This is a genomic window from Actinomyces oris, from assembly GCF_006546825.1.
In the GTDB taxonomy this organism is placed as follows: Bacteria; Actinomycetota; Actinomycetes; order Actinomycetales; family Actinomycetaceae; genus Actinomyces; species Actinomyces oris.
In genome coordinates this window covers 1-57,167 of record NZ_VICC01000011.1, presented here as the reverse complement: position 1 = coordinate 57,167, position 57,167 = coordinate 1, and the positions used below count along the sequence as shown (strand labels likewise).

Annotated in this window: 46 protein-coding genes, 1 tRNA gene and 1 pseudogene (1 of these 48 running past the window's edge); 22 read left to right on the top strand and 26 right to left on the bottom strand. The window is 70.2% G+C overall.

Annotated features, from left to right (window positions below; genetic code table 11):
- From FK267_RS13110 to FK267_RS13070, 9 genes are all read right to left on the bottom strand, one after another.
- Window positions 1-531, bottom strand: partial view of a LutC/YkgG family protein gene (locus tag FK267_RS13110; RefSeq protein WP_060956706.1) — the 5' portion only. 120 nt of this gene lie to the left of the window's left edge; only the first 531 of its 651 coding nucleotides appear in the window; it begins with the start codon at window positions 529-531; its stop codon lies beyond the left edge, outside the window.
- Window positions 531-2,264: a LutB/LldF family L-lactate oxidation iron-sulfur protein gene (locus FK267_RS13105; protein ID WP_075378833.1), complete on the bottom strand. Its 1,734-nt coding sequence runs from the start codon at window positions 2,262-2,264 to the stop codon at window positions 531-533. The genes FK267_RS13110 and FK267_RS13105 overlap by 1 nt, the downstream gene beginning before the upstream one ends.
- The gene (locus tag FK267_RS13100; RefSeq protein WP_003789184.1) at window positions 2,261-3,091 is read right to left on the bottom strand and encodes a (Fe-S)-binding protein; all 831 of its coding nucleotides are present in this window, start codon (window positions 3,089-3,091) and stop codon (window positions 2,261-2,263) included. Before FK267_RS13100 ends, FK267_RS13105 begins: the two co-directional genes overlap by 4 nt.
- A gap of 529 nt (window positions 3,092-3,620) precedes the next feature.
- Complete coding sequence (locus FK267_RS13095) at window positions 3,621-4,454, bottom strand: RCC1 domain-containing protein (protein WP_075378834.1); 834 nt, start codon at window positions 4,452-4,454, stop codon at window positions 3,621-3,623.
- A 1,051-nt stretch (window positions 4,455-5,505) separates the two neighbouring features.
- The gene (locus tag FK267_RS13090) at window positions 5,506-7,215 is read right to left on the bottom strand and encodes an L-lactate permease (protein WP_081379371.1); all 1,710 of its coding nucleotides are present in this window, start codon (window positions 7,213-7,215) and stop codon (window positions 5,506-5,508) included.
- A gap of 421 nt (window positions 7,216-7,636) precedes the next feature.
- Window positions 7,637-9,700: a heavy metal translocating P-type ATPase gene (locus tag FK267_RS13085; protein ID WP_081379372.1), complete on the bottom strand. Its 2,064-nt coding sequence runs from the start codon at window positions 9,698-9,700 to the stop codon at window positions 7,637-7,639.
- A 228-nt stretch (window positions 9,701-9,928) separates the two neighbouring features.
- Window positions 9,929-11,482: a glycerol kinase GlpK gene (gene glpK / locus FK267_RS13080; RefSeq protein WP_075378835.1), complete on the bottom strand. Its 1,554-nt coding sequence runs from the start codon at window positions 11,480-11,482 to the stop codon at window positions 9,929-9,931.
- A 90-nt stretch (window positions 11,483-11,572) separates the two neighbouring features.
- Window positions 11,573-12,340 (bottom strand): MIP/aquaporin family protein, encoded by a 768-nt coding sequence (locus FK267_RS13075; protein ID WP_075378836.1) that lies wholly within the window; start codon window positions 12,338-12,340, stop codon window positions 11,573-11,575.
- Between the two features lie 166 nt (window positions 12,341-12,506).
- The gene (locus FK267_RS13070) at window positions 12,507-14,306 is read right to left on the bottom strand and encodes a glycerol-3-phosphate dehydrogenase/oxidase (RefSeq protein ID WP_141407464.1); all 1,800 of its coding nucleotides are present in this window, start codon (window positions 14,304-14,306) and stop codon (window positions 12,507-12,509) included.
- Window positions 14,307-14,693: 387 nt separating this feature from the next.
- On the opposite strand from FK267_RS13070, the gene FK267_RS13065 reads away from it, so the two are divergent.
- From FK267_RS13065 to FK267_RS13705, 8 genes are all read left to right on the top strand, one after another.
- Window positions 14,694-15,848: a sugar-binding transcriptional regulator gene (locus tag FK267_RS13065; protein WP_075378838.1), complete on the top strand. Its 1,155-nt coding sequence runs from the start codon at window positions 14,694-14,696 to the stop codon at window positions 15,846-15,848.
- A 126-nt stretch (window positions 15,849-15,974) separates the two neighbouring features.
- Window positions 15,975-16,607, top strand: coding sequence for an amino-acid N-acetyltransferase (locus tag FK267_RS13060; protein ID WP_075378915.1), 633 nt, complete (start codon window positions 15,975-15,977; stop codon window positions 16,605-16,607).
- A 139-nt stretch (window positions 16,608-16,746) separates the two neighbouring features.
- Window positions 16,747-17,232, top strand: coding sequence for an SRPBCC family protein (locus tag FK267_RS13055; protein WP_075378839.1), 486 nt, complete (start codon window positions 16,747-16,749; stop codon window positions 17,230-17,232).
- A gap of 122 nt (window positions 17,233-17,354) precedes the next feature.
- Window positions 17,355-17,987: a hypothetical protein gene (locus FK267_RS13050; protein ID WP_075378840.1), complete on the top strand. Its 633-nt coding sequence runs from the start codon at window positions 17,355-17,357 to the stop codon at window positions 17,985-17,987.
- A 157-nt stretch (window positions 17,988-18,144) separates the two neighbouring features.
- Entirely contained in the window at window positions 18,145-19,053 is a 909-nt protein-coding gene (locus FK267_RS13045) for a hypothetical protein (protein WP_081379373.1), read from the top strand.
- 454 nt (window positions 19,054-19,507) lie between these two features.
- Window positions 19,508-20,086 (top strand): hypothetical protein, encoded by a 579-nt coding sequence (locus FK267_RS13040; protein WP_232622432.1) that lies wholly within the window; start codon window positions 19,508-19,510, stop codon window positions 20,084-20,086.
- A gap of 136 nt (window positions 20,087-20,222) precedes the next feature.
- Window positions 20,223-21,170, top strand: coding sequence for an HhH-GPD family protein (locus FK267_RS13035; protein ID WP_141407463.1), 948 nt, complete (start codon window positions 20,223-20,225; stop codon window positions 21,168-21,170).
- 151 nt (window positions 21,171-21,321) lie between these two features.
- Entirely contained in the window at window positions 21,322-22,560 is a 1,239-nt protein-coding gene (locus FK267_RS13705) for a hypothetical protein (protein WP_232622431.1), read from the top strand.
- A gap of 58 nt (window positions 22,561-22,618) precedes the next feature.
- Here the strand turns inward: FK267_RS13705 and disA are convergent, their stop codons facing one another.
- The 4 genes from disA to tkt all read right to left on the bottom strand — a co-directional run bounded on the left by disA (window position 22,619) and on the right by tkt (window position 28,394).
- Window positions 22,619-23,689 (bottom strand): DNA integrity scanning diadenylate cyclase DisA, encoded by a 1,071-nt coding sequence (disA, locus tag FK267_RS13025; RefSeq protein ID WP_101559851.1) that lies wholly within the window; start codon window positions 23,687-23,689, stop codon window positions 22,619-22,621.
- Between the two features lie 330 nt (window positions 23,690-24,019).
- Window positions 24,020-25,441 carry a DNA repair protein RadA gene (radA, locus tag FK267_RS13020; RefSeq protein ID WP_141407462.1) on the bottom strand — a complete coding sequence of 474 codons (1,422 nt, stop codon included), beginning with the start codon at window positions 25,439-25,441 and terminating at the stop codon, window positions 24,020-24,022.
- A 63-nt stretch (window positions 25,442-25,504) separates the two neighbouring features.
- Complete coding sequence (locus FK267_RS13015; protein WP_141407461.1) at window positions 25,505-26,071, bottom strand: hypothetical protein; 567 nt, start codon at window positions 26,069-26,071, stop codon at window positions 25,505-25,507.
- A 232-nt stretch (window positions 26,072-26,303) separates the two neighbouring features.
- Entirely contained in the window at window positions 26,304-28,394 is a 2,091-nt protein-coding gene (gene tkt, locus FK267_RS13010) for a transketolase (RefSeq protein ID WP_170198647.1), read from the bottom strand.
- Window positions 28,395-28,606: 212 nt separating this feature from the next.
- Between tkt and FK267_RS13005 the strand changes: the two genes are divergently transcribed.
- Window positions 28,607-29,989 carry an MFS transporter gene (locus tag FK267_RS13005; RefSeq protein WP_141407459.1) on the top strand — a complete coding sequence of 461 codons (1,383 nt, stop codon included), beginning with the start codon at window positions 28,607-28,609 and terminating at the stop codon, window positions 29,987-29,989.
- A 37-nt stretch (window positions 29,990-30,026) separates the two neighbouring features.
- Here the strand turns inward: FK267_RS13005 and FK267_RS13000 are convergent, their stop codons facing one another.
- The 4 genes from FK267_RS13000 to FK267_RS13700 all read right to left on the bottom strand — a co-directional run bounded on the left by FK267_RS13000 (window position 30,027) and on the right by FK267_RS13700 (window position 35,907).
- On the bottom strand, window positions 30,027-31,451 hold the full coding sequence (locus FK267_RS13000; RefSeq protein ID WP_141407458.1) for a hypothetical protein: 1,425 nt from the start codon (window positions 31,449-31,451) through the stop codon (window positions 30,027-30,029).
- An 84-nt stretch (window positions 31,452-31,535) separates the two neighbouring features.
- On the bottom strand, window positions 31,536-32,996 hold the full coding sequence (locus FK267_RS12995; RefSeq protein ID WP_141407457.1) for a flotillin family protein: 1,461 nt from the start codon (window positions 32,994-32,996) through the stop codon (window positions 31,536-31,538).
- Window positions 32,997-33,095: 99 nt separating this feature from the next.
- Window positions 33,096-33,599, bottom strand: coding sequence for a nodulation protein NfeD (locus FK267_RS12990; protein ID WP_075378850.1), 504 nt, complete (start codon window positions 33,597-33,599; stop codon window positions 33,096-33,098).
- A 106-nt stretch (window positions 33,600-33,705) separates the two neighbouring features.
- Entirely contained in the window at window positions 33,706-35,907 is a 2,202-nt protein-coding gene (locus tag FK267_RS13700) for a hypothetical protein (RefSeq protein WP_232622430.1), read from the bottom strand.
- Between the two features lie 287 nt (window positions 35,908-36,194).
- Here FK267_RS13700 and dhaK point away from each other — a divergent pair, with 287 nt between their 5' ends.
- The 3 genes from dhaK to dhaM all read left to right on the top strand — a co-directional run bounded on the left by dhaK (window position 36,195) and on the right by dhaM (window position 38,360).
- Window positions 36,195-37,211, top strand: a complete 1,017-nt coding sequence (dhaK, locus tag FK267_RS12980) for a dihydroxyacetone kinase subunit DhaK (protein WP_141407456.1) — start codon at window positions 36,195-36,197, stop codon at window positions 37,209-37,211.
- Between the two features lie 67 nt (window positions 37,212-37,278).
- A complete protein-coding gene (gene dhaL / locus FK267_RS12975; RefSeq protein ID WP_141407455.1) occupies window positions 37,279-37,938 on the top strand; it encodes a dihydroxyacetone kinase subunit DhaL in 660 nt (219 codons plus the stop codon).
- On the top strand, window positions 37,935-38,360 hold the full coding sequence (dhaM, locus tag FK267_RS12970) for a dihydroxyacetone kinase phosphoryl donor subunit DhaM (protein ID WP_141407454.1): 426 nt from the start codon (window positions 37,935-37,937) through the stop codon (window positions 38,358-38,360). Before dhaL ends, dhaM begins: the two co-directional genes overlap by 4 nt.
- A 61-nt stretch (window positions 38,361-38,421) precedes the next feature.
- Here dhaM and FK267_RS12965 read toward each other — a convergent pair whose 3' ends face one another.
- Window positions 38,422-39,090, bottom strand: a complete 669-nt coding sequence (locus FK267_RS12965) for a potassium channel family protein (RefSeq protein WP_141407453.1) — start codon at window positions 39,088-39,090, stop codon at window positions 38,422-38,424.
- 40 nt (window positions 39,091-39,130) lie between these two features.
- The gene (locus tag FK267_RS12960; RefSeq protein ID WP_141407452.1) at window positions 39,131-40,732 is read right to left on the bottom strand and encodes an MFS transporter; all 1,602 of its coding nucleotides are present in this window, start codon (window positions 40,730-40,732) and stop codon (window positions 39,131-39,133) included.
- Between the two features lie 122 nt (window positions 40,733-40,854).
- Between FK267_RS12960 and FK267_RS12955 the strand changes: the two genes are divergently transcribed.
- A complete protein-coding gene (locus FK267_RS12955) occupies window positions 40,855-41,523 on the top strand; it encodes a TetR/AcrR family transcriptional regulator (protein WP_141407451.1) in 669 nt (222 codons plus the stop codon).
- A gap of 77 nt (window positions 41,524-41,600) precedes the next feature.
- On the opposite strand, the gene FK267_RS12950 is transcribed toward FK267_RS12955, so the two are convergent.
- Window positions 41,601-43,223 carry a TrkH family potassium uptake protein gene (locus tag FK267_RS12950; RefSeq protein WP_141407450.1) on the bottom strand — a complete coding sequence of 541 codons (1,623 nt, stop codon included), beginning with the start codon at window positions 43,221-43,223 and terminating at the stop codon, window positions 41,601-41,603.
- A 276-nt stretch (window positions 43,224-43,499) separates the two neighbouring features.
- Here FK267_RS12950 and FK267_RS12945 point away from each other — a divergent pair, with 276 nt between their 5' ends.
- The 3 genes from FK267_RS12945 (at window position 43,500) to FK267_RS12935 (ending at window position 45,395) form a co-directional block, all read left to right on the top strand.
- Window positions 43,500-43,742: a helix-turn-helix domain-containing protein gene (locus tag FK267_RS12945; RefSeq protein WP_003789249.1), complete on the top strand. Its 243-nt coding sequence runs from the start codon at window positions 43,500-43,502 to the stop codon at window positions 43,740-43,742.
- A gap of 146 nt (window positions 43,743-43,888) precedes the next feature.
- Window positions 43,889-43,987 (top strand): 30S ribosomal protein bS22, encoded by a 99-nt coding sequence (locus tag FK267_RS12940; protein ID WP_003792170.1) that lies wholly within the window; start codon window positions 43,889-43,891, stop codon window positions 43,985-43,987.
- 103 nt (window positions 43,988-44,090) lie between these two features.
- Window positions 44,091-45,395 (top strand): UDP-N-acetylmuramate dehydrogenase, encoded by a 1,305-nt coding sequence (locus tag FK267_RS12935; protein WP_141407449.1) that lies wholly within the window; start codon window positions 44,091-44,093, stop codon window positions 45,393-45,395.
- A gap of 308 nt (window positions 45,396-45,703) precedes the next feature.
- On the opposite strand, the gene FK267_RS12930 is transcribed toward FK267_RS12935, so the two are convergent.
- Window positions 45,704-46,789 carry an adenosine deaminase gene (locus tag FK267_RS12930; RefSeq protein WP_141407448.1) on the bottom strand — a complete coding sequence of 362 codons (1,086 nt, stop codon included), beginning with the start codon at window positions 46,787-46,789 and terminating at the stop codon, window positions 45,704-45,706.
- Between the two features lie 178 nt (window positions 46,790-46,967).
- On the bottom strand, window positions 46,968-47,921 hold the full coding sequence (locus tag FK267_RS12925) for a hypothetical protein (protein ID WP_141407447.1): 954 nt from the start codon (window positions 47,919-47,921) through the stop codon (window positions 46,968-46,970).
- Window positions 47,922-48,294: 373 nt separating this feature from the next.
- Between FK267_RS12925 and FK267_RS12920 the strand changes: the two genes are divergently transcribed.
- Window positions 48,295-49,542 (top strand): phosphotransferase, encoded by a 1,248-nt coding sequence (locus tag FK267_RS12920; protein ID WP_003789258.1) that lies wholly within the window; start codon window positions 48,295-48,297, stop codon window positions 49,540-49,542.
- 91 nt (window positions 49,543-49,633) lie between these two features.
- On the opposite strand, the gene FK267_RS13695 is transcribed toward FK267_RS12920, so the two are convergent.
- The 3 genes and pseudogenes from FK267_RS13695 to FK267_RS12910 form a co-directional block, all read right to left on the bottom strand.
- A complete protein-coding gene (locus tag FK267_RS13695) occupies window positions 49,634-50,197 on the bottom strand; it encodes a hypothetical protein (protein ID WP_232622429.1) in 564 nt (187 codons plus the stop codon).
- A gap of 330 nt (window positions 50,198-50,527) precedes the next feature.
- A pseudogene (locus tag FK267_RS13880) lies at window positions 50,528-50,677 on the bottom strand (variant leucine-rich repeat-containing protein); the annotation flags it as partial.
- Between the two features lie 156 nt (window positions 50,678-50,833).
- Window positions 50,834-52,048 (bottom strand): pyridoxal phosphate-dependent aminotransferase, encoded by a 1,215-nt coding sequence (locus FK267_RS12910; protein ID WP_141407446.1) that lies wholly within the window; start codon window positions 52,046-52,048, stop codon window positions 50,834-50,836.
- Window positions 52,049-52,256: 208 nt separating this feature from the next.
- Here FK267_RS12910 and FK267_RS12905 point away from each other — a divergent pair.
- The 5 genes from FK267_RS12905 (at window position 52,257) to rplA (ending at window position 55,123) form a co-directional block, all read left to right on the top strand.
- Window positions 52,257-52,329, top strand: a tRNA-Trp gene (locus FK267_RS12905).
- A gap of 97 nt (window positions 52,330-52,426) precedes the next feature.
- Window positions 52,427-52,663, top strand: a complete 237-nt coding sequence (secE, locus tag FK267_RS12900) for a preprotein translocase subunit SecE (RefSeq protein WP_003789264.1) — start codon at window positions 52,427-52,429, stop codon at window positions 52,661-52,663.
- 135 nt (window positions 52,664-52,798) lie between these two features.
- Window positions 52,799-53,644 carry a transcription termination/antitermination protein NusG gene (nusG, locus tag FK267_RS12895; protein ID WP_141407445.1) on the top strand — a complete coding sequence of 282 codons (846 nt, stop codon included), beginning with the start codon at window positions 52,799-52,801 and terminating at the stop codon, window positions 53,642-53,644.
- Window positions 53,645-53,903: 259 nt separating this feature from the next.
- On the top strand, window positions 53,904-54,335 hold the full coding sequence (gene rplK, locus FK267_RS12890; protein ID WP_003789267.1) for a 50S ribosomal protein L11: 432 nt from the start codon (window positions 53,904-53,906) through the stop codon (window positions 54,333-54,335).
- Between the two features lie 98 nt (window positions 54,336-54,433).
- A complete protein-coding gene (rplA, locus tag FK267_RS12885; RefSeq protein WP_075378858.1) occupies window positions 54,434-55,123 on the top strand; it encodes a 50S ribosomal protein L1 in 690 nt (229 codons plus the stop codon).
- Window positions 55,124-55,412: 289 nt separating this feature from the next.
- Here the strand turns inward: rplA and FK267_RS12880 are convergent, their stop codons facing one another.
- Window positions 55,413-56,930 carry an OmpA family protein gene (locus tag FK267_RS12880; protein WP_003789271.1) on the bottom strand — a complete coding sequence of 506 codons (1,518 nt, stop codon included), beginning with the start codon at window positions 56,928-56,930 and terminating at the stop codon, window positions 55,413-55,415.
- Window positions 56,931-57,167: the final 237 nt, after the last annotated feature.

Genomic DNA, 57,167 nt, shown 5'->3' with positions numbered 1-57,167 from the left:
TCCCAGGACGTCCACGGCCTGCGGCACCGTCGGCATGATCGTCTCGCGCTCCAGAACCACGACGTGCTTGTCCGGAACCAGCGAGATGGCCCGGCGGCCCTGGTCCGGCTCGCCGTCGAGGACGATCGTCCCCGAGATCGAGATGCCCACACGCGAGCAGGTCAGCACGGCGTCGATCTCATTGAGGTCGAGGGTGGCGATGGCCTCCTCGCGGGAGTCCTCCACCACGGTGCGGCCGTTGCGGGCCGCCGCCTTCTTGTAGTCCTCGGGCAGCCCGGCGGGGACGACGACGGAGCGCGCCTCACCGAGCAGCTCGTCGATGGCATCCAGGATCGCTGCGTCCTTGGGGGCGACGATGACCTCGGCCGAGTAGTCCTCGAGCTTCTCGATCATCTCATCAACCACGGGCTTGGAGCCGGGGGGATTCTCCCCGGAGCGGATGTAGTTGCGCGGGATCGGCCCCACCGGTCGGGTCTGGGACCGCGAGATCGCGTCGCGGGCGCGGGCCAGGATCGCGGACTTCGCATCCATCACAGCTCCTCCTCGCTGGTCGAGCCGGCCGGGGCCTGGGAGGCGGATGCCTCCGGGGCGATCGGCTCAGGGTTGTTGATGGCCGAGCGTGCGTCCAGCGCGGCCGGGGTGGGCTCGCCGTCGGCGCTCGCGCTGCCGGACACCGGCGTGCCAGGAGACGGGGGCGGGTCGGCCGGGAAGCCGTCCGCGTGACCGCGGCCGCTCTGGGCATCGGCGACCTGGCTCAGCGGGGTCTCACCCTCGGGGTGAGTGCGCTTCCACCACTGGCGGAAGGTCTCCGAGGGGGCCACCGGCAGGTCGCGCGCCCCGGTCCACAGGGAGGCCGGGAAGGGCAGGGCGCCGATCTTGCCCTCCTTGCCGCCCAGCAGCGCCGAGGCCTTGACCGTCTGCGAGGCGGCCGCCCACAGCGAGCTCTTCGACATCACCGGGGCCGAGACGTTCATGGCCACGTCCCACACGTCCGGCACCGCGCGGCGCTTGACGTCCACGGAGCGGGCCCGCAGGTGGATGAGGATCGTGGGGATGTCGATCTTGACCGGGCACACCTCGCCGCAGGCCCCGCACAGGGAGGAGGCGAAGGGCAGGGTGTGGACCGGGTCGTCGTCGGCCAGCCCCTGAGTGAGCTGGGGTGTGATGATCGAGCCGATCGGGCCGGGGTAGACCGAGCCGTAGGCGTGCCCGCCGGTGTGCTGGTAGACGGGGCAGATGTTCATGCACGACCCGCAGCGGATGCAGGCCAGGGCCTGGCGGCCCACCGGGTCGGCCAGGGTCTTGGTGCGCCCGTTGTCCATGAGCACCAGGTGGAACTCCTTGGGGCCGTCGCCCTCGGTGACACCGGTCCACATGGAGGTGTAGGGGTTCATGCGCTCACCGGTGGCCGAGCGTGGCAGGAGCTGGGAGAAGATCTCCACGTCCTGGAAGCGGGGCACGAGCTTCTCGATGCCCATGAGGGTGATGAGCGTGTCCGGCAGGGTCAGGCACATGCGCCCGTTGCCCTCGGACTCGTAGATCGAGACCGTGCCGGTCTCGGCCACACCCATGTTCGTGCCGGAGACGGCCACCGAGGCGTGCAGGAACTTGTTGCGCAGGTGCGAGCGGGCCGCGGCCGTGAGCTCCTTGGGGTCGTCGGAGAGGTCCGCGGGGGCGTCCTCCATGCGGTCCAGGAAGATGCCGCGCACCTCGGAGCGGTTGCGGTGGATCGCGGGCACCACGATGTGCGAGGGCATGTCGTCGGCCAGCTGGACGATCATCTCGGCCAGGTCCGTCTCGTGGGCGGTGATGCCCCGGTCGGCCAGGTACTCGTTGAGGTTCGTCTCCTGGGTGGCCATCGACTTGACCTTGACGATGTCGTCGACGCCCTTGGAGGCGATGATGTCGGTGATGATCCGGTTGGCCTCGGCGGCGTCACGTGCCCAGTGGACGATGCCGCCGCGGGCGGTCACGTTGGCCTCGAACTGCTCCAGCAGCTCGGGCAGGCGCGAGGCCACCTCGAACTTGACGGCCTCCGCGGCGTTGCGCAGGTCCTCCCAGTCGGGCATCTCGGACACGCGGTCGGCGCGCTTGGAGCGGATGGTGCGTGTGGCGTGGCCCAGGTTGCGGCGCATCTGGGTGTTGGCCAGCGTCTTGTGCGCGCCCTCGGGGAAGGTGGGTCCCCAGCGCAGCGTGTCCTCGGGCTGCTCGACATCGGTGCGCCACCCGCCCGTGTGGGGCATACCGAGAAATACCTGTGTCATCGTGCCACCGCCTGTGTGTGCTGAGAGTTACCGGTGTGCTGGACGTGCTTGGGGGCGAAGGAGATGTTGCCCTCGAAGGGAGCGTCCTTGGTGGAGGCCAGGATCTCGGCCAGGTGCATGATGCGCACCCCGGAGTTGACACGGGACAGGCCGCCGCCGATGTGCATGAGGCAGGAGTAGTCGCCGGCGCACAGGACCTCGGCGCGCGTGGACATCACGTTGCTCATCTTGTCGGCGAGCATCGCGGTGGAGGTCTCGGAGTTCTTCATGGAGAAGGTGCCTCCGAACCCGCAGCAGACCTCGGCGTCGGGCAGGTCGATGAGGGTGAGGGCCTCGACGGCCTTGAGGAGGCGGTAGGGGCGGTCGGCGACCTTGGCGACGCGTAGCGAGTGGCAGGTGGGGTGGTAGGTGACCGTGTGCGGGAAGTAGGCGCCCACGTCCTCGGTGCCCAGGACATCGATGAGCAGCTCGGTCAGGTCGTAGGTGTGTGCGGCGATCTGCTCGACCCGCTTGGCCAGGGCCGTGTCGCCCACGTGCTCGGCCACGAGGCCCTGCTCGTGACGGGCCGCGCCGGTGCACGAGCCCGAGGGGATGACGATGGCGTCCCACTCGCCGTCGAGCACGGGGGAGAAGGTCTCCACGTGGTTGCGGGTGATCTTGGCGGCCTGCTTGAAGTAGCCGGTGTTGGCGTGCATCTGGCCGCAGCAGACCTGTCCCTCGGGGAAGCAGACCTGGTGGCCGAGGCGCTCCAGGATGGTGACGGTTGCCTGCGCTGCCTGCGGGAACATGGTGTCCGCAAGACAGGTGGCGAAAAGGGCGATTCGCACGATATGCCTCCACGACGTCGTAACTGAGACTGTCACGAGGACCGCCCGGACTCACCTGCTTCGAAGCTGGATGTGATGCGGCCTCGGCTGTATCTCAGGCTACGGCCCGGTGGTGGTACTCATCTGACAACGACGGACTCCCGGTCGGTTGGTTCCACTCTCTGAGACAGGTTTTCCGTTGAGGTGGTGCGGTTCTGTGAGGGGTGAGGGTGGGTTGAACAGGGGGTGTCTGCGGCGTGTGGGAGGTAAGTCCTAGAGGTGGATTGCGTCATGCATTGCTGCCCTTATCTGCGATGGGCTTCGAGGAGGCATCGGCGGGAGCGCGGCCGACGCCGTCGAGAACGCACTTGTGCTGCGAGGACGTACTTTCGCGGCGAGGACTGCGCTTGCCTCCAGAATGCGAGTGCCGGGGCGCAGTCGCCGGTGGGAGAACGCAGTCCTCGGCTGGGAAGTACGTCCCCGATCCGACGTCGGGGCTCGGGCATAGCCCTTCAGCCTCACGTGTGTCAGTGCGGTGGCGGCGCCGGGCTCAGCCGGCGGGGCAGGCCCCGACCTCGAGTTGGCCGTGACTGTTGGAGCCAGTGGCCACGACGCCGCCGTCGGCGCGTAGGCCCACGGTGTGGGCCGCGCCCGCCGCAATGGCCACGATGTCGCGCCACTGGCTCACCTCGCACTGATCGGCCTGTGACCTACCCACTGCGACGACGGTCCCATCGGCTCTGAGGCCAACGCTGTGGTGGCTGCCCGTCGCCACGGCGGTGATATCGGTCCAGCTCTCGATCCCCGACCAGAACTCCGGGCGCCCGGCAGCGCGAACAGTGCCGTTGTCGTGCAGCCCCAGGGTGTGGAGGTAGCCCGCGGATACCGCGCGGATTCGACGCCAGTCATGCACCTCGCACTGGCCGGCGGTGTTGTTGCCAGTCGCGCAGACGCTCCCGTCAGAGCGAACGGCCACCGTGTGCCAGTCGCCGCAGCTGATACCGGTGATCTCGCGCCAGTGGTCAACCTGCCGTTGCCCCTCGACGTCGCGGCCGGTGGTCACCAGCGTCCCGTCGATGCACAGTCCTGCGCTGAATCTCCATCCTGCGGCGACGGCGACGACGTCCCGCCAGTCCCGGACGTCGCACTGCCCCTGCGCGTTCCAACCGCAGGCCAGCACCGTTCCGTCGTCGCACAGGCCCAGCGTGTGAGACCGGCCGGTGTTGGCGGCCAGATGGACACTGCCCGCCGCGACGGAGATGACGCCTCGCCACTGCGAGACCCGGCACTCTCCGGCACCGTCCGCTCCGACGGCGACCACCCGTCCGTCGGGGAGACATCGGACGGTGTGCCTGCGTCCAGCAGCCAAAGGAGCATGAGTCATCACGAAGTCCTCCTTCGTTCCCATCCCAGCAGAACCGCCCCGCTTTCGCCACCGACGCCGTCGAGAACGTACTTTTGCTGCGAGAACGTACCTTTGCGGCGAGGACTGCGCTTGCCTCCAGAATGCGAGTGCCGGGGCGCAGTCGCCGGTGGGAGAACGCAGTCCTCGGCTGGGAAGTACGTCCCCGATCCGACGTCGGAGGCGTCAGTACACGCACGGCGCCCCCGGAATCGCGAAGGACCCGGGGGCGCCGTCTGTAGGAGTCAGGCTCGAGCGGCCTCAGACGCCCGGCCCCCTGGGCGGCGGTGGCCTGCAGGTTGGCGAACAGAGCCCCGCGCTTGTTGCCGAGTCGGATCCTGCGAGGCCTGTGAGACCCAGGGAACCTGCGACGGTGCCGTCGGCGACTGCGTGAGATGCACAAGCCCCAGAGGGAATGTGCAGCTGCTCGGCCCGCAACTGCGTGAGGGCCGAGCTCAGGATGTCAGTGCTGGCTGGCATGATTGGGGCGCCTCTCTTCGGCTCCTTCCTCCGGAACACGTGCAGTGTCCTGGCCGGGGAGGAGAGGAGCTGGGAAGGAGGTGAGGGCCGTGTCCAAGCCGAAAGGCCGGAACGCGAAAGTCCGCCGGGGCAAGGTAACGGCCCGGAAGGTGAGCGACGTTTTGACCTCTATCGCTCGCCTGATCCGGGCCGTTGGTGTCCTGGTGGATGCCCTGAGCAAGTGGTTCAGCTGAGGCTGACTGCTTGCTAGGGGAGTCGCCCGGCTAGTACCCGGGTGGCTCCCTGCCATTATGGTCGGCGCCGCTCCTCCCTGTCCACATGACGACGAGACTCATCAGAAACGCCCGCGGAGGAGGCCCGGTGCCTCACGGAGAACTGCCCGCGACGCCCGTGGACCGTGCCAGGCTCAGGCGAGGGATCAGGTCCCGGCCTCGAGCTGTCTGTGGCTGTTACTGCCACCGACGCCGGAGGCTGAGCACACGCACTGCGCCCCCGGAATCGCGGAGGATCCGGGGGCGCAGTGCGCAGTAGTGAGAGTCAGGCTCCGGCGGCCTCAGACGCCCAGCCCCACCTGGGAGGCCAGGAACACGAGAGCGCCCAGCACCAGCAGCAGCCCGATGGAGTAGGGCGCCGCCTTCTTGAGGATCTCGGCGTCCGTACCGGGGGCGTCGACCGCGGTCGAGGCGATGGCCAGGTTCTGCGGGGAGACGATCTTGCCCAGACCGCCACCGATGGTGTTGGCGGCCAGCAGGATCTTCGGGTCGAGCCCGGCCCCCTGGGCGGCGGTGGCCTGCAGGTTGGCGAACAGGGCGCCCGCGCTCGTCGCCGAGCCGGCCACGGCGGTTCCCACCCAGCCCAGAGCCGGGGAGAGGAAGGCGTAGGCGGCGCCCGTGGCGGCCAGGGCCGCACCGATCGCGGAGGTCTGGCCGGAGAAGTTCATGACGTAGGCCAGGGCCATGACGGCGGCGATCGTCAGGATCGCCATGCGCAGCGTGTAGCAGGTCTTGGCCAGCGTCGCGAAGCCCTTGCCCACACTCATTTCGAACTTGCCCGGCACCGAGCGCGCCGCGTAGATGAAGGTGACGATGATGGCGGTCAGGAAGATCCAGGTGCCCGGGTTGGACAGGGTCTGAAGGTTGTAGATGGCGCTCTTGGAGGCCTCACCCTTGGCGTTGAGGAGCTGGCCGTACACGCCGGGCCACTTCATGGGCAGGTCGGTGGCCTTGAAGACCTTGTCGAGGTTGACGCCCAGCGTCCACAGCTTGGTCGTGGCGATGATGACCACCACCAGGATGTAGGGCAGCAGGGCCAGGATGACGCGCTCGCGGTCGGGGGCGTCGTCGGCGGCCACCTGAGAGCGGTACTCGTCGGGGGTCTTCGGGGTCCACACCAGCAGGAAGATGTAGGAGGCGGCCAGTCCCAGCAGGGAGGCCAGCACGGCGGTGAGCTCGTAGGAGATCGAGGGGGTGAAGAAGTGGCCCACCCCGGTGGCCAGGCCCGCCACGATCGCCAGCGGCCACAGCTGCTTGACGCCGCGCGCGCCGTCGAGGATGAACAGCAGCAGGAGCGGGATGAAGGCGCAGAACACCCAGGTCAGGTGCCCCATGGCGGTGGCGACCGTCACCGGGTCCTCGCCGCCGAGCTTGCCGGCGGTCGTGGTGGGAATGGCCATGGCGCCGAAGCCCACGTTGATGGCGTTACCGACCATGACGACGACGGCCGCCTTGAGCTTGGGCAGGCCCAGGGTCGCCACCATGGCGGCGGCGATGGCCACCGGGGCGCCGAAGCCGGCCAGACCCTCGAGCAGGCCGCAGAAGGAGAAGGCCACGATGAGGGCCTGGGCGCGCATATCGCCCTTGCCGATCACGTTGAACACGGCCTTCAGGTCCTTGGAACGACCCGAGACGTCAGTGAGGTTGTAGAGCCACACGGCCGCGATGATGATGTAGATGATCGGGACGAATCCCAGCGCCATGCCCTGGGTGGCGCTCATGACCGTCATACCCACCGGCATGTGGAACAGGGCGACCGCGGTGACGGCCGCGATCACCAGGGAGATGATGGCGCACCAGTGGGTGGCCACCTTGAACACGCCCATGAGGACGAAGAACACCACCAGCGGCAGCAGACCCACCGCGGCGGTGAGGTAGACGTTGCCGCCCACGGCGGTGGTCGACGGCGTGAAGGTGGCGGGCAGCCCCGCCAAGGCTGGGGCGAGCGGTGCCGAATGCATCGGCAGGGCTGACAGGACGGCTGGCGTCATGGTTACTCCACTGTGAGTACTGATGGGGTCGTCCAGGTCGTCAGCGGGGCTGGGCTGGCAGCCGCGCTGCTGCGTCCTGGGTACTAAGGCCCAACGATCATGCCATGGAGATGGTGAGTTGTGCACCATATGAGGGGGCCGCGCGCCGTCTTCTCCCGTCCTTCCGGGTAAAAGTGGGGTGTGGCGCGCAGTGTCCGAGGCGGGCCGACCCGGTCACTCTGGTGGCTGCCGGCGTCGTCCGGACGCAATGCACGAGGGTGGGGTGCTACTGGAGGAGGGTTGGGTGTACTGCGGGTAGGTGGGGCCTTCGTGCAGTACGCACAACCCTTGGCCAGTGGATCCCGACCCTCGTGGAGTAGGCCGGCCCGAGGCGAGGATCGGCCGGCGCCGGTGCTGCGGCCTGTGTCGGTGGCCGGCCGGCTCAGCGCCTGCGGCGGCGGGGCACCAGTCGGGCCGAGTTGAGGATGAAGGCCGACTCGGAGACGACGTGCACGAGGGCCGCGGCCACCGGCCCCAGCAGCCCCAGCCCGGCGGCGAGCATGCCGACGACGTCGACCACCACCGTGCCCACGAAGTTCACCATGATGATGCGCCGGGCCCGGCGGGCCACCCGCACGGTCTCGACCAGGTCGGCCGGGGCGGAGCCCACGAGCACCACGTCCCCGGCCTCGCGGGCCACGTCCGTGCCGGTGCCCATGGCGACGCCGACATCGGCGGCGCCCAGGGCGGGGGCGTCGTTGACGCCGTCGCCCACCATGGCCACCCGCTTGCCCGCCCGGCGCAGCGAGTCGATGACCTCCTCCTTGTCGGTGGGCAGCAGGTCGGCGCGCACCTGCTCCTCGGTCAGGCCGAGCAGGCCGGCCACGTGGCGCGCGGAGGCGGCCGAGTCGCCGGTGAGCATGAGGATCTCCAGGCCCATGTCACCCAAGTCCCGCACGGCGGTGGCCGCCCCCTGGCGCAGACGGTCGGCCAGGGCGATGGTGCCCAGGAGCTGTCCGTCGGCCCGCACCTCCACCACCGAGGTGGCCGACGGCGCCTCCGGGTCGGACTCGGCGCTCAGGGCGGCCTCGTCGTCGCAGTCGGAGGTGTCCCGCTCCGGTTGGTGCCCTTGCCCCCGGCAGCGTCCCACGGTGATCCGACGCCCTTCGACGTGGGCGCTCACGCCGGCTCCGGGGGAGTAGGCGACGTCGCCGGGCATCGGCACCGTCAGGTCGCGCACGGCGGCTTCTGCGTAGATGGCCCGGCCGATGGGGTGCTCGGAGTTCCACTCGGCCGCGGCCGCCAGGGCCAGCACCTCGCCCTCGCCGGTGGCGGCCTCGGTGGGGCGGACGCTCACGACCCGGGGCTCGCCGACGGTGAGGGTCCCGGTCTTGTCCACCACCACCGTGTCCACCGCGGAGAGCTGTTCCAGGTGGGTGCCGTCCTTGACGAAGGCCCCGCAACGGGCGGCGCGGGCGATGGCCGCCAGAACCGCCAGGGGAGTGCCCGCGGCCACCCCGCAGGCCCCGGCCACGATGATGACCGAGATCGTGGCGCGCACGTCCCTGGTCACCAGGAAGGTGACCAGGGCGGCAGCCAGGGCCAGGTAGACGATGCGGGCCGCCAGCCGGTCGGCCAGGCGCTGGACTGGCGCGCGCGAGGACTGGGCGTGGCGCACCGCGGCCACGATCCGCCCGTAGGAGGACTCCTCGCCGACCCGCTCCACCTCGAGCTCCAGGGCGCCGCGGGTGATGGAGCCGGCCGGCACCCGGTCACCCGGCCCGACCTGCACGGGCAGCGCCTCCCCGGTGATCCGGGACTGGTCGACGTCGGCCCTACCGGTGCGCACGACGCCGTCGACCGGCACCCGGCCCCCGGGGCTCAGGGCGATGACCTGCCCCGGGCGGACCTCGTCCAGGGGGACCTCAGTGACCCCGGAGGACTGCGAGGCCTCGGCCGACTCGGCGGACTCAGTCGTCTCCGGGGCCCCCACCACCCGCGCGGTCTGCGGCAGGAAGGACATGAGATCGGTCAGGGCGTCGCGCCCCCGATCCATCGACAGCTCCTCCAGGACCTCGGCGCACAGCGCGAAGACCGTCACGGCCAGGGCGGTCACCCACTCGCCAATGGCGGCGGCCGCCACGATGGCCAAGAGCATCGACATCTCCATACTCATGCGCCGCTCGCGCAGGTCACCGGCCGCCTCGACCAGGAGCGGCCAGCAGCCCACCGCCAGCACCACCGCCCCGGCGGCGCCCACGGCCCAGCCGGGTGTGCCGGTCGTGCCCGCGATCCAGGCACCCAGTGCCGCCACGCCCACCACCGCGATGCGCACGACGTCGGCCCACTCGATCCGCTCGAGGATCCGCTCGCCCGTGCGGGCGCCCGAGGGGGTGCCGCCGGCACCGGAGAGCTCGTCGGAGTCATCGACGGGCAGCGCCGGCGTCGAGGCCGACGGGGCGGAGGCGGGTGGGGACACGTGGGCAGTGGGTGGGTGAGCCGTCATTCAGGGACTCCTCGCAGGGGGACGGGAAGTACTCCCCGGGCGGGCCGGGGAGCGCCACCCAGGAATCTACCGACCATTCATCGGACTCGACAGTGTATGAGAGGACTAGTGGCGCATAAGGACGCCGCCGACGGGCCCGTGGGGAGGTGGGCCCGTCAGCGGCGTCCGGGGGACTGGGCGCTCAGGCGGTGCCGGCGAGCGCCGCCTGAGTACTGTCGGACATCGGCCCTACTCGACGACGTCCTCGTCGACCCAGTCCAGGGTGCGCTGGACGGCCTTGTTCCAGTTGCGGAAGAGCCGCTCGCGCTCGGCCTCCTCCATGGTCGGCTCCCAGCGCTTGTCCTCGGCCCAGTTGTCGATGACGTCCTGGGTGCCCGACCAGAAGCCCACCGCGATACCGGAGGCGTAGGCGGCACCCAGCGCCGTGGTCTCGGCGACCTTCGGGCGCACCACGGGCACGCCCACCTGGTCGGCCTGGAACTGCATGAGCAGCTCGTCACGGGTCATGCCGCCGTCGACCTTGAGCTCGGTGAGGGCGGCTCCCGTGGACCCGGAGGCCGCAGCGTCCCGGTTCATGGCCTCGAGGACCTCGCGGGTCTGGTAGGCGGTGGACTCCTCCACGGCCCGGGCGATGTGCGCCTTGTTGACGTAGCGGGTCAGACCCACCAGGGCACCGCGGGCATCAGGGCGCCAGTGCGGGGCGAATAGCCCGGAGAAGGCCGGCACGAAGTAGGCCCCGCCGTTGTCCTCGACGCTGGAGGCCAGGGCCTCGATGTCCTTGGAGTCGGCGATGATGCCCAGGTTGTCGCGCAGCCACTGCACCAGCGAGCCGGCCACGGCGATCGAGCCCTCCAGGGCGTAGACGGCCGGCTCGTCCCCGATCTGGTAGCACACGGTGGTCAGCAGCCCGTTCTCACTGCGCACCGGGGTGGTGCCCGTGTTCATGAGCATGAAGCAGCCGGTGCCGTAGGTGTTCTTGGCCTGGCCCTTCTCGAAGCAGGCCTGCCCGAAGGTGGCCGCCTGCTGGTCGCCGAGGATGCCGCTGATGGGGGTGTCCACCAGCAGGCCGTTCTTGCGGCCGTAGCCGAAGACGCCCGAGGAGGGGCGGATCTCGGGGAGCATGGAGACGGGGATGCCCATGTCCGCGCAGATCTCCGGGTTCCAGTCCAGGGTGTCGATGTTCATGAGCATCGTGCGCGAGGCGTTGGTGACGTCGGTGGCGTGAACACCGCCGTTGACCCCGCCGGTGAGGTTCCACAGCGTCCAGGTGTCCATGGTGCCCATGAGGAGGTCGCCGGCCTCGGCGCGCTCGCGGGCGCCCGCCACGTTCTCCAGGATCCAGGCCACCTTGGGGCCGGCGAAGTAGGTGGCCAGGCCCAGGCCCACGCGGTCCTTGTACTTGTCCGGGCCGTCCTCGCCGGCCAGGCGGTCGCAGATCTTCTGGGTGCGGGTGTCCTGCCAGACGATGACGTTGTAGACGGGCTCGCCGGTGTTCTTGTCCCACACGACGGCGCTCTCGCGCTGGTTGGTGATGCCCACCGAGGCGATCTCGTGGCGGTTGATCTGCGCCTTGACCAGCACCCCTCCGACGACGGAGCGGATGTTGTCCCAGATCTCGTTCGCGTCGTGCTCGACCCAGCCGGCGCGCGGGAAGATCTGCTCGTGCTCCTTCTGGTCGACGGCGACGATCCCGCCGTCGTGGTTGAACAGGATGGCGCGTGAGGAGGTCGTACCCTGGTCAATGGCCAGGACGTACTTCTTCTCAGTGCTGTTGGGGCTCAAAGGAATGTCCTTTCACTACGTTGTGAGGGGGCGGTGGTGAGGGCTGCGCTCGGCAGCGATGATGTCGATACGGTCAAGGGTCGTGCGGGCTCAGAACAGCCCGGCGAAGTGGGGGACGATGAGCCCGGCGGCGACGGCGCCGATGAGCGGGCCGACGATCGGGACCCAGGAGTAGGCCCAGTCCGAGTCTCCCTTGCCGGGGATCGGCAGGAGGGCGTGGGTGATGCGCGGGCCCAGGTCACGGGCCGGGTTGATGGCGTAGCCGGTGGGGCCGCCCAGGCTCATGCCGATGACGACGACGACCATGGCCACGGCCAGCGGGCCCAGGCCCGAGGGGGTCTTGCCCGAGGCGATGATCCAGGCCAGCAGGACGAAGGTGCCCACCGCCTCGGTCACGACGTTCCAGCCGTAGGAGCGTACCGCCGGGCCGGTGGCGAACACGGCGAGCTTGGAGGCGGCGTCGGCCTCCTGGTCGAACTGCTTCTTGTAGGACAGCCACACGGTGGCGGCGCCCGCCATGGCGCCCACCATCTGGGCGGCGCAGTAGACGAGGATGTTGACCGGTGTGGCGGGAATGGTCACCGTTCCGGGGACATCGGGATTCATGTCCACGAGGTTCTGTCCGGCCACCGCCTTGCCGATGGTCACGGCCGGGTTGAGGTGCGCGCCGGTCTTGTAGGCGGCGTAGACACCCACGAAGACCGCCAGCCCCCAGGCCATGGTGATGACGATCCAGCCGCTGTCCTTGGCCTTGGAGGTGGGCAGCACGACACCGGCGACGACGCCGCAGCCCAGAAGAATGAGAAGAAACGTCCCCAGAGCCTCCGAGGCGAAGATCTGGGTCAGGGTCGCAGACATGTGCGGCTCTCTTTCTGCACGACGGTGTGCGGGTGTACTCGTGACTGCGAGGTCCGGGGTGTGGGTGGTGGCTGGTCGTGGTGCCCGCCTTCGCCGGAACCGGCGGGCGCCACGGGAGCCTGCGGGCCGAGCGGAACCGGGGGTGGTCCGCTTGACCCGCAGGAGACTAGATCGGCTCGGTGATGTGCGCCACCGCGGCGGCGTCGGTCAGTTCGGCCTCGGCCGCGGCGATCTGGGCCACGCGCTGGGCGTAGGCCTCCTTCTGGGCGGCGACGTCCTTCTCGGACCAGTTCAGCAGCGGCGCCATGATCGCCAGGATCTCGTCGGCGGCGGCCAGGCCCCGGTCGCGGCGCGACATGTCCAGGCGTACCCGGCGCAGGAGGACGTCGTCGAGGCACTCGGCGCCCTCATGGGTGACGGCCCAGGCGACCTCGGCGCGCAGGTAGGTGGGGGCCTCGGCCAGCGGCTCGCCCAGGCGCTCCTCGGGGCCGGCGGCGTCGATGGCCTCCAGCAGGGCCGGGGTCTCATCGCCGTAGCGGTCCAGCAGGTGGGTGACCCGCTCCAGGGTCCAGCCGCGCTCACCGGCGATCTGCCCGGCCCGCTTGGCCAGGGCGTGGTAGCCGGCCGCGCCCACCAGGGGCAGCTCCTGCGTGGCGCAGGGGTGGGCGTGAGACAGGGCCTCGCCCAGGGCGTGGTCGACGGCGTCGGAGGCCATGACCCGGTAGGTGGTCAGTTTGCCGCCGGCGATGGCGGTCAGCCCCGGGGCGATCCGGGTGACCGTGTGCTCGCGGGAGACCTTCGTGGAGGCGGCCTCCGCGCCCGGCTTGAGCTTGGGCTGGAGCAGGGGGCGCAGGCCCGCGTAGACGCCGATGATGTCCTCGCGGGTGATGGGCCGCGATAGCACGGAGTTGGCGTGCTCGAGGATGTAGTCGACGTCGGCGGCGGTGGCCACGGGCTTGGAGACGTCCAGTTCCCAGGGGGTGTCGGTGGTGCCGATGACCCAGTACTCGGGCCAGGGGATGATGAACAGGACGGACTTCTCGGTGCGCAGGAAGACCCCGGTCTCGGCGTCGATGGCCTCCTTGGGGACCACGATGTGGATGCCCTTGGAGGCCAGGACCTTCAGGCCGCCCACGTCGGTGGCCAGGTCCTGGACGTCCTCGGTCCACACGCCGGCGGCGTTGATGGTGCGCTTGGCCCGGATCTCGTGGTCGGTGCCGGTGGACAGGTCGGTGACGCGGGCGCCGTGGACGTGGCCGCGCTCGTCGGTGAGGAAGCCGGTGACCTTCGTGCGGTTGGCGGCCAGCGCTCCCAGGCCGACGGCGGTGCGCACCAGGTCGATGACCAGACGGGCGTCGTCGACGCGGGCGTCGAAGAAGCGGATGGCACCGGCCAGGCCGCTGGTGTCCAGGGAGGGGGCCAGGGCGGAGGTGCCCTTGCGGCCCAGGTGGCGCTGGATCGGCACGGTCTTGCGGCCACGGGAGCCGGCCAGGGCCAGGGCGTCGTACATGCCCACGCCGACCGCGGAGTAGGAGCGCTCGTAGTGGTGCTTGAGCGGCCACAGGAAGGGCTGGGCCTTGACCAGGTGCGGCGCGGTGGTGCTCAGCAGGCGGCCGCGCTCGGTGAGGGCCTCGTGCACGAGGGCGAAGTTGAGCTGGTAGAGGTAGCGCAGGCCACCGTGGACGAGCTTGGAGGACCACGAGGAGGTGCCCGAGGCCCAGTCGCCCATCTCCACGATGCCGGTGCGCAGGCCGCGGGCCGCGGCGTCCAGGGCGATGCCGGCGCCGGTGACGCCTCCACCGACGACGAGGACGTCCAGGCCCTCGGCCGAGGTCATCTCCTTCAGAGCGCGCTCGCGCTGGGCGGCGTTGAGCGCGGTGTCCTGGATGGGGGCGGGGTAGAAGGGGCCAGCCGGGCCGGAGTTGCGGGAGGTCTTCTTGGACGAGGGCTTGCGGGTGGAGGTCATGACTCCTGGGCTCCTACGTGTCGTGAGATCGAAACTGATGGGGCTGTGCGGGGCCGGTCGGCGTTGACCAGGGGTGCCGGACCGGGTCAGGCCGAGTCCCGGCTTCCGGCGCCGGGGCCCGCCGCGTTCCGTCGCGCTCGCACGGCTCTTGTGTGGTGGCGGACACCACTGTCCGCCGCCTGTGGAAGAATGCGCAAGGGGTGTGCACGAATGTGCAGGCGGCTTTCGAGGTATCCACAAGAATGTCCGCGCACCTGTGCGGACGCCTCTTCTCGCCGCGACATCCGATGCCGCAGGCGGGAGGATCGTTCCCTCCCGCGGCGGACACCGGCCGTGTGGAACGGCCCGTCATCGGTGGGCGGAGCCGGGTGGAGTAAGGAGGAAGACGTGACTGGCAGAACCGTGGCTGACGCAGCCGGGAGCGCGGTGAGTGCTGCCGACCCCGGCGGCCTCCTGCGCGCCTATGAGGCGGCCTCCATGTACTACGTCCAAGGCGAGACGATGGAGGTGATCGCCCACCACCTGGGAGTGTCGCGCTCGACCGTCTCCCGGCTCCTGGCGCGTGCCCGGCAGGAGGGTGTTGTGCGGGTCAGCCTCGTCCAGCCCGGGGGTGCCGGCTCCCTGGAGGGACGGATGGCTCAGGTCTTCGGGGTCCGCACGCATATCGTCCCGGTGCGCGAGGGCACCACGGAGATCCACCGCCTCCAGCAGGTCGCCTCCGTCGCTGCCGCGCACATGGTTGATCTCATCGAGGCCCTGTCCGAGTCGGGCCGGGGCCGAGGTGTCGGTGCGTGTGAGTCCGGTGGTCCCGAGGGTGACAAGCCCGCCGCGGCCGGTGAGCCCGCCGGGGCGGGTCGGGACGCTGACGCAGGAGGCGTCGTCGTCGGCGTCGCCTGGGGCACCACCATGTCGGAGGTCAGCGCCGCCCTGCCCTCGAGGTCCGTTCCGGGACTGACCGTCGTCCAGCTCAACGGTGCCTCGGATCCTGTGCGTGAGGGGCCCAGTGCTGGCGAGGTGCTCTCCCGGATGCGCTTGTCGCTGGGGGCGCGCACGATCTCCTTCCCGGTGCCTGCCTTCTTCGACCATGTGGCCACGCGCGAGGCCATGTGGTCGGAGCGCTCGGTCAAGCGAGTCCTGTCGGTGGTGCGGCGCGCGAGCCTGGCCGTCTTCGGCGTCGGCGCCCTCGATGCCCTCAACGGGGCCCTGCCCTCTCAGGTCTACGAGGGCGGCCACCTCACGGCCCGGGACCAGACCGTGCTGCGCCGCCAGAACGTGGTGGGGGACGTGTGCACCGTCCTGCTGCGCGCCGACGGCTCCTGGCGCGACGTCGCCCTCAACGCCCGGGCCACCGGTCCGACTCCCGCCCAGCTCGCCCGGATTCCGCGCCGCCTGTGCGTGGCCGCGGGAACCGGCAAGGCCCGCGCCCTGCTGGCCGCGCTGCGCGCCCGGACCGCCACCGATCTCGTTGTCGACGACGCCACCGCCCGTGCCGTCCTGGATCTCGCCGAGGCCCGCGGCCAGAAGGGAGGCGGTTCTCGATGAGTCGCGAACGTGGCAGGATGTGGGCCCGGATCGCGCTGCGGTCTGCTCACGGCTCCGATGTCGCCGGTGGTGCGCCGGCTCGCGGGGCCCACGACCAGAACTGAGTCTTACTGAATGCGGATGACGATGAACAGCACTGCTGTCAGGACAGATGAACACCAGCCCACCGGCCGGGCAGCTCGCCGGGCTGAGGTCTACGGGGTCGACGGCTCCCGACGCGTCCTGCGGCCGGCTCGCCCGGCGGACGTACGCGCCATCGCCGAGCTGGTGCGACCCTATGCCGAGCGCCGCGTCCTCATCGCCAAGGACCTCATCTCCTACTTCGAGGACATTCAGGAGTTCATCGTCGCCGAGGAGAGCCCCGGCGTCGCCGGGCCCGGTGGAGCAGGCGGCTGCGAGGCGTCGGCCGCGCCCAGGATCGTGGGCTGCGGGGCTCTGCACGTCATGTGGGACGACATCGCCGAGGTGCGTACCCTGGCCGTTCATCCCGACGCCGTGGGGACCGGGCTCGGTTCAGCCATCCTGCGCGAGCTCATCGCGCAGGCCCGGGAGATGGGGCTCAAGCGGGTGTTCTGCATGACCTTCGAGGAGCCCTTCTTCGGTGCCCACGGTTTCGAGCCGATCGAGGGTACCCCAGTGGGTGCGGACGTCTTCTCCGAGATGCTGCGCTCCCACGACGACGGTCTGGCTGAGTTCCTCGACCTGGCCCGCGTCAAGCCCAACACCCTGGGCAACGCCCGCATGCTCCTGCACCTGTGAGCTGACCGCCCTGGATGGGCCGGGTGTGGTTCGCTGCGGCGCGCCGCAGTCCTGTGCGACCTCATGGTCGGGTGCGATCCTGTCGGACAAACGACCGGCGGCTGTGCGACAGCCAGGCGACAACCGTGGAGGAGCACTCATGATCCGCAACGTTCACGAACGCGTCATCAACGCCCCTATCGAGTCCCTTGGGGCCCTGCTTGACGGGCTGGGACAGAAGGACGACCGGCTCTGGCCCTCGCAGTCCTGGACGCCGATGGTCCTGGACCGACCCCTGGCGGTGGGAGCCGACGGCGGCCATGGCGTCATCCGCTACTACGTCAGCGAGTACGTGCCCGGCCGGCGAGTGCGGTTCACCTTCCGTCCGCGAACAGGGATCATCGGCGCCCATGAACTGAGCCTTGACACCCTGGACGATGAGCGCACCCGCATCCGCCACGTCCTCATCGGCCGTGCCCGCGGCGCCATGCGGCTCATGTTCTCGGCCGTGGTCGAGCCCCTGCACGACGCTGTCGTCGAGGACCTCCTCGACAACGCCGAGCGGGAGGCGACCGGTTCGGTGGCCCGGCCCGCGTCCTGGAGTCCGCGGGTACGCGTGCTGCGCCGCCTCACCGGCGACAGATAACCGTTAAGCGCAGGCTGGGCCGATGGGGAGTTCTACCAAAAGCCGGCACAGAGCCAGGGCGATAGGCTGACAAAGCGTCGTCAGCCCCCATAAGTCCGAAGAACCCCTTGAGGAAAATATTCATGAGTCAGCCGCCGATCTCGCCGGTCACGGAGAAGCTGGTGCGCCGAACCGCGTTCACCGGCTCCGGCTGGATCGTGTTCATTTTCTGCGGTATCCCAGGGCTATATCTGCTGAACATCGCGCGACTCTTCGTGGGGGAATGGGGCGGTGCCTTTTTCACGGCTCTGATACTCGGGCTGTTGCTCCTCCTCCCTGTCGCGGTGGCGGTCTCAAGGAGGACGCAGTTCGATGCGGATGGGATCCATGTGCGGGGGCTGTGGAGCGCGCACGACGCCCCGTGGCCCCGCTCCCGCAGCGGCCTGGTCGTCCAGCGGCCGGCTAAGAACCCGGTCCTGGGACTCCTCATCATGGCCTTCGCCGGACTCTTCATCGTGATTCTGGTATTCCTGAGCGATGGGAACCTGAGCCCGGATGAGTTCCCCGGCATGAGTCTGGCCGCTCGGACCCACGTCCTTGACTCCGAGGGGCAGGTTGTCTGGCTTGCAGGAATGTCGCGCAGGGGATTATCCAGGTCCGGTATGGAGCGCAGAAGCGCGGCGGAGTTGGATCGGATCTGGAGCTGGGCCGTCGCGCGCGGCTACACGTGGGAGACCGATACGTACGTGAATCCTGAGTGCCTCCGCGCTGAATGAGAAAGGAGCACGGGGACGATGAGGATTGCTGCGGTCTACCTTGTCTCCGAGGGCGGGATGGGGAGTCCTGCCTGAGGCTGCCGTGTGACTGTCTCGGTATCCTGTCCGGGTCCGATCAGGACTCCGCGCATGTGAAGAACCATCGAGGAAAGTGCTCATGAGCCAGCCACCGGCCAACGGCCCCTACAGTCAGCCCGGACAGCCCGGCCAGTACGGTGCTCCCGCCCAGCAGAACCCCTACGGTCAAGCCGGCGTCTCCGGACCTCAAGCCCAGTACGGCCAGACGAGTCAGGTCGGAGCTGTGCAGTACGGTCACCCCGGACCTCAAACCCAGTACGGTCAGCAGGCCGGACAGCCCGCAGGGACTCAGGCGGCTTCCTACGGCGTCGCGGGCGCGCAGCAGTCCTCCTCGGCCCCGCAGCACGAGTACCAGCCCTCTTGGCTCGGCCCCATCCCCGTGGAACAGGACAGGCTGGTCCTCAAGCCCACGGCGACGACCTCCAGCCGCATTCAGTTTCTCGTGGGCGGCGGCTTTGGGCTGGTGTGCCTGGCCGGCGCAGTCTGGAACCTCATTCATCTCGGGGACAAGGGCACGATCAGTGCCTTCGTCATCCTGCTGCTCCTCGGGTTGTTCCTGCTGCTCGGTATCCTGCTCCTCATGTCGGTGCGCACGGTGTTCGACGCCACGGGCATCCACATCGGGGCCGGCGGAAGGGGCCGCGATATTCCCTGGCCGCGGTCGCGCACGGGGCTGTTCGTCAAGGTCCCCGGTGCGCCGGCGGCCCTGGGCGTCGCCGCCGGCAAGGTCCAGATCCGTCACGCCGAGGCGCACGTCATCGACCCCGCCGGCAAGGCATTCGTGCTGGCCGGTCTGACCTGGTCCGGAGTCAGTGCCCAGGCGCTGGAGGCGAAGGGCACCGCCGAGCTGGACCGCATCTGGGAGTGGGCGGTCGCGCGCGGATACACCCAGGAGACGGGCGAGTACGTCGAGCTCAACGGCGTGCTCGGTGTCCAGCAGGGACTGCGAGCGAGGCAGGAACGCCGTCAGGGCCTGAACCGCCCCTGACCCGGGGCGCACACGGTGGACGTCGAGGACGTGCAGCCTCCTCCAGCATTCTCGGTCGATGGGGGCTGGGCCCTTGGCGGCGGTGAGGTCGTGGTCGGTGTGGAATACGCTCATGGCACCCCACCGCCCACGATCTGGTGCTGACCGCCTTGATGAAGAGGTTCCCATGACGCAACCACCGACAGGCACGTCCGACGGCTGGCCCGCTCCCTACGGCCGGCCCGGGAGCCGCCCCGCCCCCTACGGTGGGGCCGTTCCTCAGGGGGCACCCGGTCAGTATGACTCGGCCGGGTACGGCCGAGTTGGTGGCGGTCGATCGAATGATGGCCGACCGAACTACCAGCAGCCATCGGCCCCTCCGGTCCCCGTTCCCGTCGCTGCGCTCCAGGGAGTCCCCGCGGCCCGGACGTTCGCGCCGCCGGTGCATCGTCCCGAGCGAGCATCCGCTGTGCCGGTGACCGACAGGTTGGTCCGCCGTACCGCCGCAACCGGGTCCGGCTGGATCGTGCTCGTCCTGTGTGGCGCCGTCGGGCTGCTGCTCCTGGCGTTCGGGCTTGGGACCATCGTTGGTGGCGGGGACGATTCCACGTTCGGCCTCACCATGCTCATCACCGGGCTGATACTCCTGGTGCCGGTTCCGATGATGATGTCCATGCGGACCGAATTCGACTCCAGCGGCATCCACACGCGAGTTCTCGGCTTCCGGCGCGACATCCCCTGGCCCCGGTCCCGCAGCGACCTATTCGTCAAGCGCCCCAGTGCGCCCCCGCTGCTGGTGATTCTCCTGGGGCTCGTCCTCATCGTCCTGGCCCTCCTCGCCGGGGACGCCGGGGACGCTGCCGGCGTGAGCCTGAGCGCCCGAGCCTACGTCAGGGTCCCTCAAGGGCGAGCCGTCTGGTTGCCGGGGCTGACTCGTCGCGGTCTGTCGAGGTCCATGATGGTGCGCCGGGGCGATGCCGAACTGGACCGCATCTGGACCTGGGCAGTGGCCCGCGGTTACACCCAGGAGACGGGTACGCCCGCGCGATCGTAGGTTAAGCCTCGGCTTCGTAGGGTAAGGGTACGAACCGGGTGCCTACCCTACGACCGCGAGGAGTGAGCCGCTTCTCAGCCGGCTGGTGACGAAGGCATCCGGCCTCGCCCAAGCCGTTGCCGCTACGGTGTCCCCCGTGCCTGCCCGCCCCGCCCCTGACGACACGATCACTGCTGCGACCTCGGCGCAGGACGTCATGACCTGGTACGACGCCCACGCCCGCGACCTGCCGTGGCGCCGGCCCGGTACGACCCCGTGGGAGGTTCTCGTCTCGGAGGTCATGAGTCAGCAGACCCCAGTGGCCCGCGTCGTCCCCGCCTGGCAGGAGTGGATGCGGCGCTGGCCCGGTCCCGCCGAGCTCGCCCAAGCCCCTACCGCTGCGGTGCTGCGGGTCTGGGGTCGCCTGGGCTACCCACGCAGGGCCCTGCGGCTCATCGAGTGCGCCCGCAGCGTCGTCGAGCAGCACGGCGGCGTCCTGCCCGATGACCTGGACGCCCTCCTGGCCCTGCCCGGGGTGGGGGAGTACACGGCCGGTGCGGTCATGGCCTTCGCCCACGGTCGGCGCGCCCTCGTGCTGGACACGAATGTCAGACGGGTCCTGGCCCGCGCCGTCGGCGGTCAGGCCCTTCCCGCCCCCAGCCTCAACCGGGCCGAGCGCGAGCGGGCACTGGGGCTGCTGCCCGACGACGACGCCACCGCCGCCCACTGGTCGGTGGCCGTCATGGAGCTCGGTGCCCTGGTGTGCACCGCCCGCGAGCCGGACTGCGGGGCTTGCCCGTGGCAGGCCGGCTGCGCCTGGCTGGCGGCCGGCCGCCCCGCGGACGTCCACGCGGGCCGGCGTCGCACCCAGGCCTGGCACGGCACCGACCGCCAGGCCCGGGGGCTGGTCATGGCCCGCCTGCGCGCGGCCCCCGACGGGCAGTGCGTCGAGGCCGCTGAGCTCAGGGCCTGCGCCGCCAGGGCCGGGACGCGGGCCTCCGGTGGTGCTCGCGACCCCGAGCAGCCGGTGCGCGCCCTGTCCACCCTCCTGGCCGACGGGCTCATCGCCACCGACGACGACGGCGCCACCTACCGGCTTCCCTAGCCGGCCACCGCTGTGCGGACCGCCCCGGTAGCCGGCCGGCAGGCCGCGCTTGGGGCCTGTGCGGACAACGACGAAGGTCTCATCGGCCTTGCGCATCGCCGGGGCGGGGCGCTCACGGGCCTGGGGCCGTGGCGCCGGTAGAGTCGTGACCATGGCCAAAGGACGCGGACGCAACCATGGGGAAAGCGCAGGACGACGAGGCTCGGCCCGTCGCGGCGCAGGCTCCTCATCGGGACGCTCGTCCTCGGGCTCCCAGTCCCGGCCCCACCGGCAAGGTGGTTCCGGCGGCGGGCCGCGGTCGGGTGCCGGACAGTCCTCCTCGTCCCGCTCCGGCGGGACGCCTCGATCCTCCCAGGCCAGGGGACGCGGCGGCCGCGCCTCGGGCACGAAGTCGACCGGACGCCCCCTGCACTCGGGGCAGACGGGCCGGCCCGCCGGCGGGCAGTCGGGCACGCCGGTCCGGGGCGGTAAGAACCGCCGGTCCCCCCAGGGCAGCCAGGGGACCTCGACGCCTCGCTCACGGCAGGCCGCTCCGGGAACCGCTCGCTCCTCCCGGACGAGCTCGACTCAGGCCGCTCGCTCCGATCGTCGTCGACACAGCTGGGGCGCGGGCCTCCAGTGGACCCATATCGGCGGCGGGCGGCTGACCGGAGCCCCCGACTCGATCCCGCAGGGCCCGGACCAGCCTCGCAGTGGGCGCCTGCGCAAGCCGGTCCCGCCTCAGCCCCGCTACGGTCTGCGCCGTGCCCTGGTGCTGGGCGGGGTCCTGCTGGTCCTCTTGCTGCTCATCGTGACCATCGCCGTCGGCTACTTCTGGGTCCGCAACACCATCCGCACCCAGGATGAGGAGCGCGCCGCCGCCCAGGTGCACACCGTCTACCCCACGCCGGGGAAGTGCGACCCCTCGACCTTGAAGAGCACAGTGCAGGGGCCCGAGTCCGTCAGTGTCGGTGCTGGGGCGACCTTCTCCATCTCCCTGGTCAACAGCGGCCAGGCACCCTGCCTGATCGACGTCGGCAGCCAGGCCCTGGGGGTGCGGGTCTCCTCGGGCTCTCAGCAGGTGTGGGACTCTGTCACCTGCCCCGTGGGCCAGACCGAGAAGGCCCTCCTCCTGCCTGCGGGCAAGGGCGCCGATGTCAACGTGACCTGGAACGGTAACGCGGCCACCTCCGACTGCGCAGCGGCCAACGCGGCACCGGCCTCCCCGGCTTCTCCGGCAGGCGCATCGGCCTCCTCGACGCCGAGTGCCACTGCCTCCTCCTCCGCGAGCCCCTCGGCGGGTCAGGCGCAGACCGCCCCCGGCAGCGCCGCGGGCGCGGGAACCTACCGTTTCCGCTTCGTCATGGGGGACAAGGACCTCACTGAGGACCGGGTCTTCGTCGTCGGCTGACGGCCTTCTGCAGGCGGGTGCCGGGGCGGCCGCCGGAAAGGCCTGGCGACCGACGAGCTCAGGAGTAGCGCTCGACGACGGAGATCTCCGCCAGCCGTGACAGCCCGTCGCGCAGGGTCCGGGCCCGCTGGGCGCCCACGCCCTCGACGGCCTCGAGTTCCTCGATGGTGGCTCCGAGGACCCCTTGCAGGGACCCCCACTGCTCGACGACGGCGCGCGCCGTCACCACGGGCAGGCGCGGGATCTTCGACAGGATCCGCAGGCCGCGCGGGGAGACCTGAGCGTCCAGGTCCTGGCCGTCGATGCCGCCCAGTCCCATGGAGCGCGCCACCATCGCCAGGTCCAGGAGGGCGGGGGAGCCCACCCACTTTAGGCGCGCATCGACGGTGGTCGTGTCCAGGCCCTCGGGCAGGTAGTCCTCTAGGAGGAAGCCGTGCTCGGCGAGCAGGCCCCGGGTGAGCTCCTCGACCTGGAGGGCCAGGAGGCGCCCGTCGGTGCCGAGCTCCAGGACGTAGGAGTCGATGTCGGCGGAGATGCGGCGGACCATCTCCATGAGCTGGAGCACCGAGGTGACGTCACGGACGGTGACGAGGTCCTCGATCTCCAAGGAGTCCAGGCCGGCGGAGGTCTGGTCGAGGCGGGCCTTGTAACGCTCCAGGGCGGACAGGGCCTGGTTGGCGCTGGCCAGGATCGACTCGCTGGGCTCCAGGACGTGGCGCTTGCCGTCCACGTACAGGGAGATGATCCGCATCGACTGACTCACGGAGATGACCGGGTACCCGGTCTGGCGGGCCACGCGCTCGGCGGTGCGGTGACGCATGCCCGTCTCCGAGGTCTGGATCGAGGCGTTGGGCAGCAGCTGGACGTTGGCGCGCCGGATCCGGGCGGTGTCCATGTCGACGACGACGCCGCCGTCCATCTTGGCCAGCTCGCGCAGGCGGGCGGCGGAGAGCTCGACGTCCAGGTGGAAGCCGCCCGAGGAGATGGCCTCCACCACCGGGTCGAAGCCCAGCACGATGATCGCCCCGGTACGTCCGCGCAGGATCCGCTCCAGTCCGTCACGAAGGACGGTGCCGGGAGCAACGAGCGCAAGCGTCTCGTGCAGCTGGCCAGCGGCCTCGATCATCATCTCTCCTGATCTCGCGGTGTCCTGGGGAAAGGATCGCACAGTGAACTTGCCGGGGCGGACCGCGCTCGGGACCCTCCGGTCTCGCGGCATCCAGGTGAGCGCACGCCCCTGTGCTCACGCTCCCATGGTATCGGCAGCCGGGCCGACCTTCGGCGAGGGCCTTCCCACACTGGACCAGTCGGTCTGTTGGCGGCGCCCGGCCGATCCATGACAGTCACGTCACCTGCTCGGCTCCCGTGGCCGCCCCTGGTCCCGGCGTTGTCTGCGTTTGCCAGTACTGCCTCCACTGCCTGTGCTGTATGTGCTGCCCATGGTGACCGTACTGTCCTGTCAGCCGCGTGGGAGTGCCGCCCCCATGGCCTCACCCACGTGCGCGACCGGCAGCACCTGCATCCCGGCGACCTCGCGCAGCTCGGCCGAGCCCGCCAGCGGCACGATCGCCCGGTCGAAGCCGAGACGGGAGGCCTCCGCCAGGCGCCGCTGGATACCGACAGTGGCCCGCACCTCACCGGTGAGCCCCACCTCGCCGAAGGCCACGAGGCCAGCAGGTGTGGGCAGGTTGCGCGCGGCCGAGACCACGGAGATGGCCACGGCCAGGTCCGTGGCCGGCTCGACGGCGCGGGCCCCGCCCACGGTGGAGACGTAGACGTCCGCGCTGGAGGTGTCCACCCGCAGCCGGGCGCTGAGGACCGCCAGCGCCATGGCTGTGCGCGAGTGGTCCACCCCGGAGGTGGTGCGCCGCGGGGAGCCTGCGTTGGTGGGGGCCACCAGCGCCTGGATCTCCACCGGCATGGGACGGCGCCCCTCCAGGGTCACGGTGGCGCAGGTGCCCGGCACCTCGGAGCGGGCGGCGGACAGGAACAGGCCCGAGGGGTCCGCGAGCCCCACGATGCCCCGCTCGCCCAGGTCGAAGCAGCCTACCTCGTCGGTGGGGCCGTAGCGGTTCTTGACGGCCCGCAGCAGCCGCAGACGGGCGTGGCGGTCCCCCTCGAACTGGGTGACGACGTCGACCAGGTGCTCCAGGACCCGGGGTCCGGCGATTCCGCCGTCCTTGGTGACGTGACCCACGAGCAGCACCGGGATATTGCGCTCCTTGGCTACCGCGATGAGTGCACCGGCCACGGCCCGCACCTGGGTGACGCCCCCGGCACTGCCCTCGACCTGCGCTGAGGCGATGGTCTGAACCGAGTCCACCACCAGCAGGGAGGGACCGGCCGCCTCCACGTGCCCCAGCAGGGCCCCCAGCTCGGTCTCCGCGGCCAGGAGCAGCCCCGGATCCAGAGCGTCGATGCGCTCGGCCCGCAGCCGCACCTGAGAGGCCGACTCCTCACCGGTGACGTAGAGGACCGGCCCGTCTGCGCGCTCGCGAGCCACAGCGGCTGCCTTCGCGGCGACGTCGAGCAGCAGCGTGGACTTGCCGACGCCGGGCTCACCGGCCAGCAGCACGACGGCACCCGGCACGATCCCGCCGCCCAGGACCCGGTCCAGTTCACCCACCCCGGTGGGACGGGCCCTGGCCTCTGTGGCGCTGACCTCCCCGATGGGGCGGGCGGCCACGGTCGGTCGCACGGCGCCGGCAGCGCCCAGGGCCCCGCCGGCGCCCCCACCCGGGGAGTCGGAGACCTGAGTCTCCTCCAGGGTTCCCCACTCGCGGCACTCCCGGCACTGGCCCATCCACTTGGGGCTGGACCAGCCGCACTCGGTGCAGCAGTAGGAGACCTTGGGGGCCTTGGGGCTCTTCGATGCGGGCATGACCGGAGAGTATCGGGCCCCACCGACATCTATTCAGACCTCGACATCGGCGTCCTGCGGGCCTCAGTAGCCGACCGGGCCGCTCTGCCCGGGCTGCCCTCCCTGACCGTGGGGCTGCTGGCTCTGGGAATCCTGACCGTACTGGCCCGACGGCGGCACCTGGCCCGGCTGCTGCTCGCCGTGCGGGGCCTGCTGCGGAGCGGTCCGAGCTGCCTGCTGGCCGGGCACCTGGCCGTAGCCGGTGCTCTGCGGCGCCGTCGGCTGGGCCGCCGGCTGTCCGTACTGGGGCTGTCCGTACTGGCCCTGCTGAGGGACCTGCCCTCCCTGGAAGTACGGGGCCGCGTAGCCGGGTACCAGGTGGGGAGACTTCTTGGCCAGGGCCGCGTCGGCGAATCTGCCGATCGCCAGAGCGCCGACAACGGGAAGAATGAAGACCAGGTAGGGGATGCGCACCCTCCCCTCGGCGTTCGTGATGATCCCGATGAAGATCGCGATGTCGATGATGACGCCGATCACGACCATGATGGTCATGATGAGGTAGTAGTAGCGCGTGCGCAGGGGCTGGTCCTTGCCGGAGTCCTCGCTGTCAGGGATCTGAGGGTCGTTCTGGGCGGGTTGCTGTGCGCTCATGAGAGACGGCCTTTTCTGTATTCGGGGATGGGTGTCGCAGTGCGCCAGGTGGCGCGACCGGGTCCCAGCCTGCCCGCATTTGACCGTCAGGTCACTCTCTCCTCATGGGGAGGGGTACCCCCGTGACATGTGCTCCTCTCATGCCGAGCCGGGCACCTCTCGCGTGGCCCTACAGAAAGACCGTAGGACGACTCGAAAGATGCCCGGCTCGGTGGCGGTGGGGCAGTGGGGGTCAGCCGCGGGTGCGGGCCAGCGCCCGGCGGGCCCGCTCGGCGACGTTGTCCCCGGTGAAGCCGTACTCCTCGAACAGGGCGGTGCCGGGGGCGGAGGAACCGTAGTGGTCGATGGAGACGATCTCGCCGGCGTCGCCGACGATCTCGCGCCAGCCCAGGGCGATGCCCGCCTCGATGGCGACCCTGGCGGTGCCGGCCGGCAGCACCTGCTCCCGGTAGGCGGCGTCCTGCTGGGCGAACCACTCCAGGCAGGGGGCGGAGACCACCCGGGTGGGGGTGCCCTCCCCCTGGAGGATCTCCCGGGCGGCCACGGCCACGCCGACCTCGGAGCCGGTGGCGATCAGGACGACCTCGGGGGCCGTCTGGTGCCCATCGGTGTCGGTGGCCTCGGCCAGGACGTAGGCGCCGCGGCGCACGCCCTCGGCGGCGGCCGTGGCGGAGGCGCTCACGGTGAGGTTCTGACGCGACAGGGCGATGCCGGCCGGCTCGTCGTGACGGCGCAGGATCTCGGTCCAGGCCGCGGCGGTCTCGTTGGCGTCCCCGGGGCGCACCACGGCCAGGCCGGGGATGGCGCGCAGCGCCGCCAGGTGCTCGACGGGCTGGTGCGTGGGGCCGTCCTCGCCGACCCCGATGGAGTCGTGGGACCACACGAAGACCGGGCCGATCCCCATGAGAGCCGCCAAACGCACGGCCGGGCGCATGTAGTCGGAGAACACCATGAAGGTGCCCCCGTAGGGGCGGGTGAGCCCGTCCAGGGCGATCCCGTTGAGGATCGAGCCCATGGCGTGCTCGCGCACACCGAAGTGGAGGGTGCGCCCGAAGGGCCCGTCGCCCTCGGACTGCGCCAGGCCGGCGGGGAGGAAGGAGGGCTCCCCGGCCATGGTCGTGTTGTTCGAGCCGGCCAGGTCCGCCGACCCGCCCCACAGCTCGGGCACCACGCCGGCCAGGGCGGAGAGCACCTTGCCCGACGCCGCACGGGTGGCCAACGACTCACCCACCTTCCAGGTCGGCAGGGCCTCCTCAAGGCCCTCGGGCAGGCGGTGGGCCTCAAGGCGCTCCAGCAGCGCGGCGCCGGCGGGGTTGGCCTGCTGCCAGCTCGCGAAGCGCGCGTCCCAGTCCGCTCGGGCGGCCCGGGCGTTGTCGGCGGCCTGCTTGCGGGAATGGGAGACGACGTCCTCGGGCAGGATGAAGCTCTGCTCGGGGTCCAGGCCCAGGGCCCGCTTGAGCCCGGCGACCTCCTCGGCCCCGAGCTTGGAGCCGTGGGAGGACTCCTGGCCCTGCTTGGTCGGGGAGGGCCAGGCGATGATGGTGTGCAGGCGGATCAGCGACGGGCGCGCGCTCTCGGCGCGGGCCGCGACGATGGCCTTGTGCAGCTCCTCGAGGTTCTCCGCGTAGCCGTCGGGGCCGGTACGCCAGTCGACGTCGAGCACCTGCCAGCCGTAGGCCTCGAAGCGGGCCGAGACGTCCTCGGTGAAGGCGATGTCCGTGTTGCCCTCGATGGAGATGTCGTTGTCGTCGTAGATGGCGATGAGGTTGCCCAGCTGCTGAGTGCCGGCCAGGGAGGCGGCCTCCGAAGACACGCCCTCCTGCATGCAGCCGTCGCCCAGGACCGTGTAGACGAAGTGGTCGAAGACCGACTTGCCCAGCGGGGTGCCGGCGTCGAGCAGCCCGTGCTCGCGGCGTGCCGCCATGGCCAGGCCCACCGCGTTGGCGAAGCCCGCCCCCAGCGGGCCCGTGGTGGTCTCCACCCCGGGAACCTCTCCGAACTCGGGGTGGCCCGGCAGGCCGGCCGGAGAGCGGAAGGCCGTGAAGCCCTCCAGGTCGATGTCGTATCCGGCCAGGAACAGCTGGATGTACTGCATCAGCGAGGCGTGCCCGATGGACAGGACGAACCGGTCCCGTCCCAGCCAACCCGGATCCGCCGGGTCGTGGACCATCTCACGCTGGTAGAGCAGCCACGCCACCCCGGCCAGGGAGATCGGCGTACCGGGGTGGCCCGACCCCGCCTTCTCCACGGCGTCGGCGGCCAGGGCCTTGGACACCGCGATGGTCTGACGGTCAAGGTCGGTGAGCAGCGGCTCAGCGCTCATAACTGAGGACTCCTTGTGCATGAGGGTGCGTCTTGCTCGCGGCCACGGGCGCCGTGACGGTGGTGCATCGCGGTGCCTCCGCGGGCGGGCATCAAGGGTGATCCTTCCCGCTTCCGCGGGGGCGGGCAAGTACAGGCGTGAGCGCGTGTGTCTCTCACACTCGGGGGCTTGTTCCCGCAGGGGGGTGCTCTTGCCCGTAGATTGGGCCGCATATGGGTACAGCAAGAAGGCGCGCGGCGCCGCCGGCGGAGCGCGGGAGCGCGTTGGAGCAGATCGACTCCCGGCCCCTGACGGGCCATCAGCGAAGCATCATCGCTCTGGCCATCGTCGCCAACATCTCTGAGTTCTTCGACATGTTCCTCATCGGCTTCGCCGTCGTCCAGCTTCAGAAGGAGTGGAGCCTGGGCGGGTTCGAGACCGGTGTCATCCTGGCCTGCTCCGGGCTGGGCACGGTGCTCGGCGCGGTCCTGTGGGGCTGGGCCGCCGACCGGATGGGCCGACGGCGGACCTTCTTCTGGTGCGTCCTGATCTTCACCGTCTTCACCCTGGTCTCGGTGTTCACCCCCACGGGCTGGTGGGTGATGCTGGCCCTGCTGCGGGTGCTGGTCGGAGTGGGCGTCGGGGGCCTCAACATCGTCTCCATCCCCTACGTCCAGGAGTTCGTGCCCACCAGGCAGCGCGGTCTGCTTGCCGGGCTGGGCTCGGTGTTCATCCCGCTGGGGCTCTTCCTGGGCTCTGTGTCGCAGCGGCTCCTGCACGACAACTGGCGCGGCCTCATCGCGCTGGGGGCCGTCCCGATCCTCCTACTGGCCTGGATTCGGATCGTCCCCGAGTCGCCCCGCTTCCTGCTCTCCCACGGGCGCGAGCGCGAGGCCCGCGAGTCCATCGCCTGGGCCCTGGAGCTGAGTCCCGACGACGTCGGAGCCCTGCCACCGGTGCGGACCGGGCCGCGCATCGCCTACGGCGAGCTGCTGCGCAAGCACCTGCGGCCCCTGCTCATCGTCTCGGTGGGCTCCTTCTGCTTCATCCTGGGCTCCTTCACTGTGCAGTCCTGGGGACAGACGCTCCTGGAGGTCGGCTTCGCCGATATCGGCGCCGACGCCGTGGGGACGCTGTTCATGGGGGTCTCCCTGGTGGATCTGCTTGGCCGCCTGGCCTCGGCCTGGCTCGCCGACCGGATCGGGCGGCGCTGGACCGTGTTCTCCTTCGGCCTCATCGGGGCGCTCGGAGCGGTTATCGTGGCCCTCTCCGCCCACTGGGAGACCTCGTGGATCGTCTTCTTCACCGGCATCTGCCTCACGATGGGCTTCGGCGACGGCGCCTTCGGGATCCTCAACGCCTTCGGCGGCGAGCAGTTCCCCAACGGTGCCCGGGGCACGGGGCTGGGCCTGGGCTACGGCATCGGCGCGAGCGCCAAGATCCTCGGGCCCCTGCTCATGGGGGTGATGATCGGCTCCGGCAGCCTTCAGGATCTGGCGCACCCGCTGGCGGCCGTCTTCCCGGCCTTCCTCTTCTTCGCGGTCATGCTGGTCCTGGGCGGCTTCATCTACCTGCTGGCCCGCGAGACCAAGGGCGAGAGCCTCGAGGACATCTGAGTGCCCGAGCGCTTCGAGGGCGTCAGCGGCGGCGGGCTCAGGACTTCCAGGCGGTGGCCGGGTAGAAGGCGCTCTCGTTGCAGAACCCGTAGGGCGTCACCGTCACTATCTCGTGCTGGCCGCCGGTCGGGGACTGTGAGATCACCTCGCCGGTGTCCAAGTCGATGAGGTGCAGGCGGCCTCCGTTGAGGGTGAGGTAGAGGATGGAGCCGTAGATCGCCGCACTCTGGTAGGACTCCTCCTCGGTGGACTCCCGGGTCAGCAGCGCGGTCGCCGAGCCGTTCTTGCGGACCTGGATGTGGTCGGTCCTCCTGATGACGTACCCGTTGCTCGCGGTCAGGGTGGGGTGCTTGTCCTCCGTGTCGACCGGCAGGTCCGTCAGCTCGGTGCGCTCACCGGTGGTGAGGTTGATGCTCACCTCGGGGTAGGGCGGCTCCTTCGTGCGGCTGTCGGTGGCGTAGAGGTAGCCCCGGTGCACGAGCTGTGCGCTCAGGTTCTCGATGGGGTGGGTGAGGCCGTCGGCGAGCGTGACGATGGCCGTGTGGACCTTCACGTCGTCACCGAGCAGGGCCACTGCCTCGCCGCCGGCCACCGCGCAGAAGTTCTGGGACGTGACGGAGGCCAGGTCGAACTGCACGGACAGGTCCTTCGCAGACAGCCGCAGGGCCCGGTGCGGGACGCTGGTGGTGACCAGGAGGTCGGCGCCGTCGGAGGTCAGCGTGATCGAGGAGCCGGCGCGGTAGGTCGACTCCCTCGCCTTGAGGGCGAGATTCTCCCCGAGCAGCGCGCTGGCGACGATGCGGCGGTCGGCCAGGCGGATCTTGAGCAGACTGACTCGTCCCCGGTTCTCGGGGCGCTCATCGAGGACGTCCTCGCGGCCGGTGATGAGGTAGGCGAACTCGTCGTCGCAGGTAGCGGCGCAGGTGAACTGCTCGGTGACGAGTGTGCCGGGGCTGGGGGCGATGGGGTTGCCTGCGGGAACACCGCCGACGGGGGGAACGGTCATCGGCTCGATGCGATACCCGTGCTCGGAGTCCTCCGGCACGATGCCGTAGGTCGTCGGCCCCTTCAGGTCAACGAGGATGGGGCGGTCGCCGGACAGGCCGGCGGTCTCGTCGTCGCTGTTGACGTCATAGGCGATGAGAAAGGAGCCGTGGACGGCCTCGATCATCGCGTTGGTGGGCCAGGGGTGGTTCTGATTCTCCTTGACGCGCAGGGGCCACACCGCCTCACCGCCGAAGTCGGTCGGGATGGAGGGGGCCTTCGGGAGCGTGGACAGTGACGCGTGAAGGACGGTGGGGGGCTGAGGGGTCAGGGTGCGTGCGATGCGCTGGCGGACGTCCGCGCAGCCGTTCAGGGACAGGGCGCCGGCGCCCGCGGTGGCGCCGAGTGCGGCGGTGAGAAAGATGCGACGACGCATGATGACCTGCCCGGTACTGACTGTGCGGAATGACGGAGACATGCTACGTGGCCGGGTGCGGTTGAGCGGACATATTCCGCACCCGGCCACGTGGATGATCTCGATTTGTTTCAGACCTACCGGTTGTCAGTGCTCCGAGTGCTCGACGACGGCGGCCGGGGCTGCGCCGTCGTGGTCAGCGGAGCCGGCGTGGTCGGCGGAGGCGTCCGAGCCCGGCAGGTGGCTGCCCACCATGTCGGTCAGTCCGGTGCCCACGAGGCTGCGCAGGATGAGATCGAGCTGCTCGACGTTGTTGGCCACCGCCTTGGGCAGGGCGGAGGCGCCCTCGGTGGAGATGATCGACAGGTCGCGCACGCTGGCCAGCGGCTCGCTCAGGGCCCGGGCGATCTCGGGGGCCTTGTCCAGCAGCATCTGGCGGGTGGCGGCCTCGCCGTACTTGGCCAGGGCGTCCGCCTTGTCACTCATGGCCTTGGCCTCGGCCTCACCGGCGGCACGGATCGTGTCGGCCTCGGCCTGGCCTCGGGCCGCGATGGCCTCGGCCTCGGCGCGGGCCCGGGCGGCGGTCGCCTTGGCCTCGGCCTCGGCGCGGGCCACGGTGGCCTGGGCCTGGGCCTCGGCGTCCAGACGGGTGCGCTCGGCGTCGGCCTGGGCCCGCAGCAGCGCCTCGGTCTTGGAGGCCTGAGCCTCCTGCTCGCGCTGGTAGCGGGCGGCGTCGGCGGGCTTGCGCACCGTGGAGTCCAGCTCGCGCTCGGTCAGGGCGGCCTTGGCCTCGGCCGCCTCCTGCCCGATGATGGCGATCTCGCGCTCCTTGGCGGCGCGGGCGATCGGGCCGGCGGAGTCGGCGTCGGCCTGGGCCTTGTCCGTCTCGGCCTTGAGCTGGGCCTGACGCAGGGACAGGTCGCGCTCGCGCTCGGCGATCTGCTGGCGGGAGGTGACCTCGGCGTCGCGGGCCTCACGCTCGGCGTTGGCCCGCGCGATGCGGGCGTCCTTCTCGACGCGCTGCTGCTCGGGCACACCCAGGGACTCGATGTAACCGCCGGCGTCGGTGATCTCGGAGACCTGGAGCATGTCGATCTCCAGACCCATGTTGGCCATGATGCTCTTGGCGTCGTCGAAGACGTTGCGCTGCAGGGCGTCGCGGTCGGAGATGAGGTCGGTGACCGTCATGTGGCCGATGATCGAGCGCAGGGAGCCGATGAGCGCCTCCCGTGCGGAGTCGGCGATGGCCTGGTCCGTGTTGGGCTTGCCCAGGAAGCGCTTGGCCGCGGCGCGCACCTGCTCGTCGGAGTCGCCCACCTTGACGGCGGCCACGGCGGCGACGTTGACGTTGATCTTGTTCTCGTCCTCGGCGGTGACCTTGAAGCCGATCGTGGTCTGGGTGAAGGGCAGGTACTGGATGGTCTGGATGACCGGCAGGACGAAGTCGCGTCCACCGGGGTGGACGATCTTGACCGTGCCCCGGTTCGATCCGGAGATCAGACCGGTGAGGTTGGAGGGGACGACGACGATGCGGCTGAACAGGTAGGCGACTGCCGCCAGCACGATGATGGCGACGATGGCGATCAGGCCGATGACTGATACACCCATGCGGGTTCCTTTCTGTGCGGGAAGATGGGATGAAGGAGAATGGTGGGCAGACGGCGCAGTAACAGGTGGGGTGCGGTCCGTCAGCGGCTCCCGGTGGGCTCAGTCGCTGATCTGCTCCCAGGGGACGATGGCCAGGGTGGAGTCGACGGCGTCGAGCACCCAGGCGCTCTGCCCTGAGCGCAGCGGCTGCTCGGAGTGCGCCGGCAAGGTGAGCTGGTGGCCGCGCGTGACGGCGCGAACCTCACCGCTGCCGTCCTTCCACCACAGGACGATGACTTTCTCACCGACCAGCTCGGCGGCGGTGGGCGGAGCCGTGTCCAACGGCATGGAGCGCCTGAGTCGGTTCCACAGCCAGCGCATGAGCGCACCGGATCCGAGGGCTGCTGCGGTGGGAACGCCCCACAGCACCGCCGCCGGCACCTGCGCCGCGGCCGAGCCCGTCGCCGCCGTCACCCCCATGCCGATGGCGCCGAACACGGCCACCGGCAGAGCGAGGATTGGCACGAGCCCGTCGGGCAGGAGGGCGTCCAGCAGTCCGTCGAACAGGATGCCGGCCACCAGGACGGTGCAGCCGATGATCGCGCACCAGGCGAAGACGCCCACACCAGCTCCCTTCCGCGCAGGCCCCTCGACCTCCGACACCTGGATTCTGCCACGCAGGCCGGCACGTCAAGCCGGGGTTGGGATGGGAAGAACAACCCAGGTGGACTCAGGCGCCGCGGGCGTGCGGCAGCCGACCGGAGTCCTGCAGGGGCGGCGCAGCCGAGGACCAGGACGTCGCCGTCGGGATGGCTGTCGCAGCAGAGGGGTTGGTGGGAATGGTCATGGTCTCCTGCATCGCCGGATCGGTCCCCTGCTCGGGGCCGGCCGGGGCGGCGGTGCCGGCGGTCCTACCGGTGCCGGCTGTACCAGCCGTGCTCACTGTGACCGCTGCCTTCCGGTGGGATCCGACGGCGTCGGCGGGGACGGCGCCGGCGGCTGCCACTGCCGAGGACTGGTCTGCCTGCTGGGAGGCGGTCAGGATGGGCGGGCCCGACGGTGCGGGGACGGGATGGCCAGCGCTCCCGGGTGCCTGGGCGGAGGCCTGGGGCCCTCCTTGGGGCGGGAGAAGTCCGTAGCCGGCTGCCGCCGTCGGGCCGGCGGCCGCGGCCGAGGAGGGCTGGGGCCCGGTGGGTCCGGTGGGCACGGTGACGGTTTGCGCGGATACAGCCACGGCTCTCACTGGTGACCCGACCTGGCGCTCGGCCGGCGGGTTCGCCTGGGCGCCGGTGTGCTTGGGGCTCGGCTGGGCCGGTTGGGGCCTTGCCGGTGCGGCGCCGGCGGCAGCGGCCGCTGCGATCGGTGAGGCGGGCGCTTCGGTGGTGTGGCGCCCGGTCTGCGTCCCGGGGGGAGTCGAGGCGAGAACCGGCTCGGTCTCCTCGGTGTTGGCCGAGGCCGTCGACGCTCCCGAGGTCGCTGCCACGGAGGCGGACAGGGGCGAGGTTGTCACCGTCCCCGTGACCGTGATGGCGTCAGGGGCCGCGGCTGCCTGCATGGACGAACCAGACAGGGCGGCCTGGGTGCGTCGACGCCGGGAGATGCGACTGGGGGTCGGGTCCTCGAAGACTCTCCTGGGCGCCTGGGGCTCCCGGTGACTTCTCGGGCCCGCGGGGGAGTGCTGGGGCTGGCCCTCAGGTGCGGAGGTCTGCTCCGGTGGCGCCGACTGGGCGCCGGCTGCCTGTGGCGGGGCCTCGGGCAGGGAGTCGGTGGACGGCCCGGAGGGCGCGGCTGTCCGCGGCTCCAGGATGGGGGCGGCAGCCGCTGGGTCCGGCGGCTCCGCGCCGCCGGGTCGCTCGCCCAGGGCAGCGGCTGAGAAGGATGGCTCGGGCACCGGCGCATGTGAGCCGGTGGTGGCGGTCGTCGTCGCAGGCGCCGCTGGCACCACCGGCCGGGCCGGCTCGGGAATGGTCATGGAGCGTGCCGGAGCCGCTGCCCGCCCGCCCCGGCGCCCGGGGGTGATCGGAGGCCAGACGACATCGGCGTCGGACACTGGGGCGGCGGCCGGCCTGGAGGGCGCCTCCGAGGCCCTCCGCTCTACCCGGTTGCGCGCCCGGCGTGAGCGCCGCTGGGGCTCGGAGCCGGAGGCGCGGGCGCTGTCCGTCGAGGGCACGGCCCTTGTGGCTCCAGTGACTCCACTGGCCCGGGTGGCCCCGGCGGGGGAGGCAGGGCTCGGGTAGTCGGCGAACTTGGCGATGTGGTCCAGGTCGTAGTGGGTCGGGTCCTGTCCGGCGTTGCGCAGCACGTCCTCCAGAGGACTGAGCAGGGCCAGCCGGAAGGCGGGGTCGACGCAACGGGCGTTGACCGCGCCCCAGATCTGGTCGGCGGTCAGGGACTCTTCGGAGGATCCCAGGTCATTGCGGATCGCGGTGACCAGGTCCGACTCCAGGCGCGCGTAGGCCATGGCGTAGGCACTCGGCCACGGGGCCTCGGGCCGCTGAGTGCGCAGGAGGGCGAAGTTCCGCATGGCGCGCAGCACCTCGTCCGAGCCACCCACCAGGGCCCCCACCCGCAGGCGGTCCAGCGCCTCATTCTTCATCGTCCCGGTGCCCTCGGGGCCCAGCAGGTGCTTGGAGTCCTCGACGACCTCACGCAGGAAGACCCGGTAGGCGGCGACGCTGTCAGGGGTCGTGCGCTCCTTGGTCATCGAGCGCAGCCGCTCGGCGGCGTGACGGGCCGCCAGGCGGGCCGAGCTGGCCTCGGACTGGACCTCGTTGATCCGCGAGATACTCGCCCGGGAGATCCGTGAGGCCTCCTTGAGGGCCAGGTCCGCATGCGCCGTCGAGCGCCGGGCGGCGAAGACGGCGGCAACGGCGACCAGGATGGAGACACCGGCTGCGATAGTGGCCACGACGGCGACGACGGACAGATCCATACCCCTATCCTGCCCGTAATCGACTCGATGGTGCCGCGAAAAAAGGGCCTCCCCAGATAGTCCCCAGAATCTCTGCGGGTGACGCCCAGGCCGGGTGGTGGCCGCGCTCACGCTGAGCAGGGCGAGGGGGTGACGCCGCTGGGGCGGTGCGTTGGGAGGGGCCGCCGGTCGCTGCGGCGCGCATCCGCCCCGACAAGGCCGCGGCAACCTGCACCGATGTGCACGGGGCGAGATCCCCGGTGCCCGAGGCGCCCCACGCGGGCCCGTGGCGCGGTAGCGTCAGCGCCATGAAGAAACTCATCAACGCCGTTGACAACGTGGTCACGGACGCCCTGCGGGGCATGGCCGCAGCCCACCCCCACGAGCTCGACATCGACCTCGACCAGCACATCGTCTACCGCCGCCGACCCAAGGAGCAGGGCAAGGTCGCCATCATCTCCGGCGGCGGCAGCGGGCACGAGCCCCTCCACGGCGGCTTCGTGGGCACCGGCATGCTCGACGCCGCCTGCGCCGGAGAGATCTTCACCTCCCCGGTCCCCGACCAGATGGTGGCCGCCACCAGCGCCGTCGACCGCGGAGCCGGCGTGCTGCACATCGTCAAGAACTACACCGGCGACGTCATGAACTTCGAGATGGCCGCCGAGATCGTCGAGGCCGAGTCCGGTACCCAGGTCGCCAGCGTCGTCACCAACGACGACGTCGCCGTCGAGGACTCCCTCTACACCGCCGGACGCCGCGGCGTGGGCGTGACCGTCATGGTGGAGAAGATCGCCGGCGCCGCCGCCGAGCAGGGACGCCCGCTGGACGAGGTCGCCGGTATCGCCGCGCGCGTCAACGCCGCCGGCAGGTCCATGGGCATGGCCCTGACCTCCTGCACCGTCCCGGCCAACGGCAAGCCCTCCTTCGACCTGCCCGACGATGAGATGGAGATCGGCATCGGCATCCACGGCGAGCCCGGACGCCACCGCGAGCAGATCGCCCCCGCCGCCGAGATCGCCGAGCGCCTCGTCACCCCCATCCTGGCCGAGCTCACCGAGCTGGAGACCGCCGGCGCCGACGAGGGCGTCATCGCCATGGTCAACGGCATGGGTGCCACCCCGCTGCTCGAGCTCTACCTCATGTACGGGGAGATCGCCCGCCTCCTCCAGGACGCCGGGATCACCGTGGCCCGCAACCTCGTGGGCAACTACATCACCAGCCTCGACATGGCCGGCTGCTCCCTGACCCTGGTGCGCGCCGACGCCGAGATGCTGAGCCTGTGGGATGCCCCCGTCAACACACCCGGCCTGCGCTGGGGAGCATGAGGACCTGACACAATCGGGGTGCCCGATCGCGTGCGGGCACCCTCAGGAGACTGTAAGGAGAAGCGACATGACCGCAGAGGTGGGAGCCGCCCGCCACTCACTGAGCGTGGCGGACCTGGCGACCTGGGTGCGCCGCAGCGCAGTGCTCATCGCCGAGCACGCCGAGGAGCTCACCGACCTGGACGCCGCCATCGGCGACGCCGACCACGGCACCAACATGAAGCGCGGCCTGGCCGCCGCCGCCGAGACGGTGCAGACCGGCAGCTTCGCCGGCGCCGACGCCCTGCTCAAGAAGGTCGGCACCACCCTGGTCTCCACCGTCGGCGGCGCCTCCGGGCCCTTGTACGGCACCTTCTTCCTGCGCGCCGGGGGCGCTGTGGCCGGCCTGGAGTCGCTCGACGCCCAGGCGCTCGCGGGCGCCCTGGAGGCCGGGGTCGGCGGTCTCGCCGCGCGGGGGCGGGCCACTACGGGGGAGAAGACCATGCTCGACGCCTGGAGCCCGGCCCTGGAGGCCCTGCGCGCCCATCCCGGCGACCTCGCCGCCGGCGTCGCGGCCGCCGCGCAAGCCGCCGCCGAGGGGCGCGAGGCCACCAAGCCCATGGTGGCCACCAAGGGGCGGGCCTCCTACCTGGGGGAGCGCTCGGTGGGGCACATCGACCCCGGTGCCGCCTCCACCGTCCTGCTGCTGACAGCCCTCGACGACGTCGTGGCAGGGAGAGCGTCGTGAGTGCCGTGAGCGTGGGCATCGTCCTGGTCTCCCACTCCCGGGCCCTGGCTGAGGCCGCCGTGGACCTGGCTCGCCGGCTCATCGTGGCCGTCGACGTCCCCGTCGAGCCGGCCGCGGGCCTGGCCGACGGCGGGCTGGGCACTGACCCCGGGGCCGTCGTCGAGGCCGTGGAGCGTCTGGTCGACCGCTGCGAGGGCGTCCTGGTCCTGGCCGATCTGGGCAGCGGGGTCATGAGCGCCGAGATGGCTCTGGAGATGCTCGAGCCGGCCCTCGCTGAGCGGACGCGCCTGTCGGCGGCGCCCTTCGTCGAGGGGCTGCTCGGCGCCTACGGTGCAGCCGGTATCGGCAAGGATCTTCAGGCCGTGGCTGCTGAGGCCGACGGCGCCGCCGAGGCCAAGCGTTCCCAGGTGGCCGCCTTCTGACGTGCTTCTGACGCGCGTCGTCGCGTCAGTCGTTCGTTGCGGCGGGGCCCGCCCGGCCGGCTCACGCGCGGTTGGCGAATCGTTCCAGGAGGGCGGCGTCCCCGCCGACGACGAGCACGTCCTCGGCCGAGACCAGGGTGTCCGGGGTGGCGTACTCGAAGGGCTCGCCCGGGCTCATGAGGCCGAAGACCGTGATCCCGTAGCGGGAGCGCACCTTGGACTGGCCGATGGTGAAGCCGTGCAGCTCCGTGGGCGGACGCATCTTGACGATGGTGAAGCCGCCCTTCTCCATCTCGATGTAGTCGAGCATGCGGCCCGAGACGAGGTGGGCGGCGCGCTGACCGGCGTCGAACTCGGGGTAGACGACGTGCTGGGCGCCGATGCGGCGCAGGATGCGGCCGTGGGCGCGGGAGATGGCCTTGGCCCAGATCTGGGGGGTCTCCAGGTCCACGAGGTTGCCGGTGATGAGCACGGAGGCCTCCAGGGAGGTCGCCACCCCCACGACCGCGGTGCCGAACTCGGTGGCGCCCAGCTGCTCCAGGGCCTCCACGTCCGTGGCGTCGGCCTCCACCAAGGGGATGCGGCCGGTCCACCGGCGCACGGTGGCGGGATTGGCCTCCACGGCCAGCACCTCGCGCCCCAGCTGGTCCAGGGTGGCGGCCACGGCCGAGCCGAAGCGTCCCAGCCCGATGACGAGCGTGGAGTCGGTGCGCGAGAGCGGGGCAGGCATGAGGTCTCCTGAGGTCGGCCGTGAGGCAGTGGCCCCTACGCTACCGCCTGCGGCGACGGCGGAGGCTCAAGCCGATCCCACAGGCCACGAGGATGACGACGGCGCCGGCCAGGACCCAGGCCATCATCGAGAAGCCGCCGGAGTAGGCCTCGATCTGAGCCCGGTCGATCAGCTCGGCCTTGAGGGACTCGATGATCCGCTTGCCTGCGGGCGACTGCGGCAGGGACTGGGCCCGCATCATCGCCTCCATGGCGGCCGCCTTGACCTCCTCGGTGTGGTCAGTCACGTAGTCCTCGGCGTGCTGGGTGGCGTAGGACGTCATGAGTGCCACCCCGAAGGAGCCGCCGATCTGCTGGGCAGCACTCAGGATCGCTGAGGCCAGCCCGGTCCGCTTCGCGTCCACCCCGCGCGTGCCGGAGTTGAAGGTCACCGGCATCGTCAACCCCAGACCGATCCCGAAGACGATGAGGCCGGGCAGTGCCACCTGGGAGTAGGTCGAATCCGTTGTCATGCGCGAGAGAATGAGGAAGGAACCGGCCAGTACCGCCACCCCCAGTGGCAGGGTGCCGCGCGCTCCGAGCCTGGGCACGATGATGCGTCCGGCCGGGATCGCGGTCGCGATCAGGGCGAAGACCATCGGGAGGAAGACGACTCCGCTCTTGAAGGGCGAGTAGCCGAGGTGGTTCTGCATGTAGTAGGTCAGGTAGATGATCGCCCCCATCTGGGCGGCGCCGGCGATGAACTGGGTGGCGTAGGAGGCCGCCCGCACGGGCATCGCCATCATCGACAGGGGCAGCACCGGGCGGCTTGCGAAGTGCTCACGGACCACGAACAGCAGTGCGGCGATACCGCCGAGGGCCAGCCAGCTGACGGTCGACGTCGAGGTCCAGGAGGTCTGCTGGGCCCGGTCGAGCCCATAGACGGCGCTGAAGCAGGCTCCACAGCCCAGGACCAGGCCGCTCAGGTCATCAGTGATGCGCGAGCTGCGGTCGCGCTGATCGGCCGGCGGAAGGCTGCGCTGCCCGATGAGCAGAGCGGCGCCGGCCAGGAGGATGTTGATGTAAAGGGCCCAGCGCCAGCTGAACCAGTCGGTCAGGGCTCCGCCGACGAGTAGTCCGATGGCCGCGCCCAGTCCGGCAGTGGCACCGAAGATGGCGAAGACCCGCTCGCGCTCGGTGCGCTCGGTGAAGGTGACGTTCAGCAGCGCCTGCGAGGTGGGGGCCAGCAGGGCGCCGAAGCAGCCCTGGGCCACGCGGGCCACCAGCAGGACGGGGAAGGAGGTCGCCATCCCGGCTGCGAGGCTGGCGACCCCGAAGCCGATCAGTCCCACCTGGTAGGAGCGGCGGATGCCCGCCACGGCGCAGAGCCTTCCCCCGAAGAGCACCAGGCCACCGAAGGCCAGGCTGTAGCCGGTGACCGTCCACGGGCTCTGGGACACGGTCATTCCCAGGTCCTCCTGCATCCGAGGCAGGGCGATGGCGATGATCGTCAGGTCCAAGACGATCATCAGCTGGGTGAGGACGGCGCTGACCATGACCGCACGGCGATTGGGGCGCCGCGCGGTCATGACGGTCGTCTCCTCCTGTGTCTCTTGTGCCGACTCGGTCCGCTCCTTGAGGGCGGATGCCTCTGAGGATGTCATTGCGACCTCCATATCAAAACTATCGTTTTCGTTTGCGTTCGGGAGTCTAGGGAGTGTGTGGCGACTAGTCAACAACGATCGTTTCGATTTGGGGTGTGCTCTGAGTCGCTTATCCTGAACTCATGCCACGAGTGACCGCCGCCTACCGGGAGCGTCAGACCGACCGGATCCTGCAGGCCGCCGAGGAGTGCTTCGCGCGCAGCGGCTTCCAGGCCACCTCCATGGATGAGGTCATTGCCGCGGCCGGGATGTCGTCGTCGACCGTGTACCGCTACTTCCCCGAGGGCAAGCGCTCCCTCATTCGGGCGGTCCTGACCAGGCGCATGGGGCCGCTCGTCGAGCGGATCAAGCGGATCGCCGAGTCCGAGGAGCCGCTCGACTTCGAGCGGGACTTCATCGAGGCGCTCACCCTGCTCAACTACCAGCGGCACGGCGCGGCAACCGGTTCAGGGGTGGACCGGCAGGATGACGCTCTCGAGGATCCCGACGACGTCGGTCTGGGCTCCTGGGCGCCTCTGGCCTACCACGCCTGGGGAGAGCTGCCCCGTGATCCTGAGATAGGTGCACTGGTTCAGGGGAGCTACCACGACATTCGCAGTGGTCTTACCCGCCTGTGCCGCAATGGACAGAGGGCGGGGACGATCTCCGGCCGTCTGAGTCCCGAGCAGCTGGCCTCCCTCATCCAGAGCGTCTCCTTCGGTCTCATCGTCGAGCAGCTCATCACCGGCCGCGCTGATGTGGAGGGCGCGGCTGCCACTCTCAGGCAGCTGCTCGCTCCAGAGGGGACGTGATCCTGACAGTTCCCGAGGGTGTTCGCCGGTTCCCGGAAATAGGGGGCCGCCCGACATCAGTGGGGCTGCCGCCCCGGTCAGCCGATCATCGGGCTTGCCTCGGGCATCCGGATAACGCGGCGCCGCTCGCGCAGCGCCAGGGCGCTGGCCGCCGTCATCGTGCCCACGCGGCCGACGAACATGAGCGCCACGATGACGTACTTGGCCCCGTCCGGCAGGGAGGGCGTGATGCCCGTGGACAGGCCCACGGTCGCGAAGGCGCTGATGACCTCGAAGAGAATCCTGTCCAGGGACAGGTTGGTCATCTGCAGCAGCAGGAGCGTGGCCAGTCCGATGATGCTGGAGCCGATGAAGGCCACCGCCACGCTCAGGCGCACGGTTGAGGGGGTGATGCGCCGCCCGAAGGCCTCGATGTCCTGGTCGCCGCGGGCCTCGGCGAGGATCGCCAGCAGCAGGACCGCGAAGGTCGTCACCTTGATGCCGCCGGCCGTCGAGGCCGAGCCGCCACCGACGAACATGAGAGCGTCCTGGAGGAACCAGGTCGCCTCGTGCATGTGCTCGGGCGGGATCGTGGACAGCCCTGAGGAGCGGGCGTTGACGCCGTTGACGAGCGCGGTCATGATCTTCCCGCTCGTGGGCAGGGAGCCGTAGGTGAGCGGATTGTTCCACTCGAAGGTGGCGATGGCGATGGTCGAGGCGACCGTGAGGGCCAGGTAGGTCGTCAGGGTCAGCTTGGTGTGCAGGCTCCATGTACGGGGGCGGCGGCGTCGGCCCATGATGTCCAGGATGACGGGGAAGCCGACGGCGCCCATGAAGGTCCCCAGGATGATCGGCAGGCCGATCCACCAGTCGGTGGAGTAGGCCTCCAGGCCCTCGGGCATGATGACGAAGCCGGCGTTGTTGAAGATCGACAGCGCCATGAAGACCGCGTACCACAGGGCGTGGCCCACATCGAGGCCGTGACTGAGGAAGGGCGGCAGCAGCATGAGCGTCAGGAGGAGCTCGCAGCCGGCGGCCGTGTAGATGACGGCGCGCAGCAGCCGCCCCACCTCGCCCAGGCGCGACTGGTTCTCCGAGGCCGCCAGCATCCGCTGAGTCAGTCCCACGTGCCGGGACACCGCCAGGGACAGCAGGGAGGCCAGGGTCATGACTCCCAGACCGCCCACGGCCGCGGCCAGGATGATGACGACGTGTCCGAAGGTGGACCAGTAGGCAGCCGTGTCCACCGTGCTCAGGCCGGTGACGCACACGGCCGAGGTGGCGGTGAACAGGGCGTCGAGGAAGTCGGAGCGCTCCCCGCTGGTCGTGGCGATGGGGAGGCTGAGGAGGCCGGTCACCACCACGATGATGGCCGCGAAGACGATCACGGCCAGCCGGGCCGGGTAGAAGCGGGCGGCCCTCGCGATCTGGCCGAGGGGCTCGATGTGCCTGAGCAGGCGGCGAATCCCGGTGGGCTCCGTACCCGGCAGCGGGGGGAGGGGCGATGGCTCCTCGAGGGGGTCGGCTCCCTGTCTGGAATTCGGGGGCTTCTTGTGGCGCTTCCACGCATGGCCGACGACGCCCACGAGTGGGGCATGCCAGTGGGCCTGACGGCGCCGGCCGGCCTGGGAGGCGCCGCGCTTTCCGGTCGGGGTCTCGCCGCGGGAACCGCGGCCGGGCTCCGGCTCCTGGGCGGTGTCTGTCTGGGGCACGGTCGCCATTGTGGTCCCGCTGGTGGGGCTTCGTCACGTTTCCCGGCGTCGTGGGCCGGGTGTGTTCGAGTGGGACCGGTGAGCGGCCTCCGGTGCTCGCCGTCCTGACGGCCGGATCAGGGGCGGATCTGTGAGGATGCCGCAGCGACAATTGGTGACCGAGTGTGAAATGCGACGCCTGTGGCGAATGGGGCCCGAGAAACCCTGTGCTAAGGCTGGTGCGGAGATATATTGGCTGTGTTCCTGCCCCGACGGGGCCACCCGCGACGAACGGACCTCAAGCTCATGGCACCGGGCCTTCCCACATCCCCCAGCGCCTCCGGCGCCCCCTCGTTCCTCACCGTGGCTGAGGTGGCGGCGATGCTGCGCGTGTCCAAGATGACCGTCTACCGGATGGTGCACTCCGGCGACCTGCCCGCGATGCAGGTCGGACGCTCCTTCCGCGTCCCCGAGCGTGCCGTTCACGACTACCTGTCCGCCGGGCTGGGTGACTGGGGCCACGACGCGTCAGAGGCATCAGGGTCCTAGGAGCCGCTACACTCAGGCGGTCACCTGCGTGGTCGGCCGCTGAGCCTCACGCGCCGACCAACCGCCCCATGGCATAACCCTCGCCGGCCTGCCTCGGCCCGCAGGGAGGGTCTGCGGGCACTACAAGCGAACTGCGAGGAGATCTCATGGGATCCGTCATCAAGAAGCGCCGCAAGCGCATGGCCAAGAAGAAGCACCGCAAGCTGCTTCGCAAGACGCGTCACCAGCGTCGCAACAAGAAGTGAGACGAGCGGCCCGCCCGCGTCTCGGGGCTCCGTGCACACTACTGGTGTGAGCGGGGCCCTGCTTGTCTCACGAGGAACCGATCAGGAAGAGCGGAGACCTCCGTTGACCACCACCCCAGATGACCGCGCCCCCGCTGCCCCCGCTGAGGCCTCGACGGTGCCGACTGCGCCGTCGATCGAGCCGCAGCTGGTGGCAGGCGACTGCACCGTCCCGCTGAGCGTCGACGTCGACCCGTCCGCCTGGCCCGCACCCGTCCAGGCCCTGGCGCACACGCCCGGCTCCGGTGCCCGGCCGACCAGCCTGGCCGAGCTGACCACGCTTCGTGTGGGCGGCCCGGTGGGTAGCTACGTCGAGGCCACCACGCAGAGCGAGCTGACCGAGGCGATCCGCGAGGCCGACGCCGCCGGAACGCCCGTCCTCGTCATCGGCGGCGGCTCCAACATCATGGCCTCCGACGCAGGCTTCGACGGTCTCGTCATCCGGGACACCCGCGCCGAGGTCTCGCTCGTCTCGGACTCGGTGTGCGGCGGCGTCGAGGTCACCGCCACCGCCGGCACCACCTGGGACGACCTGGTGCGCGAGGCCATCGCCAGCCAGTGGGCCGGGTTCGCGCCCCTGTCCGGGATCCCCGGCACGGTGGGCGCCGCCCCCGTGCAGAACATCGGGGCCTACGGCGCCGAGGTCGCCGAGCTCATCGCCAGCGTGCGCGCCTGGGACCGCCTGCGCAACCGGGTGGTCTGGCTGGCCCTGGGCGAGCTGGGGCTGGCCTACCGGGACTCGCGCCTCAAGCAGTCCCTCACCGACACCGAGGTGGGTGGCGGGCGCCTGTGGGGGCCGACTGGGCGCTGGGTGGTCCTCGACGCCACCTTCGCCGTGCGGCAGGGCTCCCTGTCCTCCCGGATCGCATACTCCCAGCTGGCTGGGGCGCTCGGAGTCGAGCTGGGTGAGCGCGTGCCCGAGCGCGAGCTGCGTGAGGCGGTTCTCGAGCTGCGCCGCTCCAAGGGGATGGTGCTGGACGGCACCGACCACGACACCTGGTCGGCCGGCTCCTTCTTCACCAACCCGATCCTGACCACGGAGCAGGCCGAGCAGCTGCCGGAGGACGCGCCGCGCTTCCCGGTCACCGACCACTCGCAGGTGGTGCTCGGAACCAAGGCCGCCCCCGTCATCGAGGGGCTGGTCAAGACCAGCGCCGCCTGGCTCATCGACCACGCCGGCTTCAGCAAGGGCTTCGCCGTGGAGGCCGGCGCACCGGCCGGGCTGTCCACCAAGCACGTGCTGGCCCTGACCAACCGGGGCGGTGCGACAGGGGCGGACCTGGCGCGCCTGCGTGATGCGGTGGTGTCCGGAGTGCGTGAGCGCTACGGGGTCACCCTCGTGCCCGAGCCCGTCCAGGTCGGTTTCTAGGCGGCCTGTCCAAAGCCCCGGCGGCCCTGGTAGGTGTCAGCGCGTCCCGGGGTGCCTGTGCAATGCGATGGTGTCCGGCGTGCATGAGCGCAATGGCGTCCCCCTTGTGTCCGAGCCCGTCCAGGTCGGCATTTAGGTTGCCTGTCCAAAGCCCCGGTAGCCCCGTAGTTCGCCGCGCGAAGACGCGGTCAGTTATGGACTCCCCCGACCCTGGGTGGCGGGCGCTGCCGGCACAGCTCGCGCGCCGGGCCACGTCAGCGCGTAGCGGCGCCCTGCGTTCGGCAAATGCTCGCTGCCGGTTCTAGCCCCTAGCGCGCAACCGCGCGAGACTCAAGGTCGCCGGCCTCCGGGCCGTCGGACTGCGCTCCCGGAGCCTGGTCGGGCGCCGCCAGCCAGGCGTCCACCTCGGCCAGCCAGGTCTGCTTCGCCGTCGGGGAGGCCAGGCAGGCGCGGATCGAGCCGCGGGCCAGCTCGGCCAGCTCGGCGTCGTCGCAGCCCAGGGTCCGGGCGATCTCGTACTGGTCGACGAGCCTGGACTGGAAGAGCAGGGGGTCGTCGGCGCTCAGGGCGATCTGCGCTCCGTGGCTCATGAGTGTGCGTAGAGGGACGTCGTCGGGGCTGTGATAGACCCCCAGGCTCACGTTGGAGGCGGGGCAGACCTCGAGGCTGATGCCGGAGGCGACGATCGCGTCCAGCAGGGCGGGGTCCTCACCGGCGCGAACCCCGTGTCCCAGGCGTGTGGGGCCGAGGCAGGAGACGACCTCGCGCAGGTGGTCGGGCCCTAAGAGCTCCCCTCCGTGCGGCATGGAGGCCAGGCCGCCCCGGCGGGCGATGGCGAAGGCCCGCTCCCAGGAGGACGTCTGCCCGGCGCGCTCATCGTTGGACAGGCCGAAGCCGATCACCTCGCCCGGCTGATCCCCGGTGTAGCGCACCGCCAGGCGCGCGAGGGTGCGGGCGTCCAACGGGTGACGCATCCGGGAGGCCGCCACAATGACCGCCACCTCCACCCCGCTCAGGGTCGTGGCCTGCTTGGCGGCATCGAGGATGATCTCCAGGGCCGGGGTGATCCCGCCGACGAAGGGGGCGTAGCTGGTCGGGTCGACCTGGATCTCCAGGCGGCGCGAGCCCTCGGAGGCATCATCCAGGGCGGCCTCCAGGACGATGCGGCGCATGACCTCCTCCGTGCGCACCAGGGCCCGGGCCGTGTCATAGGCGCGCTGGAAGCGGAACCAGCCGCGCCGGTCAGCGGGCACGCGCAGCGGATCGCCGTCTAGGAAGTTCGAGGGCAGGCGCGTGCGCGCACTGGAGGCCAGCTCAATGAGGGTCTCCAGGCGCATCGACCCCGTGAAGTGCAGGTGCAGGTGCGCCTTGGGAAGAGTGGCGAGGTCTCGCATGGGTGGATTCTTCCACGCGTTCGCACTCCACCGGCAGCCCTCCCACGCGAGGCAGGAGACACCGAAGTGTCACGATTGGCGACTTTTCCCGGAGCCGCTGACAGCCTGCGAGGGGAGAGGAAGGGGTGGACCAGTGCAGATAGGGGAGAAGTGCCCAGCCACCCCGCCTCGACTCGACCTAAAAGTCGCCAGGAGTGACATCCGGGTGGATTCCGAGCCGGCGCGCCACCGAGGAGACGATCCGCACCGTCTCCCGATCCAGTACCTGGTCGCTGGTCAGACGCAACGGGGTATGACCGCGAGCGAGAGCAGCCTGATCGCGCAGGTGGTCGCTGTGCCAGTCCGGGCGGGAGGAGTGGTAGGTGTAGCCGTCTGTCTCGATGAGCAGGGCCGGGTAGGCCGCTGCGGTGAGGACATGGGTGCCCTCCGCAGGCCCGGGAACGATCGCCTGAGGCATCCGGCTGAGAACCAGGTCCACCTCGCCGACCCCGTCCACCATGACCGCCGCGACGGGGCGGTAGCCGGCCTGCTCCAGGTCGTGGCGGGCGATCGTCTCCAGCAGGGAGCGCGCCCCCGGGCAGGCCTGGGAGAGCAGGGAGCGCAGCGATGCGTTGCGCGGGCCCGGCAACGCGGATTCCAGCTGAGCGCGGGTCGTGTATCCCAGGCGCAGGGCCGCATCCAGAGCGATGAGGGCATCGAGCTCATCGGCGCAGCGCATGAAGCAGATGAGAGCCTGCTCGACCTGCGCCACTGGTGGCTGAGTGTCCTCGGGCAAGGCCAGTCCCCTGACGCGGTGGACCACCGTGCGGCCGATCGCATCGGCAACGCGGCTGCGCTGAGCCGGGATGGCGACATGGAGAACACCGGGTGATGTCCTCAACGGAATGCCGTAGTGCTTCATCGCGTGCCCACAGCTCACCACGCCTCCCAGCCGGCGGCAGGTGACGACGAAGGTCTTGGCCGACGGCAGGGACACGACGTGACCGGGGTGGGAGGTCAACGCCTTCTCAGACAGCATGCGCGCCACCGTCCTGCGCTCTGACCGGGTGAGGCTCAGTGAGGAGAGCCGGGCTGCGCCGTTCCTGGCCAGTAGCCGGGCGCGCACGGCACTCCGACGGACATCATCAAACATATTTAAATCATGTCAAACAGTGCTTCAAGGTAAAAGACATGGGGTGGGGCTGTGGATAACGTCGGGCGTCCCTCGGTGTTGTCAGTGCCTTCGTTGTCACGATTGGCGACTTATCCGCCCGGTACAGACAGTCTGTGACAGGAAGGGACGGCGCTGACCTGCGCAGATACAAGGTAACGTCCCGCCGCCCCCTCCCCGAACCGACCTAAAAGTCGCCAGGAGTGACAGATCTCGTGGCAGATCTGTGCCCCTGCACGTCCTCCACCTGGACCACACGGCGCATCGTGCGGGAACGGGTGGGCTTCCGCTGTTGTCGAACACCCGGGGCCGTTTTGGAGGCGAACCATCAGGTGGGTGGGGCAGACTAACTGCTATGAACCACTCGTCGGCGTCCCAGGAGCCCGAGGAGGTGGCCCTGCTGACGGGGCCGCGTGCCGCGTCCGTGCTCTCCGCCGCCCTCGCCCCGGCCGGCCAGCGTCTGGCCAGCTGGGAGGTCCACTCAGTCCACCATCGCCCCGGAGCGGGGGTGTCCGTGGGGTACACGGCCGTTGTCGTCGCGCCCAACGGGCGTTCTACCACCGAGTACCTGTGTGCTACGACGGCTCGTCTGTCCAACCCGCACGCACCGGGACTGACCCGGGTAGCCCCCACCGGCGGGGACGGCCCCGCGGTCCATGTGTGGCGCCACCCGGCCGACCCCGAGCTTCCCGGCCTGGTGGTGGCCTGCACGCCCTCGCTGCTCTCGGCCCGGATCGGCACGCAGGTCAAGGCCACGATGGTCGCCTACCGTCCCACCCGTCGAGCGGTCGTGCGCGCCACCTTCCCGGATGAGACCACCGCCTACGCCAAGGTCCTGCGCCCGAGCCAGGCCCCGTCCTTCGCCCAGCGCCACCGCCTGCTGACGGCCTCAGGCGTGCCCGCGCCCGAGGTCCTGCGGGAGGATCCCGACGGGCTCGTCCTGCTGTCCACCGGTCGAGGAGTGGCCCTGTCCGGCCTACTGTCCCAGGGCATGAGCGTCTCGCGCAGCGAACGCGTCTTCAACGGCCTCATCTCGTTGTTGGACGCCCTGCCGGCCAGCGCCATGCAGTTGCCGGCGCACGCCGCCTGGTCGGAGCGGGCCCGCCACTACGCGCACGCCGCCGCCACGGTCCTGCCTGAGCACGCCGCCCGCGCCCGGGCCGTGGCCGAGGGAGTCGAGCAGCTCATGGCCGCCTCCGACGCCGGTCGGCCGGTCCCGGTCCACGGCGACTTCTATGAGGCCAATGTCCTCATGGAGGGCGAGTCCGTCACCAGCCTGCTCGACGTGGACTCCCTGGGGCCCGGCTACCGGGTTGACGACCTGGCCTGTCTGCTGGGACACGTCAGCGTACTGGACCACCTGGCACCCGCCTCCTACCCGAAGCTGCGTCCCATCCTGGAGACCTGGACCCGCATGGCCGAGCGGCAGGTGGATCCGGTCTCTCTGCGTGCGCGCTGTGCTGGCGTGGTCCTGTCCCTGGTGGCCGGCGCCCGCCGCGAGGACGGCGGTCCGTGGCGCCCCGACGCCGAGGGCCGCCTGGCCCGCGCCGAGACCTGGCTGGCGCAGGGCCGCGAGATCCAGGCCCGCCGCGGCGCCCACTGAAGCCCACCCATCGCACGTCGAGCCGGGCAGGCTTCGCGGTACCCGACAGACTCTCTGTCGGCTTGCGCGGAACCTGCCCGGATCGGGGTGCTCAGAATCTGACGTGTGAGTCCCTGGAGATGGTGAAACCGCGGCCGGTGATTGTGTTCCAGCAGGTCATCCCTTTGGACTGCGAGGTGCAGGCGTAGTCGGAGAACGTCGTGGTCTCCCCGTACTGGAGCGTGTGGAAGGTGTCCCCGGGCTGTCCCAGGTACTCCTCTCCGCAGCGGACCTCGGTGCGACCGGCGAGCGCCACGATGGAGAACTCCCGGTCGGGGCAGTCCTGCATCCCGGAGGAGGCGTAGCTCCGTTCCAGGATTGAGCAGCCCACCCCCTCGTCGTACAGGATGCAGGAGATGTTCTTCGACGGGGTGTCCACGTACTGGTAGGAGTACGTCGTTGTGGACGTGGGGAGGGCGGGGCCGCTGGGGAGTATCGGCCCACCGGTGGGGGGTGCGGCCTGCTCTGCCGCAGTACCCGCGCTTGAGGAGGGGGCCGCAGTGGCGGCCGAGGCGGATGTCGTATCGGACTGTCGTCCACGGTTCGCCAGAAGCATGCCGCCGAGGACTCCGGCCGCAGCGACGACGAGGATCAGAACGACAACCAGTGCGGTCATGAGCCCAGCATGAGAGCTGGAACGAGGCGCAGGACGGTCGAGGGGCGGTGCCGCCGAGGCTGCTGTGGCGGTGCCGGACGCGGGCGGTGCTGTGGTCCCTGGAGCTGAAGCGGTTACTGGTCCTGCCGACGAGGCTTTCAGCGCCATCGTCTGAGGAGCTGTCTCGATGGGGGTCGCGGAGTACGTCGAGACGCTGCTGTAGTCCGCGGTTGAAGCCGTGGGTAGGCACGCGGTTTCCGCGGTTCTCGGACGGTTCGTGTCTGATGCGTCCATGGCGCTGGTGGGGGAAGCGGGTGAGACGCTGGGGAGATCGTTCGCGCCCATCTGGAGAACCTGCTCTCGCAGCACCGCGGGGATGGCGGGATTGGCGGCGACGACCGGTCGCAGATCGGGAAACGCCTTGGCGAGGTACTCCAGCACCTCGGGCTCGGTACTGGGATCGGCGGCACGACATTCATCGTCGGGAGTGTGGGCGGGCACAAATCGGATGATAGGTCCCCGAAGGACACGGAAAGCCGGTCCGCAACCACATTGGTATCAAACGCCGAGCCGGGCAGGTTTCGCGGCGCCTGACAGACTCTCTGTCGGCTCGCGCGAAACCTGCCCGGCTCGATGACGGAGGCGGGGCCTCAGGCGCTACTCGACCTCGGCCAGCAGCTTCTGGACCCGGCCCACGCCCTCGACCAGGTCGTCGTCGCCCAGCGCGTAGGACAGCCGCACGAAGCCCGAGGGTCCGAAGGCCTCACCGGGAACGATGGCGACCTCGGCGTGCTCGAGGATGAGCGCGGCCAGTGTGGCCGAGCTGTCGATCGTGGTGCCGCGCAGCGTACGCCCCACGAGTCCCTCGATGCTGGGGTAGGCGTAGAAGGCACCGCGGGGTACGGGCACGGTCAGCCCCTCGATCTGCGAGAGCATCTCCACCATGGTGCGCCGGCGCCGGTCGAAGGCGGTGCGCATCTGCTCGACGGCGGCCAGGTCACCGCTGACGGCCGCCAGCGCCGCGCGCTGCGAGACGTTGGCGACGTTGGAGGTCAGGTGCGACTGGAAGTTCGTGGCCGCCTTGATGACGTCGCTGGGGGCGATCATCCAGCCCACGCGCCATCCGGTCATGGCGTAGGTCTTGGCCACGCCGTTGAGGACGATCGTCTGCTCAGCCAGCTCGGGAACCAGCTTGACGACGTGTGCGGTCTGGGCGCCGTCGTAGAGGAGGTGCTCGTAGATCTCATCGGTGATGACCCAGATCCCGTGCTCCAGGGCCCACTGGCCGATGGCGGTGAGCTCCTCGGGCGTGTAGACCGAGCCGGTCGGGTTCGACGGCGAGCACAGCAGCAGCACCTTGGTGCGCTCGGTGCGGGCGGCCTCGAGCTGGTCAACGCTGACCTTGTAGTCCTGGTCGGCCCCGGCGAAGACCTCGACCGTGGTCCCCCCGGCCAGGGCGACGGCCTCGGGGTAGGTGGTCCAGTAGGGCGCGGGCAACAGGACCTCGTCGCCGGGGTCGACGAGTGCGGCGAAGGCCTGGAAGACGGCCTGCTTACCGCCGTTGGTGACCAGGATGTCGTCGGGGGAGACCTCGTAGCCGGAGTCGCGCAGCGTCTTGGCGGCGATGGCCTCGCGCAGGACCGGCAGGCCCTTAGCGGGGGAGTACTTGTGGTTGGCCGGGTCCTTCGCGGCGGCGACGGCGGCCTCAACGATGTAGTCGGGGGTGGGGAAGTCGGGCTCTCCGGCGCCGAAGCCGATGACGGGGCGGCCGGCGGCCTTGAGGGCCTTGGCCTTGGCGTCGACGGCCAGAGTGGCGGAGGGGGCGATGGCGGACAGGCGGGCGGAAACGCGGTGCGTGGGTGCAGGTGTCACCCGACCATGGTCCCACGACCAGCGACATCCGTGCGTCTGAAACACGTCGGATCCGTCAGTAACGACGCCGGAGAACCTCCGGGACACCTCCAGGGCACCTCCGGGGGCGCGGTGTGGCGCCGCACCCCGGCCGGCCCTGGCGTGGCGCACCCCACGGCCTGCGGTTACCGTAAAGGCTTCCTCGTATGGCAGACTAGAGCACCGCTGAAGGGCAGTGGCGCAATTGGTAGCGCACCGGTCTCCAAAACCGGCGGTTGTGGGTTCGAGTCCCGCCTGCCCTGCTGAGAACGGCGGATCTGTCGGGAGATCCCGTCGGTTTCGTCTTTCTCCCCGCTGTGCGGGAACTGACCTGACCGTCGACCCTGAGGACCCAGATTCATGAGCGAGAGCGCACGCGCCGCGACAGGCAAGTCGGCCACCAAGCGCGGCTTCTTCGGGCGCATCGCCCTGTTCATCCGCCAGGTCATTGACGAGCTGCGCAAAGTCGTCTGGCCCACCATGAACGAGCTGTGGACCTACTTCACGGTAGTGGTCGTCTTCATCATCGCCATCATGGCCTTCACCGGGGTACTGGACTTCGCCTTCAACCGGGCCGTCATGTGGCTCTTCGCCTGACCTCCCGGCTTCTGGGGCCGTACCCTCATCGGGGATGCGCGGTTGCGCCCCTGACCACGTCTACTCCCGACGCCGCTGCTGCTCGCGCGGCCCGTCGCATCCGCTCGTCTCACGCCACTGGAAAGCAGGTACACCATGTCTGAGGATGTCTCCTCGCAGACCAACCCCGACGACGTCGAGGCCCTGACCTCGCTCGCGACCGACGACGCCGGTGACACCGTCGAGCCGGTTGAGGCCGCCCAGGCCGATGTGACCGACGAGGTGGCCCAGGCGCAGCCCGAGACCGCCGCCGAGCCTGCCGCGCCGGCCGAGGAGACGCCCGTCGTCGACCCGCTGGCCGAGTTCCGCCGCCAGATGTCGGCCCTGCCGGGGCAGTGGTACGTGCTGCACACCTACTCCGGCTACGAGCGCCGCGTGGCCGCCGACATCATGGCCCGCGCCGAGAACTTCGAGGTCGAGGACTACATCTTCGACGCCACCGTCCCCATGGAGACGGTCATCGAGATCAAGAACGGCAACAAGAAGAAGGAAGTCTCCCGGGTGCGCATCCCCGGCTACGTGTTCGTGCGCATGGACCTGGATGACCCGGAGACCTCGGACAAGGTGTGGCGCACCATCAAGGACACCCCGGCCGTGACCGGCTTCGTGGGGGACCGCTACAACCCGGTGCCGCTGACCTTCGAGGAGGCCGTCGCCCAGCTCGGCCCCACGCCCGAGGAGATCGCCGCCAAGGAGGCCGCCGCTGCGGAGGTCACGGCCCCCGAGTCCGGCTCCGGCACCCAGATCGCCACCGGCGGACAGGTCTTCGAGGTCGCCTTCGAGGTCGGCGAGTCCGTCATCGTCACCGACGGCCCCTTCGAGTCCCTCCCGGCCACGATCGCCGAGATCCTTCCCGAGACTCAGAAGCTCCAGGTGCTCATCTCCCTGTTCGGCCGTGACACCCCGGCCGAGCTCTCCTTCAACCAGGTCGCCAAGATCTGAGGCGGACCTGAGGACAGGCCCCGTCAGCCGTTGTGGCCCGACGACGCGGAACAGCGTCGTCGGGCCACAACCGCCTGAGCCGCGCCAGCGGCCACGACTCAAGAGCCGTGAATCACAGGCAGATCTCCTGTGATACCGCGCACCGGGCTCCCTGCTCGGCCCGGCAGCGGGCTACGATGAGCGCTTGTGTGTGCGCATGCACCCACGGCTGCACGGCAGGCGTGCAGCACATCCGGACAAGTAAGAAGGACCCATTCCTATGGCCCCCAAGAAGAAGGTCGCCGGGCTGATTAAGCTCCAGATCCAGGCCGGCCAGGCCAACCCCGCTCCGCCGATCGGCCCCGCCCTGGGTGCCCACGGCGTCAACATCATGGAGTTCTGCAAGGCGTACAACGCGGCGACCGAGTCGCAGCGCGGCAACGTCATCCCCGTGGAGATCACCGTCTACGAGGACCGCTCCTTCACCTTCATCACCAAGACACCGCCGGCCGCCGAGCTCATCAAGAAGGCCGCGGGCGTCCCCAAGGGCTCCGCCACCCCCCACACCGTGAAGGTGGCCTCCCTGACCCAGGCTCAGGTGCGTGAGATCGCCGAGTCCAAGATGCCCGACCTCAACGCCAACGACATCGAGGCCGCTGCCAAGATCATCGCCGGCACCGCCCGCTCCATGGGCATCACCGTCGAGGCCTGAGGCACTCGCCGGTCTGCCGGCTCTCTCAACTCAATCCCCATACGAAACCGTGGAAGGGCCTCGCGCGGCCCGAACACCACGACTGCAAGGAGAAGCAGATGACCAAGCGCTCCAAGGCCTACCGCGCCGCGGCTGAGAAGATCCAGTCCGGAGTCCTCTACACCCCGGCCGAGGCCGTTCATCTGGCCAAGTCCACCTCGATCACCAAGTTCGACGCCACCGTGGACGTCGTCTTCCGCCTGGGGGTCGACCCCCGCAAGGCGGACCAGATGGTCCGCGGCACCGTGTCCCTGCCGCACGGTACCGGTAAGACCGCCCGCGTCGTCGTCTTCGCCCAGGGTGAGCGCGCCGAGCAGGCCCTCGCCGCCGGCGCGGACGAGGTCGGTGGTGACGAGCTCATCGAGAAGGTCGCCAAGGGCTACACGGACTTCGACGCCGCCGTGGCCACCCCGGACCTCATGGGCAAGGTCGGCCGCCTGGGCCGCGTCCTGGGCCCCCGTGGCCTCATGCCCAACCCCCGCACCGGCACCGTGACGATGGACGTGGCCAAGGCCGTCTCCGACATCAAGGGCGGCCGCATCGAGTTCCGCGTGGACCGTGCCTCCAACCTCCACTTCATCATCGGTAAGGCCTCCTTCACCGAGGAGAAGCTGACGGAGAACTTCCAGGCCGCCCTGGAGGAGGTCCTGCGCCTCAAGCCCTCGACCTCGAAGGGCCGCTACATCCTCAAGGCCACCATGACCACCACCATGGGCCCCGGCATCCCGATGGATGTCACCAAGGCCTGAGGCTCTTTCCTTCACGACGGCGTCGGCCGCCTCCCCTCCCGGGAGGCGGCCGACGCCGTTCTTCGCCTGCGGGGGCGTGCCAGTCCCCGGGGCCTGCCCGGGGACCGCCCGAGTCCTCCACGGGGGCATCTGCCCATGGTCCGCGGGGTGCCGCGCTGGCTACGGTGAAGGCGTTGGTGGTGCACCGAATGGGGGAGGGGAGTGGAGAAGCCGGTTGTCCCCGTCCTTGTCTCTCCCTCTCGCAAGGACGGGGACGACCTCTCCGCCTTATGAGAGTCCCGGACAGACCTCAGCTGTTCTTGACGGGGATGTCGGTGAGGCGGAAGGCGAAGTCGGCGACTTCTTTCCATGCTGCGTGGTCGAGGGTGACGGTGTCGCCGCCGGGGTCGGGCCAGATGACGCAGACGGTGGTGGTACCGGCCTTGATAGTGGGAACGAGCTCGAGCTCGGTGAGGGGGACATGGGTCTTGAAGCCGGCGTCGAGGTAGTCGGCGGGGTAGATGCGCTCGCCGCCGGCCAGGAGGGTCAACCCGTCGGAAGAGAACTCGGTGGCCTCGTTGCTGCCGTCCTCGCTGCGGGAGTTGGAGAAGAGAACCTCTTTGTCGCCGAGCCAGATCTCGAGGCCTCTGGGGGTGGAGCCCTTCTTCGCGCTGATGGTGGTGTGGAGCTGGCCGAGGAGGTAGCCACCGGTGCGGGTGACGTGGTCGATGGTGATGGTGAGCTGGTCGTCGCCACTCTCACTTTTGACAGTGACGCCTTCAGATCCCTTGGCGACCGGGCCCTTGGTCTCGGGCAAGGAACCGGTTCCGGCGGACGGGGCAGTGTTCTTGGACGTGGTGCCGCCGGTGGGGGTCAGGGTGATCTCGACGCGTCGGTTGACGGCCCGTGCCTCGTCACTGGTGTCCTTGACCTTGGGCTCGGACTCACCCTTGCCCGAGACGGATGTCTGCCACTTGTCGAGCGTGGTGAGCTGTGCGAGGCGGGTCTTGACGGCGTTGGCGCGTTTCTCGGAGAGGGTCTGGTTGTAGGCGTCGTCCTGGACGTCGTCAGTGTGCCCCACAATCGTGAGCGTCCCGCCGTCGGGGTACTGGGCCAGCTGGCCGGCCACGGTCTTGAGCTGGGCCTCGGCTCCGGGAGCGAGGTCGGCTGAGTCTGAGGCGAAGGTGACATCGCTGGCGAGGGTGACGGTGATGTCCTTGCCGCCGGTGTGGGTGCTGGTGGAGTTATCCAGGGCTCGTGCGAAGCGCTCAATGGTCACTGGGGCTTCCAGCGCCTCGTGGGGTTTGGCCTTGTCTCGGGAGTAGCCGATGGTGGCGACACTGTCAAAGGCCTTGTCCATGGCTGCAAGGTCAACGCCGGAGGCGGTAGGGGCGTCCTTGCCCACGACGTCGACAGTGACGAAGCCGGCCTGGGGGACGAAGGCGGTGACCTGCTTGGCATCCACCGGTCCGAAGAGCACGAAGCAGCTGGTGGACTCGCCCGGCTTAAGTGCCAGCTTGTTGTAGTTGTCCTTGACCTTGTTTTCCACACCGGTGGTGGCCACCCACGCCCGGTTCGTGGACAGGTCCAGCAGGCGCACCCCGGTCGCACCCCAGTCGAAGGGCGAGAGCCGATTGCTGCTGGGGCGCGACAGTGGCCGGGTCGCCTCGAAGGTGTCGGTGTACTCATTGCCTGAGGAGTACACGGCCTGGGCGATGTCCTTGACTGCGGCGTCGTCCTTGGCCCGCGTCAGTCTCAGGGCCAGGACGGTGGTCTTCTCGTCGCGGCGCACCAGTGGTGAGACCTGGAACCCCAGGTGATGACCCATGACGTGAGCGTCGAACTCCTGCCAACCCTGAGGCGCCGCCGACGCCGCAGGCACGGCCGCCCCTGACGCCCCACCCGCAGAGGCCGACGCCGAAGTCGGGCCGGCCTGATGCTTCGACTGCCAGGGCAGCTTGCACCCGGCCAGCATCGGCAACCCGACACCGGTCAGAATTGCTCCGGAGAGAAACACACGACGACGCATGGCTGCGGGTCCTTTCAGCTGTTCTTGATGGGGATG

Excerpts from the sequence above, each read along its gene's own strand:
- FK267_RS13700 (WP_232622430.1), bottom strand. The coding sequence starts at position 35,907 with ATGGATCTGTCCGTCGTCGCCGTCGTGGCCACTATCGCAGCCGGTGTC.
- rplA (WP_075378858.1), top strand. The coding sequence starts at position 54,434 with ATGACCAAGCGCTCCAAGGCCTACCGCGCCGCGGCTGAGAAGATCCAG.
- FK267_RS13005 (WP_141407459.1), top strand. The coding sequence starts at position 28,607 with ATGGGTACAGCAAGAAGGCGCGCGGCGCCGCCGGCGGAGCGCGGGAGC.
- FK267_RS13000 (WP_141407458.1), bottom strand. The coding sequence starts at position 31,451 with ATGTCTCCGTCATTCCGCACAGTCAGTACCGGGCAGGTCATCATGCGT.
- FK267_RS12960 (WP_141407452.1), bottom strand. The coding sequence starts at position 40,732 with ATGACATCCTCAGAGGCATCCGCCCTCAAGGAGCGGACCGAGTCGGCA.
- rplK (WP_003789267.1), top strand. The coding sequence starts at position 53,904 with ATGGCCCCCAAGAAGAAGGTCGCCGGGCTGATTAAGCTCCAGATCCAG.
- FK267_RS13090 (WP_081379371.1), bottom strand. The coding sequence starts at position 7,215 with ATGACGCCAGCCGTCCTGTCAGCCCTGCCGATGCATTCGGCACCGCTC.
- FK267_RS12930 (WP_141407448.1), bottom strand. The coding sequence starts at position 46,789 with ATGCGAGACCTCGCCACTCTTCCCAAGGCGCACCTGCACCTGCACTTC.
- FK267_RS12965 (WP_141407453.1), bottom strand. The coding sequence starts at position 39,090 with ATGCCTGCCCCGCTCTCGCGCACCGACTCCACGCTCGTCATCGGGCTG.
- FK267_RS12920 (WP_003789258.1), top strand. The coding sequence starts at position 48,295 with ATGAACCACTCGTCGGCGTCCCAGGAGCCCGAGGAGGTGGCCCTGCTG.
- FK267_RS13095 (WP_075378834.1), bottom strand. The coding sequence starts at position 4,454 with ATGACTCATGCTCCTTTGGCTGCTGGACGCAGGCACACCGTCCGATGT.
- FK267_RS13015 (WP_141407461.1), bottom strand. The coding sequence starts at position 26,071 with ATGAGCGCACAGCAACCCGCCCAGAACGACCCTCAGATCCCTGACAGC.
- secE (WP_003789264.1), top strand. The coding sequence starts at position 52,427 with ATGAGCGAGAGCGCACGCGCCGCGACAGGCAAGTCGGCCACCAAGCGC.
- FK267_RS13045 (WP_081379373.1), top strand. The coding sequence starts at position 18,145 with ATGAGCCAGCCACCGGCCAACGGCCCCTACAGTCAGCCCGGACAGCCC.
- FK267_RS12880 (WP_003789271.1), bottom strand. The coding sequence starts at position 56,930 with ATGGGTCATCACCTGGGGTTCCAGGTCTCACCACTGGTGCGCCGCGAC.
- disA (WP_101559851.1), bottom strand. The coding sequence starts at position 23,689 with ATGATGATCGAGGCCGCTGGCCAGCTGCACGAGACGCTTGCGCTCGTT.
- FK267_RS13705 (WP_232622431.1), top strand. The coding sequence starts at position 21,322 with ATGGCCAAAGGACGCGGACGCAACCATGGGGAAAGCGCAGGACGACGA.
- FK267_RS13085 (WP_081379372.1), bottom strand. The coding sequence starts at position 9,700 with ATGACGGCTCACCCACCCACTGCCCACGTGTCCCCACCCGCCTCCGCC.
- FK267_RS12945 (WP_003789249.1), top strand. The coding sequence starts at position 43,500 with ATGGCACCGGGCCTTCCCACATCCCCCAGCGCCTCCGGCGCCCCCTCG.
- radA (WP_141407462.1), bottom strand. The coding sequence starts at position 25,441 with ATGCCCGCATCGAAGAGCCCCAAGGCCCCCAAGGTCTCCTACTGCTGC.
- FK267_RS12940 (WP_003792170.1), top strand. The coding sequence starts at position 43,889 with ATGGGATCCGTCATCAAGAAGCGCCGCAAGCGCATGGCCAAGAAGAAG.
- FK267_RS13105 (WP_075378833.1), bottom strand. The coding sequence starts at position 2,264 with ATGACACAGGTATTTCTCGGTATGCCCCACACGGGCGGGTGGCGCACC.
- tkt (WP_170198647.1), bottom strand. The coding sequence starts at position 28,394 with ATGAGCGCTGAGCCGCTGCTCACCGACCTTGACCGTCAGACCATCGCG.
- FK267_RS12925 (WP_141407447.1), bottom strand. The coding sequence starts at position 47,921 with ATGTTTGATGATGTCCGTCGGAGTGCCGTGCGCGCCCGGCTACTGGCC.
- FK267_RS13055 (WP_075378839.1), top strand. The coding sequence starts at position 16,747 with ATGATCCGCAACGTTCACGAACGCGTCATCAACGCCCCTATCGAGTCC.
- nusG (WP_141407445.1), top strand. The coding sequence starts at position 52,799 with ATGTCTGAGGATGTCTCCTCGCAGACCAACCCCGACGACGTCGAGGCC.
- FK267_RS12995 (WP_141407457.1), bottom strand. The coding sequence starts at position 32,996 with ATGGGTGTATCAGTCATCGGCCTGATCGCCATCGTCGCCATCATCGTG.
- FK267_RS13695 (WP_232622429.1), bottom strand. The coding sequence starts at position 50,197 with ATGACCGCACTGGTTGTCGTTCTGATCCTCGTCGTCGCTGCGGCCGGA.
- FK267_RS13075 (WP_075378836.1), bottom strand. The coding sequence starts at position 12,340 with ATGTCTGCGACCCTGACCCAGATCTTCGCCTCGGAGGCTCTGGGGACG.
- dhaK (WP_141407456.1), top strand. The coding sequence starts at position 36,195 with ATGAAGAAACTCATCAACGCCGTTGACAACGTGGTCACGGACGCCCTG.
- FK267_RS13070 (WP_141407464.1), bottom strand. The coding sequence starts at position 14,306 with ATGACCTCCACCCGCAAGCCCTCGTCCAAGAAGACCTCCCGCAACTCC.
- FK267_RS12950 (WP_141407450.1), bottom strand. The coding sequence starts at position 43,223 with ATGGCGACCGTGCCCCAGACAGACACCGCCCAGGAGCCGGAGCCCGGC.
- FK267_RS13050 (WP_075378840.1), top strand. The coding sequence starts at position 17,355 with ATGAGTCAGCCGCCGATCTCGCCGGTCACGGAGAAGCTGGTGCGCCGA.
- dhaL (WP_141407455.1), top strand. The coding sequence starts at position 37,279 with ATGACCGCAGAGGTGGGAGCCGCCCGCCACTCACTGAGCGTGGCGGAC.
- FK267_RS12955 (WP_141407451.1), top strand. The coding sequence starts at position 40,855 with ATGCCACGAGTGACCGCCGCCTACCGGGAGCGTCAGACCGACCGGATC.
- FK267_RS13060 (WP_075378915.1), top strand. The coding sequence starts at position 15,975 with ATGAACAGCACTGCTGTCAGGACAGATGAACACCAGCCCACCGGCCGG.